The organism is Tropicimonas sp. IMCC34011 (assembly GCF_003390865.1).
Classification (GTDB): Bacteria; Pseudomonadota; Alphaproteobacteria; order Rhodobacterales; family Rhodobacteraceae; genus Tropicimonas_B.
This window is the reverse complement of record NZ_QMEJ01000006.1, coordinates 1-57,671: the sequence shown is the minus strand read 5'-3', so window position 1 is coordinate 57,671 and position 57,671 is coordinate 1. Positions and strand designations below refer to the sequence as shown.

Below are 57,671 nucleotides of genomic sequence, written 5' to 3'. Positions count from 1 at the left end.
CGTCTGCGTCGGCGAGACCGAAGCTCAGCGGGATGCGGGCGAGACCCTCGGCGTGATCTCCGCACAGCTCAAGGGATCGATCCCGGACGGCGCGACCGGTGAGACGCTCGTCGTCGCCTACGAGCCGGTCTGGGCCATCGGCACCGGCCGTACGCCGACGCTGGACCAGATCGCCGAGGTGCACGACGCGATCCGCGCGGAGCTGTCCGAACGCTTCGGCGCCGAGACGGCGGACGCGGTGCGCCTGCTCTACGGCGGCTCCGTGAAGCCGGCGAACGCGGAGGAGATCTTCGGAGTGTCCAACGTGGACGGCGCCCTCGTCGGCGGCGCGAGCCTCAAGGCGGACGATTTCGGCGGCATCATCGCGGCCCTCGACGCAAGCTGACACCGGATCTGCACCCGGCCGGGGTGTTCAGCAAAAAGATGAGGGGCGGGCGCTTGCGAAAGGGCGCGCGCCCCCGCTAGCAAATCACTCATGAAGCGCATCTCCCAGTCCCCCGCCGATCCGGCCTTCATGGCCGATCCCTACCCCTTCTACGAGCGTGCCCGCGCGCTCGGCGAAATCGTTTTCTGGGAGGAGTACGGCATGCCCGTCGCCACGACGATGGCGGCGGCGCAGGCAGTCCTGAAGGACAGGCGGATGGGACGCGAAGCGCCGGTGGCGCCGCAGGTCCCCGGGCATCTGACGGACTTCTACGCCATCGAGGCGCATTCGATGCTGGAGCTGGAGCCGCCGCGGCACACCCGCCTCCGGGGCCTCGTCCTGCGGGCCTTCACCAGCCGGGAGATCAAGGGGCGCGAGGGGGAAATACGGGAGGTCGCGGCGCGGCTCGCAAGCGTTTTCCCCGAAGGTCCGTTCGACCTCGTGAGCGCGTTCGCGCAGCCCTTGCCCGTTCTCGTCATTGCCCGGCTCCTCGGCGTTCCGGAGGCGCGGGCGGACGATCTCCTTCGCTGGTCGAACGCGATGGTCGGGATGTATCAGGCGGGACGCAGCCGGGCGGACGAGGATGCGGCCAACGCGGCGGCGCGGGACTTCGCGGGCTGGCTCGGGGAGGTCATCGCCGAGCGGCGGAAGAGCCCGGGCGAGAGCCTCATCGACCGGCTGATCGCGGCGGAGGAGGAAGGCGAGCGTCTGACGGGGGACGAGCTCGTCACCACGATCATCCTTCTGCTCAATGCCGGTCACGAAGCGACCGTGCATTCCATCGGCAACGGCGTGCGCGCGATCCTCGAGCATGGTGCGGCGGAGGCGGCGCGGACGGCCCCGGCCCAACTGGCCGAGGAAGTCCTGCGCTACGATCCGCCGCTGCATCTCTTCACACGGCATGTCTATGAAGACGTGGACGTCGCCGGCATCACGCTCGAAAAGGGATCGCAGGTGGCGGCGCTCCTCGCTTCGGCGAACCGCGATCCGGCGGTCTTCGACCGTTCCGAGCGTTTCGACCCGCGCCGGGTGGTCGGTCAGACGGCAGCGTTCGGGTCGGGCATCCATTTCTGCGTCGGAGCGCCACTGGCCCGGCTGGAGCTCGGGATCGCCTTCGAGACCCTCTGCGCCCGCTGGCCGGACCTGCGGCTCGCCGCCGAGCCCGAAATCGCCCCCATCTACCACTTCCGCGGACTGAAGCGGCTGATGGTCGAGCGTTAATCCTCCGACAGGGGCAGCGCGGTGGTCGCCTTGATCTCCTCCATCGACAGCAGCGCCGTCACGCTCTGCACGCGGACTTCCGAGATGAGCGCCTGGTAGAACCGGTCGTAGGCCCGGGCATTCGCGACCCGGACCTTGAGGATGTAGTCGATATCGCCCGCAAGCCGATGCGCCTCCATCACCTCCTCCCGGACCTGAAGCGCTTCGAGAAAGCGGCGCTGCCACTCCGCGTCATGCTCGGACGTGCGGATAAGAACGAAGAAACACGCTTCGAGGCCGAGGGCTTCGGGATCGAGGATCACCGTCTGAAAGCGGATCACGCCCGCATCCTTCAACTTGCGGATGCGGTTCCAGACCGGCGTCTTGGACGAGCCTATGTTCTTCGCGATCTCGTCCAGCGACTGGCTCGCATCGTTCTGTAGTTCCGCAAGAATTTTCCGATCCGTGGCGTCGATCCGGACAGACATCCGCGATTCCTCCATTTGCTGGAACAGCCGCCGCTCTCAGAGAGGCTGATAAAACGGATGTTCTTATCTTTCCGCCCCGCTGGCAAGTTGGCGGGACAAAATTCTATATCATGAGCCGAGCGACCAGAATCCCCGAGGGAGCGAGACATGCGCCATTTTCCGATCTTCGTCGACCTCGCCGGCCGGCGCGTGGTGCTCGCCGGTGGCGGCGAGGCTGCCTTGGCGAAGCTGCGCCTGATCCTCAAGACTGAGGCTCATGTCACCGTGTTCGCCGCGGAACCGGCCCGCGAGATCGAGGATTGGGCTGCGGAAGGCCGGCTTCGCCTCGTGCGTCGGCGGCAGGAGCCGGGAGACGCGCTCTGCGCCGCCCTCTTCTATGCCGGCAATGACGACGAGGCCGAGGATGCCCGCTCCGCCGCGCTCGCCCGTGCCGACGGGGCGCGGGTCAACATGGTGGACAACCTCGGAGGCTCCGACTTCATTACGCCCGCCATCGTGGACCGCGACCCCGTGACCGTGGCGATCGGCACGGAAGGCGCCGCGCCGGTGCTGGCCCGCGCGATCAAGACGGACCTCGAGGAGCGTCTGCCGGCGCGGCTCGGCCTTCTGGCGCGGATCGGCAAGGCGTTCCGGCCCGAGGTCGAGGCGCTCCCCTTCGGCCGCGCGCGCCGGGACTTCTGGTCGGACTACTACTTCACGGCCGGGCCCGAGGCCGCGCCGGGCGGCGAGTCCGCGATCAAGGGCGCGCTCTCCGCGCTTCTGACGCGTCACAAGGCGCGCGCGGCCGCGCCGGGCCGCGTCGAGTTCGTGGGCGCAGGCCCCGGCGATCCGGAGCTTCTGACGATGAAGGCCCGCCGGGCGCTCGACACGGCAGACGTCATCATTCACGACCGCCTCGTTTCCCCCGACATTCTCGAACTCGCCCGCAGGGAAGCCCTGCTCATCTCCGCCGGGAAGGAGGGATTCGGTCCCTCCGTCACGCAGGCCGAGATCGATGCGGCCATCGTCGCCCATGCACGAGCCGGCTCCCGCGTGGTGCGTCTGAAAGCAGGCGATCCGGCGGTGTTCGGGCGCCTCGAGGAGGAGATCCTCGCCGTGGAGAAAGCCGGGGTGGACTGGTCCGTCGTTCCCGGCATCACGGCCGCATCGGCCGCTGCCGCGCAGATCGGGCAGAGCTTGACCGCGCGGGGGCGGAACTCCGAGCTGCGCCTTGTCACTGGCCACGACATGGATGGTTTCGCCGAGAACGATTGGCACGCACTGGCCCGCCCCGGCACCGTTGCCGGGATCTACATGGGCAAGCGCGCCGCGCGCTTCCTGCAGGGGCGGCTCCTGATGCATGGCGCCGATCCCGCGACGCCCGTGGCCATCGTCGAGAATGCCTCCCGCCCGGACTGCAGGATCGTCACCGCCCGCCTCGGCACCCTCGCCGCCGATCTGGAGGCCGCTGCCCTCGCCGGACCCGCCGTCCTTCTCCTCGGGCTCGCGCCGCGGGAGGCTCAGGCCGCCGCCGCGCGCCTCGATACCCGGATCAAGCAGATGGAGCACGCCTGATGCCCCCCCGCTCCTTTTCCCCCAAGGTCGTGACCGCCAACCGCCTGCTCGAGGGCGACGCCGTCTGGCTCACCCCGTCGGGGCGCTGGTCCCCCGACATGCGGGAGGCCGACCTCATCGAGGATGAAGGCCGCGCAGCCGAGCGTCTCGCCGAGGCCGAGAGCCAGGCGGGCCTCGTCGTCGGCCCCTACCTTGCCGATGCGAAGGCCGGCCCCGGCGGGCCCGAACCCACCCATTTCCGCGAGGCCTTCCGGGCCCGCGGCCCCTCCAACTACCGCCTCGGCAAGCAGGCCGAACTGACCGGGAGCTGAGCCGGACGCTTTCGTCGTCGCCGAGCTTCCGCAGCCAGGGAACAAGGACGCCATTCACATGTATCGCTACCAGGACTTCGACCGCGCCTTCCTCGCGGAGCGCAACGCCCAGTTCCGCGCGCAGGTGGAGCGGCGCATCGACGGCTCGCTGACCGAGGACGAGTTCAAGCCGCTGCGCCTGATGAACGGGCTCTATCTCCAGCTTCACGCCTACATGCTGCGCGTCGCGATCCCCTACGGCTCGCTGAGGTCGGCGCAGATGCGGCAGCTTGCGATGATTTCCGAGCGGTGGGACCGGGGCTACGGCCATTTCACCACGCGCCAGAACATCCAGTACAACTGGCCCGAGCTGCGCGACGTGCCTGACATGCTCGATGCCCTGGCCGAAGTCGGGATGCACGCGATCCAGACATCGGGGAACACGGTGCGCAACGTGACGGCGGACCATTTTGCCGGCGCCGCCGCCGACGAGGTCGCCGACCCCCGGCCCTATGCCGAGCTCCTGCGCCAATGGTCCACGGACCACCCGGAATTCCAGTTCCTGCCGCGCAAGTTCAAGATCGCCGTGACCGGCGCCGAGGCGGACCGCGCCGTGATCCGGGCCCACGACATCGGCCTGCAACTGGTCGAGAAGGACGGCGAGATCGGCTTCCGCGTGCTCGTCGGCGGCGGCCTCGGGCGCACGCCGGTGATCGGCAAGGTCATCACGGACTTCGTCTCCGAAGCGGAGCTCCTGCCCTATGTCGAGGCGATCCTGAACGTCTACAACCGGTTCGGCCGGCGGGACAACAAGTACAAGGCCCGCATCAAGATCACGGTGAACGAGGAAGGGATCGACAAGATCCGCGAGGAGGTCGACGCCGTCTTCGTGCGGACAAGGGACGAGTTCACCGGCTTCGGCGACGTCCTCGATCGGATCAAGGCGGACTTCGCCCCGCCCGCATTGGAAGAAGGTCGCGGGACGCAGGCCTACAGTGATGCCTACGAACAGAGCCCCGTCTTTCGGTCCTGGGCCGATACCAACCTCACCGCCCATCGCGATGCGGACCATGCCATCGTCACGATCAGCCTCAAGGCGCATGGCGCAACGCCGGGCGACGCGACGGCGGACCAGATGCGCCTGATGGCGGAGCTGGCGGAACGCTACGGCCACGACGAGCTGCGCATCTCCCACGAGCAGAACGTGATCCTGCCGCATGTCCACCGCGCGGATCTTCCCGAGGTCCATGCACGGCTCTCAGAAGCCGGCCTCGGCACCGCCAATGTCGGCCTCGCCTCGGACATCATCGCCTGCCCCGGCATGGATTACTGCGCGCTTGCCACCGCCCGCTCGATCCCCATCGCACAGGAGATCGCGACGCGGGTGGACGAGCTGAAGATCGAGCACGAGGTCGGACACGTCCAGATCAAGATCTCGGGCTGCATCAATGCCTGCGGCCATCACCACGTCGGACATATCGGCATCCTCGGCCTCGATCGCGCCGGGGTGGAGAACTACCAGATCACGATCGGCGGGGCGGCGGGCAGCGACGCCGCACTTGGCACACGTACCGGCCCCGGCTTCCCGGCCGAGGAGATCGTGCCCGCGATCGAGCGGATCCTGACCACGTACCTTGATCTTCGCTGCGATGCAGCGGAGACGTTCATCGAGGCCTATCGCAGGGTCGGCATGGCCCCGTTCAAGACCGCGCTCTACGACAAGGAGCAGAGCCGTGATGCCGCTTAACACGTCCCAGGACCAGTCCCCGGCCGGTACGGGGGAGACGCGGCCGGTCGAGTTCCGCGCCCGCCGCCTGATCGAACGGGTTGGCGAGGGCGATACCGGAGCGCTCCTCGATACGGTTCTCGGCTCCCCCCTCTCCGGCAAGCTCGCCGTCGTTTCCTCCTTCGGAGCGGATTCGGTGGCTCTGCTGCATCTCGTGGCCCAGCGGCGCCCGGACACGCCCGTGCTCTTCATCGAGACGCGGATGCTCTTTCCGGAGACGATGGACTACCAGACGGAGGTGGCACGCACGCTCGGCCTCACCGATATTCGCGTGATCCGGGCGACGCATACCGACCTGGCCGCCCACGACCCCGACGGCACGCTCCATCGCACGAACCCCGATGCCTGCTGCGCCCTGCGCAAGACGATCCCGCTGGAACGCGCGCTCGAGGGCTTCGACACATGGATCACCGGCCGCAAGCGGTTCCAGACCTCGGCCCGCGCGAACCTGCCCCGGATCGAGACCGAGGGGCCGCGCGTGAAGGTCAATCCGCTGGCGGACTGGACGCCGGAGGAGGTCCGCGGCCATATCGCGGAGGCCGGCCTGCCACCGCATCCGCTTGTCGCCCAAGGCTACCCCTCCATCGGCTGCGTGCCGTGCACGTCCCGCGTCGCACCGGGGGAGGATTCCCGCGCCGGGCGGTGGCGCGGCAGCGACAAGGACGAATGCGGCATCCACTTCATCGACGGCAAGGCGGTCCGCAGTCCGAAGCGGGAGACAGTATAATGAGCAACATCATCGTGACCGATCGCGGCTTCGGCGATGACGATTTCACCGGCGCCTTCGCAGATCCCGAGGCAGGGGACGTCTCCCACGCCGCCGGCGACGCCCTCGCGCTCGGCCCCGAGACCGATCCCGCGAGCCTCTCCGGCAAGCTGGACGGCGTGACGATGATCCGCGTCGCCTTCCCCTCGTTCTCCGACGGGCGCGGCTTCTCCATCGCCCGCGCCCTGCGCCGCATGGGCTACGAGGGACGCCTGCGCGCCTATGGCCACGTGATCGCGGACCAGTACGCGATGGCCCGGCGCTGCGGCTTCGACGAGGTGGAGATCGCACCGGAGCTCGCCGCGCGCCAGCCGCAGGAGCAATGGCTTGCCCGCGCGAAGAACTGGCGTCAGAACGACTACCGCGCCCGCCTCGCCGGGTGACATCCGGGACGCCAGCGGCCGCCAGCGACCCGTCGCCCCCTTTCCGAATCAGCTCTTGCCGGGCATCCCAGCCCCCAGAGAGGACATGACATGACCGAGCACAGCCCGATGACCACCGCCCCGGCGACACCCGCCGGACCCGCCCTGCCCGATGCGCAGACCGTCACGAAGGTCACGCACTGGACGGATCAGCTCTTCAGCTTCCGCGTGACCCGGCCCAAGAGCCTGCGGTTCCGGTCGGGCGAATTCGTGATGATCGGCCTGATGGGCGAGCCCGATCCCAAGACCGGGCGCCAGAAACCGCTCCTGCGGGCCTACTCCATCGCCTCCCCCTCCTGGGACGACGAACTGGAGTTCTATTCGATCAAGGTGCAGGACGGCCCGCTGACCTCCCGCCTCCAGCACATCCAGCCCGGCGACCAGATCATCCTCCGCCCCAAGCCCGTGGGCACGCTCGTTCACGACGCGCTCCTGCCCGGCAAGCGGCTGTGGTTCTTCTCGACCGGCACAGGCATCGCGCCCTTCGCCTCGCTCCTGCGCGATCCCGAAACCTGGGAGCTCTATGACCGCGTGATCCTAACCCATACCTGCCGGGAGAAGGCGGACCTCGAATATGGTCGGCAGCTCGTCGAAAGCCTCGAGAGCGACCCGCTGATCGGGGAACTGGTGGACGGCAAGCTCGACTACTACCCCACGACCACGCAGGAAGAGAGCGCTAAGCGCGGCCGAATCACGGACCTGCTGCGGTCGGGCGAAGTGTTCGCCGATCTCGGCATCGAGGGCATTTCTCCCCAGACGGACCGCGCCATGGTCTGCGGCTCCATGGGCCTCAATCTCGACATCAAGGAGATCCTCGAAGGCTACGGCCTGCGCGAGGGCGCGAATTCCGAGCCGGCGGAGTACGTCGTCGAAAAGGCGTTCGTGGGCTGAGACCCGGCGGCGGCCCTTACTGTCCGGTCGCCTCCGCATCCATTCCGGCAGGGGCATCCTCGGTCAGAGCGCCCTCCTGCGGCAGGTCGGACGGCTCCTCGGTGGAGATCGCCGCCTCCTCGCCCGAGGTGAGCCAGAGGAAGACGCCGAGCCCCAGCGCGACGACGACGATGATGATGGCAACAGTCCGGGTCATGCGCTCTCCTTGCGTGCTGGCGGCAGCGTCCTTGCGACTTAGCATGCGGCCCGGCTTGCGAAAAGCGCGCCCTGCCCCGGTCCCGCCGCGCGCAGGGGCCGGGGTCCGAATGGCGGCGGCTTGATAAACGGCCAAACAAGCGCTATATTTTTCATTGATTTTTTCTGGCGAACGAAGGAAGAACGTCATAGCCCGCAGACCTCACAACGCGCCCCCGACGCGCGACACCGGCCCCCGAGTCAACGACCGCGTCCGTGCCAACGAAATCCGACTGATCGGCCCCGAAGGGCAGAACGTCGGCGTGACGACGCCCGACCGTGCCCTGGAACTGGCGCAACAGGTCGGACTCGACCTCGTGGAAATCTCGCCGAACGCGACGCCGCCGGTCTGCAAGATCATGGACTACGGCAAATTCAAGTACGAGCAGCAGAAACGCGAATCCGAGGCGAAGAAGAAGCAGCGCACGATCGAGGTGAAGGAGGTGAAGTTCCGCCCCAACACCGACACGCACGATTACGACGTGAAGATGAAGAACGTCGTGCGCTTCCTCGAGGGCGGTGACAAGGTGAAGGTCACCCTGCGCTTCCGCGGCCGCGAGATGGCCCACCAGAACCTCGGCCGTGAACTCCTCGAGCGGGTCGCCGCGGACACCACGGAGATCGGCAAGGTCGAGAACATGCCGAAGATGGAAGGCCGCCAGATGGTCATGATGATCGGGCCCGTGAAGTAAGGGCGGCCCTCATCGACACGCCTACACAAGGCCCCGCAGATCGCTGCGGGGCCTTTTTCGTTGGTCGCCTGAAGGGAGCAGGCAGCGCGTCCTAAGCCCTTTCGGCGAAGGCCCGGGCAAGGGCGGCAAACCCTTCGATGGAAACGCGCTCCGCCCTCTCGGTCGGAGGTATCCCGGCGGCTTCGAGGAGCGGCATCGGATCCGTTCCGAGAGATTTGAGCGAAGCCCGCAGCATCTTCCGCCGCTGACCGAACGCCGCGGCGACGACCCGTTCCATCGCCTTTGCCGGCGCCGGCGCGAGCGGCTCGGGCCGGGGCCTCAGATGAACGACGGCTGACCGGACCTTGGGCGGCGGGGTGAACGCCTCGGGCGGCAGCGTCAGCGCGATCCGCGCCTCGGTCCGCCATCCGGCCAGCACTGCGAGACGCCCGTACGCATCGTCCCCCGGCTCGGCCACGATGCGCTCGGCGACTTCCTTCTGGAACATCAGCGTCAGCGAGCTCCAGTAGGGCGGCCAGCTCTGCGGCGAGAGCCAGCGCACCAGAAGCTCGGTGCCGACATTGTAGGGCAGGTTCGCCACGACGTGGATCGCCCCCCCGAGACGCGCCACCGGATCGACCTCAAGCGCGTCGCCATGGAAGACCTCGAGGCGGCCGGGATAGGCGGCCGACACCTCCTCGAGGGCCGGCAGGCAGCGCGCATCCTTCTCGACCGCGAGGACACGGCCGGCCCCTTCCGCGAGCAATCCCCGGGTCAGCCCCCCAGGCCCCGGCCCGACCTCGAGCACCGACGCGTCCGACAGGTCGCCCGGGACGCGGGCGATCCGGGCGGTGAGGTTGAGGTCCAGAAGGAAGTTCTGCCCCAGCGCCTTGCGCGCCGTCAGCCCATGGGAGCGGATCACCTCGCGCAGGGGCGGCAGGCCGTCGATGGCACTCACGCGGGCCGCTCCCGGCGCTCGGTACGCGCCGGAGCGGTCATGCTCCGCCCCACGAAAGAAAGCCGCGCCGCGGGCTTCATCTTTCCGCAAATACCCCCGCCAGAGGCGGTCCCGCGCGCTGTCATCGAGCGCGCGCCCCGGCCATCCGTGCGGCCATGTCGAGGGCGGCAACGAGGCTCGTCGGATCCGCAATTCCCTTGCCCGCAATGTCGAACGCGGTGCCGTGGTCCGGGGAGGTGCGGATGAACGGCAGGCCGAGGGTGACATTGACGCCGCCGGCAAAGTCGATGGTCTTGACGGGGATCAGGGCCTGGTCGTGGTACATCGTGACGGCCGCGTCGTATCCCTTGCGGGCCGAGGCGTGGAACATCGTGTCCCCCGGCATCGGGCCGATCAGGCTCAGACCTTCGCCGCGCAGGGCCTCGAGGACCGGAATGATGATCTCGATCTCCTCGCGCCCCATGGCACCGCCCTCGCCGGCATGGGGGTTCAGCCCCGCGACGGCGATCCGGGGGGCGGTGAGGCCGAAATCGCGGCGAAGGGCCGCGTGCAGGATGCGGATCGTGTCCGTCAGCAGCTCGGGCGTCAGGGCCGCCGGGACATCGGCGATGGGAATGTGGATCGTCGCCGGGATCGCGCGCAGGCCTTCGCAGGCGAGCATCATCACGACGCGATCCACCCCACCGAGGGCCGCGAGGTACTCGGTGTGGCCGGGATAGGCGAAGGCCGCGCCATCCTGCAGCGCCTTCTTGTTGATCGGGCCGGTGACGATTCCGGAAGCCGCGCCGTCCATGGTCAGCTGCACCGCACGGGCGATCACGGCGATCACCTCGGCCGCGTTGGCCGGGCTCGGCGCGCCCGGTACGGCGGGATCCGGGAAGGCGTGGGGCATGACCGGAAGGGCCGAGGCGGAGACGCGAAGCGCATCCTCCGGCGCGTCGATCTCCCGCACGGGCGTTCCACGCGGCAGGTGTCCGGGATCACCGAGCCAGGCAAAGGGCTGCCGCGCACCGAGACGGGCCCAGGCCGCGGCCGCGATTTCGGGGCCGATGCCGGCAGGTTCGCCGCATGTCAGGACAGGGGGCAGAAGTTCCGTCATCGGGCGGGCCGCCGTAGATCAGGGGTAGCGGATGATGGCTTCGTCGCGCAGCTCGGCGAGATAGTTGTCGGCCAGCCGCCCCAACGAGCGGTCGGTGAGCTGGGCGCGCACGTTGCTCCGGTCCACGTCGGCCATGCCGGCCTCGGCACGCTGACAGAGCATCAGGAAGACGAGGTTCTGGCCGTTGGTGAGGTTCACCGAATATTCGTTCTCGTCGAGCTTCGCGAGTTCCACGGCAATCCCCTGCGGCACCTGCGCAACGGGCTGCGCCTCGGTCACGGCAAGGCGGGCATCCGGCTGGCCGCGGTTGACGGCATAGAGGTCGTCACATGTGTCGACGCTTTGCGCAACGCGAGCGGCCTCGGCCAGCGCGGTCTGGCTCCGGCCGCCGGGGATGAGATACTGCATGTAGCTCACCTGGACGTTCTCCCCCGCCGGAACACCGGTTTCGGTCAGCTGGCGAAGCTGGAAGAGCGCGATGGCGTTCGGGATCTGGATGGGCGTGCTCACCTCGCCCGGCCGGAGCGACAGGATCTGCTGGCGAAGCGCGCCGGGCAGCTCGCCAAGCGGTACGGAGCGCGGGATGCGGCCGCCGTTGGCGCGGCTGCCGGCGGCGGAATACTCCCGCGCGGCCTGGGCGAAGGCGCCCTCGGAGCGGATGTTCTGGATCTGCGCGGCCAGTTGCTGGGAGCGGGCGGCCTCCTGGGCGTTGCGGGCGGGCAGGATGATCTCGGAGATCTGCACCTCGGCGGACCCCGTGCGGGACGTCATCGACATCGCCTGATCGACATCGGCATCCTCGATATCGACGCGCCCGGCGAACCGGCCGCGCACGACCTCGCGCCACGCGAGGCCGGCAGCCACGAAGTCCCGGAATGTCTCTGGCGCGACGCCGGCGGCCTGAATCTGCTGCAGGAACTGGTCGGCGGTCAGGTTGGCCCGCCCGGCGAACTCCTCCATCCCCGCGCGGATCTGGTCGGGCGAGATCTCTATGCCCTGGCGCTCAGCGGCGATGAGCTGGAGGCGGTCGTTGATCAGCGCGTCGAGCGCGACCTGCCTCAGGTCGCCCGGCGTGCTGAACAGCTCGAGGATCCGCATCCGCTGCTGCAGCTCGTACTGCGTCACCGGGCGATCGTTCACGACGACGACGGGGGCGAACTGGCCTTGCGCCTCCACCGGTGCGGGCTGGGCAAGGCCGAAGAGGCCCGCCAGCGCCGCCACTGCCAGAAGACGCGTTCCGCGTCCGATGCTGCCGATGAACTGGCTGCCCATGCCGCCCCCCAAATTGATCAGCCGGGCCCGGGCCCGGTCGTGTTTGCCAATCTCTAGGCGCTCGCCCCGCCTCCGGCAACCCGGCAGCCGCTCACCTCATCGCGTGCAGGCGCGCCGGCGGGGCCGGTCGGCGCGGTCGGTGCCGCCGAACCCCGCGAGGGAGACGCCGAATTCCACGTCCGTCGTGGGGCGGATGGCGTCCGAGCTGGTGAAGCGACGGCGCACGCCGAGATCCACCGTGACGCAGTCCGTCTTGTATTCGAGGGCGACGCGCGCGGAGGCGGCCCGGTCGACCTGCATGTCGTAGCGTACGTCGATGCCTGTCTTCCAGCGCTCGGTGGCCTGGTAATCCGCCGAGACGGTCCACTCCTTGTTGGTCATCGTCCGGTTCTCGATCAGGCTCGGCTTCATCCAGATATAGGTCGCCGAGAGATCCAGATCCGTCCGCGTCCAGTCGAGCCGCGCCTCGTGGCGGGTGAACTCGAAGCCGTCATCGAACAGGGCGCGATTGGTGAGGCGGAACCCCTCCGGCAAGGCAAGCTGCGTCGCCGCGAGCCAGTCCGAGCGGGTATCCTCGAGGATGTCGTAACCGTCGAACTGCCCCGTATCTTCTGCGCGGACGATCCGCCCGGCCGTGACCCCGAAGGACCAGCCGGCGGGATCGTAGCGCGTCCATGTCAGGCCGAGATTGGCGCGCAGGCCCCGCTCGATCCGGTCAGCTGCGGGGTAGCGGGAGAAGGCGAACAGGTTGCCCTCGTCCAGCTCGAGCTGCGTGCTCTCGTCCTGCGGCGTGTCCCCCTCGCCGGCCTCGGGAGTATAGACGATCTGGGCGACCGGCTCGAGGACCTGCCCTGCACCGGCAGACCCCGTCCGCACAAGCGGCCAGCGCAGCTCGACCGCGGCGGCCGGCGTGAAGCGGGTGATGTCCTCGTCGAAGGTACTGTCCTCGGCGACCGTGGTATGGTCGAAGCGCAGCCGTGTTTCGGCAGACAGCAGGATGCCTGCCGGCCCGACCCAGCCGCGGTTCCAGTCGGCGATCGCGGAGACGCGGCCGACGTCGCGGCCGATGCCGTCATCGTTGGACCGCCGCTCGTGACCATGCGCGGCGAGGGTGAAGGCGCCGGTCCCGCCGATCAGCGCGGGCTCGAAGCGCCGCGTCGCGCGGGCATCTCCGACGATGTAGGGCTGGGTCTCGTTGTCCTCCGAGGAGCGCAGCGATTCATAGGCGATGATCTCGGCGGAGAGATACTCGTCCCGCGCCACGCGCTCCAGGACGATGGCGCTGTCGAGGCGGTCCTTGCCGGAATAGTCGTAATCCACGAGATACGCGTCGTCCGACGTGGTCTCGATATCGAAGCTCAGCGTCAGATCGCGCGGCAGGGAGAACTCCCCGCTGCCGAAGAGATAGCCGCGGTTGCCATCGACGATGTCGTCCCGCGTGATGGCACCATTCAGCAGAAGATCCCCGCTCCTGAAGGCCTGCCGATAGCGCAGTTCCAGCGTCTGCGTGCGGTTGGCGGAGACGTAGGGCGTGACGGTCAGGTCCTTCGAGGCGCCTATCGGGATGAAGTAGGGCAGCTTCACGCCGAAGCCGAGCTGGTCCGTCGAGCGGAATTCGGGCGTCAGGAAGCCACGGGCCCGCTCCACGCTCGGATCGGGGAGGCGCAGGCGGGGGATGTAGGCCACGGGCAGTCCTACGATCTCGAAGCGGGCATTCTCGAAATAAAGCTGCCGCTCCTCTTCGTCGTGGATCACCCGCCCGGCCCGGATCGCCCAGAGCGGAACGGGGTTCGAGGGGCAGACCTCGCAGGCGCTGACCACGGTCTTCGTAAGCTGGGTGTAGCGCCCGTCCACGCGGTTGATCTCCGCGGCGGCAAGCTGGAGTTGCTCGTCGAGAACGAGGCGGGCGGAGCGCAGGAGCCCATTGCGGAGGTCCGTCGACAGCTCGGCCTCATCGGCGAGGATGACGCTCTCTGCCCCTTCGGTCAGCAGGATCGGCCCGTCGATCTGCAGCGTCTCGGACGACGCATCGTAAACGATGCGGCGGGCCGTGAGCCGCGCATCGCCCTGGATCACCTCGATGTTGCCGGTGGCGACGAGGCGGTTGTCTCCGGCGATCTCCACCCGGTCGGCGACGAGCGTCGCCGTCTCGGCGAACTGCGCGGAAAGGGGCTGGACGAGAAGGGTCGCGCCAAGGAGCGCGGCGAGAAGGGCGCGGCGCATCACCCGTCCTCCATGTGGAATATGAGACCAAGCGCCAGAAGCACCGCCGCGGAGGGAGGCGCCCAGACGGCGAGTGCGACGGGGATCTGGCCGTTCTCCCCCAGCACGTTGGCGAAATTGCGGATGAAGAAGGCACCGAAGCCGAGAAGCAGCGCGAAAAGAACCATCAGACCGGTCCGGCCGAACCTTGTATGCCGCATCGTGAACCCCGCCCCTATCAGGACCATCGCCGCCAGGAACAGCGGCATTGCCAGCTCCGTCTGGAACCAGATGCGGTGCGACCGGGCGGAAAAGCCGGCATCGTTCAGGTTGGCGATGAAGGCCGGCAGCTCCCAGATGGGGATCGAGGAGGGGTCGCCGAAGCTGTCCCGGATCTGATCGCCGGTCAGCGTCGAGGGTATATCCAGAACCTCGACGAGCTCGGCGGCCCGTTCAGGGTTCGCGGCATCGAGCGGCCAGGTCTTGGCGTCCGTCAGCGTCCAGCCCTCGAGACCGAGACGTGCGGAAGCCGCCTCGGTCCGGGTGGCGGGATGCCCCTCCGGGCCGAAGGCGAGAAAGGTCACGCCGTAGAGCTCGGTGCCGTCCAGATTGGCGCGGGCCGCGCGGATCACGGTCTGCCCCTCCGGCCCGCCCTGCCTGAGCCACAGCCCCTCCCGGGAGACGGAGAGGACCTGCCGGCCGTCGCCGGACAGGGTCTCCGCCTGAAGCTCGTATTGCTGTTTCGTGGCCGCGACGATGGGGTTCATCACCGTGATGCCGAGCGCGCCGATGACCATTGCGGTCAGCACCGGGGCGATCAGCGCCCGCATCGCCGAGCGGCCCGAGGCCCGGATGACGACGAGTTCGGACGTGCGCGCAAGGCCGAGGAAAAGGGCGAGCGTGGCAAGGATCATCACGAGGGGAAGCATCCCGTAGAGTGATTCCGGCATCGCCAGGAGCGCCAGCCGCAGCGCGCCGCCGACGCCGATATCATCGCCCTCGAACCTGCGCATCTGCTCCACCGTGTCCAGCAGGGCCAGAAGGCCCGCGAAGACGGCGAAGATGCCGAGGAAGGTCGTCGCGAACCGGCGCGCGAAATAGAGATGCAGCCTCATGCCGGCACCGTCCCGGGACGTTTTGGCCGCCGCCGGAAGATCGACGAGCGCCCGCCGAGCGCCAGCATGATCGCGGCCGCCGCGAAGCCGGCTGCGGGCGGTGCATAGACCACGGGCCAGGCGGAGGCGTCCCGCCTTGCGACGTCCGCCGCGGCATTCTCGCCGATCTGGTAGAGCACGATCAGGACCACGGCGAGGCCGATCTGGCGCCAGACGCCGAAGCGGGAGAACCCTCCCAGCATCAGCGCCGAGTAGCCCAGAAGCGCGGCGATCAGGGGCGTGAAGGGCGCAACCATGCGAAGATGCCCCTCATAGCGGAAATCGGCGACGTCCCTGCGCGCTGCCGCCAGATCCTCCTCTGTCGGGGCGAAGAGCGCCGTCGTGGGATATTCGCGGACGTCCCGCCGGCTGGAGCCGCCGCCGTCCATCAGGGTCGAGACGTCGTAGGCGAAATCCTCGAACCGCGTGACCCGGAGGCGGCCGGTTGCTTCGTCGAGCGTCTGTGCCTGCCCGTCGAACATGACGAGGCGCGGCCGATCCTCCGCCGAGCGGGCGAGATAGGCGCGCTCCGCAAGATAAACCGTGCTCTGCCCGTCATCCCGCGCATCGGACAGGAACACGTCCCGAAGCTCGGACTCGGGCGTGATCTCCCGGACGTAGAAAGTGATCCCGTCGGCGGGGTGCAGGAACTGTCCCTCCTTGAGGAGACGTGCCGTGACGTTGGCCGCGATCTCGTCCTCCCGCTCGGAGAGCTGCGTCCGGCTTGCCGGCACGAGAACATGGACGAGGACCGCCATCAGGAGCGCCACGAGAAGGCCGAACGCCATCACCGCCCGAGCCATACGCGCGGGCGAAAGGCCCGTCGCCTGCGCCACGACGAGTTCGCTCTCGGTCGTCAGCCGGTTGGTGACATAGACTGCCGCGACGAAGGCGGAGATCGGCAGGACGAGCCGGATCACGTTCGGCAGGGTCAGGATCGTGAAGGTCAGGAAGGTTCCGGAGGACTGGCCGTCCGCGATCAGCTGGTCGAACAGGATGACGGCACGGTTGATCCAGTACACGGAGACGAGCACGAGGGAGAAGAACCCCCACAGCACCATGAGCTGCGACAGGACATATCTGTCGAATCTCCCCAAGCCCATCTGCCCCTCTCGCGTTTTCCATCCGGCTTATCGCAAAAGGGTGCCGGGGCGAAAGGCAATCTGGCCTCGGGCGTATGCAGGAGCTAGGTGTGGGCAAGAGGCCGCGGACGGCGCGCCGCGGGCCCGCCATATGTCTTCGAGAAAGGGCGCTGCCGCCATGACCGACCTTCCCACCCTTGCCATGACCGAGATCGACCTCGACGCCATCGTCTCCCATGGCGGGCGCATTGCGCTCTTCGTCCATGAAGACGGCAAGCTCGGCCGCGCCGGGCGGCGGGTCTCCTCCGCGGGCCGGGGCGCGCTCGCGCGCTTCGTCGAGAGCGAGGCGTTCGGCAAGATGGCGCCGGGCGATGCGAAGACCTTCGGCTATCCGGGCGGCCTCTCGGCCACGTCGCTGACCGTCGTGAAGGCGGGCCGACCGATCACACCCGAGCTCGCGCGGCGCATCGGAGCGGCCGCGGCGGACGGGCTGTCGGACGGCGAGGACCTTCTCCTGATCGCCGGGACGACGCGGCATCCGGGGGAACTGGCCCTCGGTGCGCTGCTTCGGGCCTACAGCTTCACCGAGTGCAAGTCCTCGGATGCGCCCGCCCCCCGCACCATCACCGTCATGGCCGCCTCGACGGACGGGGCCGAAGCCCTGGCGGACGAGGCCCGCGCCCGCGCAGAAGGGGTCTACTTCACCCGCGACCTCGTGAACCTGCCAGCCAACATCCTGACGACCGAAAGCTTCGCCGAGCGCCTCGAGGGCCTGCGGGAGATCGGCCTCGAAGTCGAGATCCTGGACGAGGCGGAGCTGGAGAAGCTCGGCATGGGAATGCTCCTGGCCGTCGGCCGTGGCAGCGAGACCCCCTCCAAGGTCGCCGTGATGACGTGGAACGGCGGCGCGAAGGGCGAGGCGCCGCTGGCGCTTGTCGGCAAGGGCGTCGTGTTCGACACCGGCGGCATCTCCCTCAAGCCCGCTGGCGGCATGGAGGAGATGACGATGGACATGGGCGGCGCCGGCACCGTGGCCGGGGCGATGAAGACCATCGCCCTGCGCAAGGCGCGCGCCAACGTCGTCGGTCTCGTCGGGCTCGTCGAGAACATGCCGGACGGCCGGGCCCAGCGTCCCGGCGACATCGTGACCTCGATGAAGGGCGACACCGTTGAGGTGATCAACACCGATGCCGAGGGCCGGCTCGTCCTCGGGGACGTCATGTGGTACGCGCAGGAGCGTTTTGCCCCTGCCGCGATGATCGACCTCGCGACGCTTACCGGCGCCGTCATCGTCGCGCTCGGTCACGAGAATGCCGGCGTCTTCTCCAATGACGACGACTTCGCCGGCGCCTTCCTCAAGGCGGCCGGATCCGAGGGCGAAGGCGCGTGGCGCCTGCCCCTCGGCGATCGCTACGCCAAGCTTCTGAAGAGCGCGAAGGCAGATGTGAAGAACGTCGGCACCCGCTGGGCCGGATCCGTGACCGCGGCGGAGTTCCTCAAGCGCTTCGTCAAGGACGGAACGCCCTGGATGCATCTCGACATCGCCGGCGTCGCCTCCCCCGCCGAGCCGTTCCCCACGGGGCCCAAAGGCGCGTCCGGCTGGGGCGTCCTGTCGCTCGACCGTCTCGTGCGCGACCGCTACGAGGCGGCGGAGTAAAGCGGACCCGATGGGACAGGCGCTCTTCTATCACCTGACGCAACAGCCGCTCGAGGTGGCCCTGCCCCGCCTTCTCGAGCGGTCGCTGCAACGTCAGTGGAAGGTCGCGGTCCGGGGCCGGGATCCGGCACGGATGGCCGCGCTCGACAAACGCCTCTGGACGGACAGCGACGACAGCTTCCTGCCCCACGGGCTCGCCGGCGGGGAGCACGACGCGGACCAGCCGATCCTGCTGATGACGGAAGCCGGTCCCGCGCCCAATGGCGCGACGGTGTTGATGGCAGTGGACGGAGCGCCGGTGGAGACGGAAGAAATCGCCGCGATGGAGCGGGTCTGCATCCTGTTCGACGGCCACGACGAGGCCGCGGTCATCCATGCGCGGGGCCAGTGGAAAGCGCTGACGGGCGCCGGGGCAAAGGCCGAATACTGGTCCGAGGAAAGTGGCCGCTGGGAGAAAAAGGCGGAGAGCGGCTGAACCGCTCCCCTGCCGGATCCTAGGGCTGGCCTCAGCCCGCGGCGGCTTTGGTTTCGCCGCCGTCGTCACTGCCGCCGTCGCCGCCGGTCTCACCGCTCTCGGAGGCATCGGCCTTCGGCTTGCGGGCACGGGTGCGGCGGGGCTTGGGCGCGGTCTCGGGCGTCTCGACGAGGCCACCGGCCTCACCGTCAGTCTCGCCCATGTCGATCACGTCGTTGGGGCCATCCGCATCCGTCTTCGGCTTGCGTCTGGGGCTGCGCTTGCGGGCCGGCTTGTCCTGCACGGGCTTCTCGCCCTGCGCCTCGGGGCTGCCGCCGTCCGCCTGCGCATCGGCGCGGGCCTCTTCGGGCTGACGCTCGGAGGGCTGATGCCGGTCGCGGTCCTGATTGCGGTCCTGCCGCCCGTCATTCCCGTCGCCGCGGCCGGAGTTGTCGCCCCGGCCGTTCCCATCGCCCCGATTGTTGCCGTCGCCCCGACCGTTTCCGTCGTTGCGATTGCCCCCGTCGCCCCGACCGTGATTCTGGTCGTGCTGGTCCCGGTTCTGACCGTTCTGGTCATCCCGGTTGTCGCCCTGCCCGCCGTCATTCTGATCCCGGCGCGCGTCCATTTCACGCTGCGCCTCGCTCAGAAGCCGGGTGTAATGCTCCGAATGCTGCATGAAGTTCTCGGCAGCGACACGGTCGTTGCTGAGCTGCGCATCGCGGGCGAGCTGGTTGTACTTGTCGATGATCTGCTGCGGCGTTCCGCGGACTTTTCCTTCCGGTCCCGACGAATCGAAGACGCGGTTCTGGATGTTGCCCATCGAGCGCGAACGGTTCCCCTTGGAACGCGAGCGTGACTTGGATGATCTCATATGGTCTGCAATCCGCCTTGTCTGCGGTTGTTCGGTCCTGTCGCCGCAGCCCCTCGGGGATGCGTGTCGCCGCCCTCATGGCGGGTCGACCCAGTCTCTGGCGATGGCGTGCAACGTTCGGCCACCGCCGGTCAGCTGCACGGACTTCTGCTAATCACGCGTCGTCGCCTGTGACAAGCAGATTTCATCGGATACGCGACGTTTCGGTCGCACAACCGTAGTATCGGCGGGCCCATACAACCGATCAACCCCTAATTTGCGGGATCGTATGAGTTCGCCCTCCCGTTGAAAGCGGACGCCAAACTGCGACAAACGCGCACAATACCCCATGGTGCCGGGAACTCGCGTTTTGGTGAACAGTTATGATCCCGAGATGTCCGGATGCCTGTATCTGGCGGCGGCGGGACCTCCAGATAAGAGAGCTCTTCATGACACACAGCATTTACAACGAGGGCACGCATTTCGAGGAGCGGCGGCATACGCATTGGGCGGCCGTCTTCATCGGCGTTCTGTGCGTGCTCCTCGGCATCGTCCTGTTCGCCGGAGGCGTCTGGCTCGCCATGCTCGGGGGCAGCTGGTACTACGCGCTGGCCGGCATCGGCCTCCTGCTCACGGGATGGTTCCTCGCGCGGGGATTGATGTCCGGCGTCTACGTCTACCTCGTGACGTGGGTCGGCACCCTGATCTGGGCGTACTGGGAAGTCGGCACCGATTGGTGGGCGCAGGTTCCCCGCGTCGTGGCTCCGACCGTGATCCTGATCCTTGTTCTTCTGCTGATCCCGGTGCTCCGGCATCGCCGCCGCTGACCCCACCGGGGATCCCGACATTTCCGCATTCGAGGCAAGACACATGAAACATTCCCCCCTCTGGACCGCCCTGTGCGCCTCTGCCGCGATGGGCCTCGCGCTCGGGCCGGTGATGGCGCAGGAGGCCGGCGAGACGGACGGCATTCTCGTCCAGCCCGGCGAGACCGAGAGCGGCACGGCGGCCGAGAGCGAGGCGCCGGGCGCAGGGCTGACCGCGAGCCCGACCGAGGACGACACCGCCGGCGACGAGACGGACGAGGACGAGCCCGCGGCCGAGGCAAGCAGCGAGGCCGCCGAGGAAGACGCGGCGACCGGGGCCGAATCCGGTGATGAGGCGCTCGCGGAAGAAGAGACGGACGAGGCGGCGCCCGCCGCCACCCTCGACGTGGCTCCCGCTGAAGCTCCGGACGACGCCGCGGAGACCGAAGAAGATGCCGGCGAGGACGAAGCTCAGTCCGCCCAAAGCTTCCGGGACCAGCCCCAGGAGCAGCGCGAAGTCGGCACTGACTGGCCGTTCTGGGGCGGCGATACCAACGCCCAACGCTATTCCCCGCTGAACCAGATCACGCGCGAGAACGTGGGCGAGCTGGAGCGCGCTTTCGTATTCAATTCGGGCGACCTGCCCGAGGGCACGGCCGACGGGAAGTACTCCCCGGAGACGACGCCGCTGAAGGTCGGTGACGATCTGCTGATCTGTGGCGCGATGAACGAACTGATCTCCATCAAGGCCGATACCGGCGAGGAGAACTGGCGCTACGATCCGGGCGTGCCGAACGAGGCCATTCCCTACGGCGCCACCTGCCGCGGCGTGTCCCTCTGGACGAATCCGGCCGCCGCCGAGGGGGACACCTGCGCCACCCGCGTCATCGAGGCGACGCTCGATGCCAAGCTCATCGCGGTCGATGTCGAGACCGGCATGCCCTGCGAGGGGTTCGGTGAGAACGGCACCGTCGATCTTTGGCAGGATATCGGCGAGCGCGTCCCCGGCTGGTATGCCGTGACCGCTCCGCCCGCCATCGTGCGCGGCGTCATCGTCACCGGCGCCCAGGTGAAGGACGGTCAGGCCGAGGAAGCTCCTTCGGGCGTGATCCGCGGCTTCGATGCCGAGACCGGTGAACTGGCCTGGGCTTGGGATCTCGGCGCCGAGGAGCAGAACCGCAACGGCCCGCCCGAAGGCGAGGTCTATACCCGCGGCACGCCCAACATGTGGACGACCGCAACGGCCGACGAGGAACTCGGCCTCGTCTACCTGCCGATGGGCAACTCGTCGGTCGACTACTACGGCTCCAACCGCTCCGAGGCGGAGGAAGAGTACTCCACCTCCCTCGTCGCGCTCGACGCCACGACCGGCGAGGTCGCCTGGTCCTTCCAGACGGTCTACAACGATGTCTGGGACTATGACCTCGGCAGCCAGGTCACGCTGGTCGATTTCCCGCAGGACGGCGGCACGGTGCCGGCGGTGATCCTGCCCTCCAAGCAGGGCGACATCTACATCCTCGACCGCGAGACCGGCGAAAGCCTCTTCGACGTGGAAGAGATTACCGGCCTGCCGAAGGGCGACATCGAGCCGGACTACATTTCGGACGTACAGCCGAGTTCGACCTACCACACCCTCCGCCACGATGATCTGACGGCGCGGGACATGTGGGGCTTTTCCCCGATCGACCAGCTCTGGTGCCGGATCCAATTCCACCGCGCCAATTACGACGGGTTCTACACCCCCCCGTCTGCGGACCGGCACTTCATCCAGTTCCCGGGCTATAACGGCGGCTCGGACTGGGGGTCCGTGGCGGTCGATCCCGAGCGCGGGGTAATCATCGCCAACTACAACAACATCCCCAACCACAACCGCCTCATCCCCCGCGAAGAGGCCGAGGAGCGCAACCTCCGTCCGATCTACGAGCAGGATGAGGAGGGCGGCTCCGGCGCCGAAGGCGCAGGCGATCCGCAGATCGGCGCGCCCTACGGGATCGACGTGAATGCGGGCTGGCGCTCTCCGCTGACCCAGATGCCCTGCACCAAGCCCCCCTATGGCGGGATCCGGGCGATCGACCTCGAGACGGGGGAGACCCTCTGGGACGAACCCATCGGAACCGCCCGTCGCAACGGCCCCTGGGGCATCCCGTCCTTCCTGCCGCTGAAGATCGGCACCCCCAACAACGGTGGCTCGGTCGTCACCGAAAGCGGCCTGATCTTCATCGGCGCGGCCACCGACAACCTCTTCCGCGCGATCGATATCGAGACGGGAGAGACGCTCTGGCAGGATGTGCTGCCGGCGGGCGGTCAGGCCAACCCGATCACCTACGAGGTGGACGGACGGCAATACGTGATGATCATGGCGGGTGGGCACCACTTCATGGAGACGGGCGTGAGCGACGCCTTCATCGCCTACGCCCTGCCTGAGTAAGCGCCCACTCCGGGCCACGGCAGACCCAATGAGAGCAGCCGCCGGGACCCCCGGCGGCTGTTTTCGTGTGCAGCCCTCTACCGAGGCACGCTCCCGAAGGCTTGCCCCCTAGAGCGGCCCGCCGCGATGCGCCGCGTAAAGCGCAGCCACGGCACATGAGGCGAGGCGCGCCTTGTCGTCATCCGCGCGGCTGGTGAGGATCACCGGGCACGACGCGCCGATCACGATGCCGCCCGCCTCCGCATGCGCCACGAAGGTCAGTTCCTTCGCCAGCATGTTTCCCGCCTCCATGTTCGGCACGACGAGGATATCCGCGTGTCCCGCGACGAGGCTCTTGATGCCCTTGGTCTTCGCCGCCGCCTCATCGATGGCGTTGTCCATCGCCAGCGGCCCGTCCACCAGCGCCCCCTCGATCTGACCCCGGTCCGCCATCTTCGACAGCGCCGCCGCGTCGATCGTTGAGGGGATCTTCGGATTCACCGTCTCCAGCGCGGACAGGATGCCGACCTTGGGGATCTCGATCCCGAGCGCGTGGGCGAGATCGACGGCATTGCGGGTGATGTCGAGCTTGGTTTCGAGGTCCGGCGTGATGTTGATCGCGGCATCGGTGATGAACATCAGGCGATCCCGCCCCGGCACGTCCATCACGAAGACATGGGAGAGCCGGCGGGACGTCCGGAGATTGCCGAGGACCGCCTTCAGCACGTCCGTCGTGTGCAGCTTGCCCTTCATCACGGCCTTCGCCCTGCCGTCCGCGGCGAGGCGCGTGGCAGCGCGAGCGGCGGCGGCGTGGTCCGGCTCGTGGATCAGCTCGAAGCCGCCGATATCCCTTCCGATCTCGGCCGCCGCCGCGGCAATCTTCGCCGCGTCCCCGATCAGGATCGGCGTAATCAGCGTATGGTCGGCGCCGAGAAGCGCACCGCCGAGGCTCGCCGCCCCTTCGGGTGCGATCACGGCCGTCGGGATCGGTGGAAGCGGCGCGGCACGGTCGAGGAGCGCGTCGAAGAGGGCATGGCGGCGGACCGTGAGCCCCGGCACGTCGGCGGCGCGGAATCGGGCCGGGTGCTCGGGCGCCGTCACTTCCGCCTCCCCTTCCGCGATTCCAGTGCCGTCCGCCTTCGTCACCCATGTCTCGAACCGCGCCATCCGGCCGGCGCCCTTCTCCACGAGCCGGACCCGGGCAACGACCTCGTCCCCGGCATGCGCGCGTCCGGTGAAGCGCAGATCCTGCCGGCGATACAGCGTTCCGGGCCCCGGCAGGCTGTTTCCCAGAACGGCCGAAATGAGCGCCCCAATCCACATCGACGGGGCGACCGCCTCCGGCGCGCCGTCACCGTCGCCATCCTCCCGCGGCAAGTGCAGCGGGTTCAGGTTGCCCGAGGAATTGGCGAAGACGTAGAGATCGTCCGCCCGGATCGTCCGGCGGGCCTCGGCTTCCATGCCGATCTCGAGCCTGTCCCAGGGGACGTTCTCGAAGCTGTCCATGCGTGATATCTTTCCTGTCGCTTCATCCGGCGGTGAGCACGGTTTTGATCGCGGCCCGGAAGTCCTCGAGACCGTCCGGTTCCTTTGCGACCACGGGGGCCGAGGCCGTCACGACGGGCGCTCCGCTGCCGGACATCTTCTTCTCCGCCCATGCCTTCACATAGGCCACGTTCCGGCCCCGGAGGAAAGGGTTCGCGCCGATGACCGGCTGCCCCAGCACCGCGACGAGCGCGGCATCGTCGGGCGCGGACAGGACCTGATGCGCGCCGGCCGCGCCGAGGAAGTGACAGAGATAGAGGCGTCCCGCCGTGATGTGATGCCCCCGCGCACGCAGGTAGCTTTCCCCCTCCCGCGCGAGGTTGGTCACCATCTCCCGGCTGATGGTCGGGTCGAACCGCAGGTCCAGAAGCTCCGCGCGGCTGAGGGAGGCGACAAGGTCGGGGCGGTAGGTCTGCATCATGCGGATCCACGTGCTTTCGATGAACTGACCGAGGCCCGTTGCCGTCGACAGCTTGTTCTTCGCGCGGGCATTCCCGGCGCTCTCGACGCGGATGATCTGGTTCACGAGCGCCTCCACCGCGCCCCCGCCTCCGCCGCCGCCAGCAACGGGCCCAGAGGTGCTCAAGGGATCGATCGGCTTGCCCGACAGGTAGAGCTCGAAATGCAGGTGCGGTCCCGTGGACAGACCGGTCGTACCGACATAGCCGACGACATCACCGGCATTCACCGCCTGCCCCGACTGCACGCCGAACCTCGACATGTGCGCGTAGCGGGTCTCGAAGCCGCCCGGATGCGAGATCTTGACGACGTTGCCGTATCCGCCGCCGTCCCCGGCGTAGGACACCGTGCCCGCGAAGGCGGCATGGATCGGGGTGCCGGTGGGCGCGGCCCAGTCGACGCCGTTATGAACGCGGACGGTACCGAGGACGGGATGCGTGCGCGGCCCGAACCGGGAGGTCAGGACCCCTTTCACAGGCGTCACCATCCCGCCGCCCGCACTCCCGCCGCCCGCACGGGGCACGGCGTCGTAGCAGGAATACTCCTGCCCCGGAGCGGTACGATAGACGAAGCACTCCACGTCCACATCCTCGCCCCGGATCGCGATGTGGAGGATCTGGCCCGCCCCGGTATCCTCCTCCAGCCGCTCGGGAGAATAGAGGATCGACATGCGGTCGCCCGGATTGGCGAAGGCATCGAGGTCATGGGACTTGGACAGAAGCGCGATGGCCTCCCCGACGAGGACCGCGGGCACGCGGTTGCGGATCGCCGTGGAGTAGAACGCGTCCAGCATCCGGTACTTCTGCTCCAGTGAGCCCTCCGCCTCCTGCCCCTCGGCGTAGTCGAAAAGCTCGTCGTCCACCCACGGATCCGAGCCCTCCACGATCCCGCCGTCACCGGCGCGGGCGAGTGTGCCGAAATAGGTTTCCTCGTCGTAGAGCGAGAGCTGCGCGAATCCGAGACCGCCGCCCTCTCCGGGCACGCCGCGCAGCGCCACCACCTGCCCGCTCGCCAGCTCCTCGACACCCCAGAGCGCCTGCGCCGCCTCCGACACGGCCGCCGCCTCCGCCTCGGCGAAGCCCCGGTCCTCCATCAGCTCCGCGAGACCGCGCGGCGCGGAGATCCGGACGAAGATATCCTCGCTCAGCGCCTGCCTCTCCGCCTCGTCCCTGACGAACGCGACGGACGTGGTGTTCTCGATCCGGGTCTCGGTAAATTCGGTGATCTCCCGACCGGCATCGTCGATACTCTCGCCCCAGCCTCCGCCTTCGTCGAAGTCCGTCTCCTCGGCGGAGAGGGGGGATCCCGGCGCTTCAGCGGCATTCTGCGCGGCGGCCTGAACGGCTGCGCCTTCGTCGAGCTCGGGGCGGATCGGATCGCCGCCGGGCGGGCTGAAGCGTTGGGACTGAAAGAATGCGAAGTCTTCTTGGCTGGAGGGCAACGTGGTGATGAAGCTCTCTTCCTGGCTCACCATCACGTCGCTCACCATGACGAGCGCGGCGCCGACGCGGGCGGCGTCCAGCTCCTGCGGCACGGGCAGGTTCCGGGTCGCCGAGCTGCCGCCATCCTCGGCGAGACGGATCAGCATCGGATCGCCGGCAAGATCGATGAAGGCGGCGGCAAAGGCGGCGGAGGTCTGCGCCACCTCTTGCTCCAGCGCGACGAGATCGACGTCCAGCTCGTCCTCCTCCACGTGGACGTCCGTCGACCCGAAACTCCACTGATCCCAGGTCAGCGCCAGTCCTCCGCCGACGACGCCAAGCGCGAGGAGCGGGACGCCCACGGGAAGGACCAGCCGGCCGAGGCCGCGGCGGCGCTTGCGGACCTTCGCGCGCTTGCGGTGCTCCCGAAACCGTGGATCGACCTCATCCATCACGTCCGGGCCACCCCCCGGTCGCTTCGCGGTGGCCCGCCGCGGACGCGGTCATGGCCTGTCCGGCCCGGACGGCGCCGGCCCGGATGTCCCGAGGCCGGTGAGGGTCGCTGCGATCTGCGCCGTCCGCTCATGGGACCTTAGCGGAAAACGCCGGTGTTCATCCGCTTGATGACCTTGCGCTGGGTCTGGCCCTGGCTGTTCGTCGTCGTCGTCGTGCGCTTGATGACCTTCTTGGTGCCCGTGGTGCTGCGGGCGGGGGCGGACGTCCGCACGACCGGTTCAGGGGCGGCCTTGCGCACGACGGCGCTGCGCTTCGGAGCGGCGGCGGCGACCTGTGTGGTCTTGGGTGCGACGACGCCGGTGCAGAGAACCTCGGACTCAGATCGCAAGATATGCAGAAGCGCGTTCGTCGGCTTCAGCTCGTCCACCGCGGTCTTGCGGGCGATGTAATAGCGGGTGAGCGCGAGGGCGGAGAGGCGGCCGAACGCCCCGTCCACCGCCGCGCGGTAGCACCCGAGGCGGGCGAGCTCGGTCTGCACGGCGGCGGCCAGCTCACGGCCGCCGAGTTCCTGCGCGGGCAGGTCGATGCCGGCCGTCTCCGGGTCCACCTCCTCGCCGCGGATCGAGGCGTTGGGAGCGAAGATCGGATCCAGGGAGCGGCTGGGACCGAGGGCCGCGAGAACCAGGGCATTGTTGTCGAGGATGCCGGACGCGGTGCCGCGGGCTGCTGGATCCTCGGGCAGGACCGAGGCGAGGGCGTCGCCGGAGGCGGCAAGCGAATTGGCACTGCCAGCGGTCCCGGCGGCGCCATCGGCCCCGGCACTCGCGATCTCGTCGGATCCGGCGCGCGCGGCGGCGGATGCGCCGGCGCTGGCGATCTGGTCCGATTTGGCCTGCGAGGCGGATGCGGCGGCGGCCATGCGGGCCCGCTCCGCCTTGCCGCCCAGAACGGTCATCCCACCGCCGGGTGCGAGGGAGGCGAAATCGGTGGAGGCACTTGCGGATTCAGTGGCAGTCGCCGGCGCGTCCGTGACGTCGAGTATCGCGAAGCCCGGCTCGGGCGCCGGCGCGTCGGGATCGTCGATGAAGAAGCCGGGCTCGGCGGAGGCGAACTGGATCTGGGGCTCTTCCACCTCTTCCACGTCCACGATCTCGATCCCCACGTTCACCCCCGTCGCGCCGAGCGCGGCCAGAAGGCGTCGCGCGGTGTCGGGGTCGAGCAGGGCGATCATCTCGATGTCGGCATCGGTCAGCTCCGGCACCGTTTCCTGCACCGGCTGGAAATAGAACTGCGCCCGCAAGCTGGACTGGTCCCAGGGTGTCTGACGCCCGAAGGTCGCCTCCTCGACGTCGTTGCGGACCTGGATCATCATGTCGGAGATCGAGATCCCCGGCGTCGAGACGTGTTTCAGCAGCGAATCGGTGAAGGGAGAGTTCTCCCCCGTTCCGTCCGAGGTGACGTTGTTGGGCTGCGTGGCGTAGGCGACGAAGGTGCCGGAGCCCGTGGTGAGCTTGGCGAGACCGTCCCCCGACGTCGCGCGCTGGCCCTCCGGCAGCGGATTGTTCCGGCAGGCATCGAGGAAAACCAGCGTCTGGCGATTCCGCGATTCGAGCTTCTCGATGATGGTGTCGAGGCGCCACGTCTCGGTCTTGATCGCATCGGCGGAGGTGAGGGCCGCGTCGGACGGCACGAGGTAGTTCACGCCGTCCATCTGGAAGGCATGACCGGAGAAGAAGAAGAGCGTGCTTTCGGCGGTCTCGGCCTCGGCGGCGAAGGCATCGAGCTTTTCCATGAAATCCGCCGCGCCGGTATCGGTCAGCAAAGTCACCTCGAAATCGAGCTGGCGCAGCGCGTCGGCCATGTCGACGGCATCGTTGGTGGCATTGTTCAGGGAATAGACGTGCTCGTACTCGGAGTTGCCGACGATGAGCGCCATGCGCTTGGCGTCCGCGGTCGTCGCCGCGCCTGCGGCGAGAAAGACGAGGGGTGCGGCCCGCAAGGCACGGGTCCCGAAGCGGCGTCCGAAATGGGTCAAGGCTATGGGCATGGGTTGAGGCCCCCAAAAGAGATGGTCTTCAATATGTCGTCAGGTTACCGCAACGTCGCCCATCGGGATAGTCCCTCTCCAACATGGCGCTCGGTCCTTGCCAAAATGTGAACGCAAGCCGCCCCATCCATGCGGAACCTTTTCGTCAGTCGAGCCCCCGCTGCGTGAGGAAGAGCGTCCAGCGCTCCGTGGCCTGGGTGTCCACCTCGAAGAAGGGCGCCTCACGATGGCCGCGGGACCAGCACTCGGCGATCCCTGTGATCTCGAACCGAGCCTCGCCGAGGCACATCGGCGTCGTCCCGGCGAGGATCGGCTGTCCGAAAACATCTGCCGCATAGACGTAGATATAGCGGTTGCGCAGTTCGTCCTTGATCACGTTGGCGCACTGGTTCGTCCCGATGGTCCACCAGCCCTCGGTCTCGAAGTCCGGCCCGGCGGACTGGCCGATGGCCACGTTCACCACGTCGAAGGACTGGTTGCAGATGGCGAACTGCGCCTCGGCGCGAGCGCCCGGCATCACGAGTATTGCCGCGACGGCAGCGAATGCTATTTTGAACGGCATAAAATTCATCGCATTTCAGCCTCGGGCGAGCGCGGCGGCGTCATCATCCAGTCGCACCGGGACCGCCCCCGCACCCTTTTCTGCCCCGGATTCGAACCCGAGTGAATGGAGAAAGTCATGAGATATTTGCTGGCCGGCCTCGCCCTCGCCGGATTGTCCGCCAATGCCGCAGTGGCGCAGATCGCCGCCGAACGGGTCGAAACCAGATCCGCCGGCTTGAACGAAACCCCGAGGGACGAGCCCGTGGCCCGCGCCGGCGAAGAGCGCGAGACCGATGAGGAGCGTGAGCCCGCCGTTCGCGTGATGCGCATCTCGCGCACGACCGAAGCGGTCCGCGACCGCAGCGGCGTCGTCATCCGTCCCCTCAGCTGGTCCACCGGCGTCTTCCGCTGAACCGCCCGGCCCGGGCGAGACCGGCTCCGTCCCCACGCCAAGGCTTTGACGCTGGGGCGACTCATGCTAGCACTTTACCCGTGGACGAATTATTCTTCTGTGGGGCAATAGACACATGCTGAGAACTCTTTGTGCAGCGGCGCTCAGCGCCGTCACGGCCTTTGGCCTTGCCGGCACCGCAACGGCGCAGGCCGGCGGCAATTTCGGTCTCGAACTGAACAATGCGCAAGCGATCGACGGCGGGTGCCGCCTGACCTACGTCGCGACGAACAACACCGGCTCTGACCTGTCGACCACCTCCTACGAGGTTGCCGTCTTCGATCAGGAAGGCGGCGTGACGCAGCTTCTCGTCCTCGAATTCGGGGAACTTCCCGCCGGGAAGACCAAGGTCGTTCGCTTCGATCTCGCCGATCAGCCCTGCGAGAACATCTCCCGCCTCCTGGTGAACAACGTGGCCGAGTGCACAGCCGTCGAAGGCGACGCGCCCGACTGCATGGAGGCTCTCGTGACCTCCAGCCGCTCCGACATCCAGTTCGGCATCTGAACCCAGGCTCTCGGGCGACGGGGGCACGGCGCCTCCATCGCCCGGTCCGCAGCCTGACGCCCCGCCACTGACCGGCGCCGCCACCGCGGCCGGCGCGCGGGGCGACGAAGGGATCCCGCCCCGCCATGTCGTCCGTCCTCCCGCAGCTCAACTCCTACGCAATCGTCGTGATGGCCCTCCTTGCGGCGATCTCCGTCGTCGCGCTGACGGTCACGCTCTACAAGATCGTCCAGTTCGTCCGTCTCGGCGTGGGGCGCCGCAAGCGGGCACAGCAGATCGTCGAGCGCTGGCTGTCGGGGGATGGCGAGGGAGCACTCGACCTCGCCGGCAAGCGTGACAGTGCCGGCGTGCGGGTCCTCTTCGCGGTGCTCTCCGGTCTCCGGGCCCAGCCCAATGACAAGGTCTACGCGCGGGAGCTGGCGACGCAGACCGCCCTTGACGAGCTCGCCCTCATGGCCCGCCGCATGCCGGCCATCGACGCCACGGTCCAGGCCGCGCCGATGCTGGGCCTTCTCGGCACCGTCGTCGGCATGATCGAGGCCTTCGGGCGGCTCAGCCAGGCCGCAGGCGCCGTCGATCCCTCCGTCCTCGCCGGCGGCATCTGGACCGCGCTCATCACCACCGCAATCGGCCTTGCCATCGCGATCTTCTTCTACTTCGTCTCGATCTGGCTCGAAGGGCGCATCGGACGGGAGCGGGAGGCGCTGGAGCGCATGATCTCCACGATGCTGAACGGGCGGGTCGAGACGCGCCCCGGCACCCGGTTCTGAGACGATGGCCGCCGGGCCGTCGTCCGTCCCCGTCAGCATCCCGGACCCGCGCGGCGGGCCGAAGAGAAGCTTCGCGCTGACCCCGCTGGCGGACGTCATGTTCCAGCTTCTGATCTTCTTCATGCTGTCCACCTCGCTGGCCCCCTACGCCCTTCTGCCCCTCGGAGGCGCACGGGCGACCCCGGCGGAGCAGGCCGCGGCGGACCAGAACGCTCCCCCCTCCGCCAGCGAGACAGGCCCTGCGATCTGGACCATCGGCGAGGGCAACGTGCGGATCGGGCGGGACGTGGTGCTCCATGACATGCTGCCCCTGCGCGTCGCCCAGCTGCAGGCGGCAGGGGCGGAGGACCTGATCCTCTTCACCGATGCCCGCGCGACGACGCAGGACGTCGTGACCGTGCTCGAAACCGTGCGCGCCGCCGGCCTCACCCGCATCCGGCTGATCGGCCGGCCCTCGCGGGGCTGAGGTGATGCAGGGTTCCCGCCTCTCCCCGCCGCGCCGCAGGACACCGCCGGAGTTCGGCCTCGCGCAGGTGAACATCGTGCTGCTTCTCGTGCTGTTCTTCCTCGTCGTGGGAACGATCGTGGAAACCGACGAGATGGTCGTGCAGCTTCCCGAGACGCAGGAACTCCCGCTCGACCGCCTGCCCCGCCCCCTCCTGCTGCTCAGGGACGACGGGAGCTGGGTGCTCGACGGTGACGAGGTCGGCGTGCCGGGTCTTCTGGCCGCACTCGAGCCGCTGGAGCCCGACACCGCGCTCAACATCCTCGCCGGCCGGGATTTGCCGGCGGACCTTCTGCTCGAGACCGTGGACGCGCTCGCCCCCTCCGGTCGGCCGCTCCGCCTCGTGACGCTGAAATCGGGCGTCGAGGTGGTGGAGTGAGCGGCGGGATCGACCTTCGTGCAGACGGCAGCGACCGCGCGCTCTGGGCCGGGGCGGCACTGGTCGCCGTGGCGATCCATGCGGGCCTGCTGATCCAGATCGCCCCGAGGATGCCCGAGCGGGAGGACATGACGCCGGAGGCCGACCTCGTCATCGAGATGATGGACCTGTCTGGCGGTGCCGTGACCACGGCGGCGCCCGCCTCCGAGGCGGTCGCGGCCCCCGAACGCGCCAGCCTCGCCTCCGCCGAGACCGAGCGGGCCGCCGCAGCGGAGAGCGTGGCCGCGGCGGAGGCCCGGACGGAGCGCCTGGCAGAGGCGGAGGGCGGGACGAGAATGGCCGCGCTCGACCCCGACCGTGCCGAGGAAGCCCGGCGCGATACCTCCCTCACCCCGGACGTCGAGGGGGAACGTGCCGAAGCGAGCGAAGGAGATGGCCGGCTGGAAGAGACGACCGATGCGGGCGCCGCCCAGAGGGCAGAGATCGAGAACGCGGAGGCCGCGGAGGCGGAGCGGCTCGCGGCCTTGCCGGACGATCCGAACCAGGGCCTCGCGGCCACCGGGGGAGAGACGGTGGAGGGGACCATCGCCGAGCGCATGGCGGGGCAGGACGCGGCAGACACAGCGGCGCAGGCCGAGGCCGACCGTCCGGACACGGCGCCCGACGAGCTGGCGAGCCTCACCGCGCCGGAGACGGCCCCGACCACCGACCCCGCCCGCCTAGCTGTCCGCACCGAGGAGCAGGCGCTGGCCGGAACCGGGGCGGATGCCCTGCGCGAGACGGAGGCGGAGCGGCTGAGCGGGACACCCCTGCCCTCGGCGTCTCCTGCCGTCCCCGAAGCGGTTCCTCTTCGGTCGAGTGCCGCCCCCGCGCCCCGGATCGCCGCCTTGCCGGACGCACCGGCGTCTCCCCCCGCGACCCGGCCGTCCACGGGCCTGACCGTGGCCACCGAGCGGGCGGGCGCAACGGCGGGCGAACCTGCGCGCCTCGCGGCCCTCCCGGACGAGCCCGCAACCAGCGCTCCCGCATCGCCCGGCCCGACGCGCCTCGGCGCCCTTCCCGATCGAACCGCGCCAGCGCCGTCCGGATCCGGAGCGACGGCCCCGGCGCCCACCTCGACCGCCCCTGCCCGCCTCGCAGCCTCCTCGGAAGGCGCCCCGCGCAGCCCCGGCAGCTCCACCTCCGCCAGCAGCGCGACCGTTTCACCCGTCGTGAGCGGCGCTCGCGTCACGGCCACGCCGGAGGGCGCCGCGCCGACGCGCCTCGCTCATGGTTCGAGCGCAGCGGCACCCTCCGGCGATGGCCCCCGGCGGCTGGCCGCCCTGCCCGAGACCCCATCCGCCGCACCGGCGACGACCAGCTCCGGCAGCGGCGCATCGCGCCTCTCTGCCCTGCCGGAGCCCGAGCCGGGGGACGAGGGCGAGGCGCCGGCGGGCACCCTCGCCGCCCCCGCGCCCAATGACGGCGTGATCGACGAGAGCGAGCGGGTCCGCTACGCCGCGATGCTGACCTATCTGAGGGAGTTCGAGGCCCCCTCGACCTGCTTCGCCGCGCTGCCCGTCCTCGGGGAAGAGACCGGCACGCTGACGCTCGATGCGTTCGGCGAGACGGATGCGGGGCTGGACAGCTTCCGGACGGGGCTCGAGGCGGCCGCCGGGATCGCGCCCGGAACGTTCCTGCGCCGGGTGACGGACAGCCAGTGCGCCGCCCTGCGCTTCGTCACCCATGTCGGTCGCTATCCCGAATTCGGCGTCTACATCGACATCGCGGAACGCAACATCGTCTCGGGGGACCAGCTCGAAGCGGCGATCCGGAATACCGGCGGGCGGAACGTGCACCTCTTGCTGATCGACGACGAGGGAATGGTGCAGGTGCTGGACGATTACGTCAGCTCGCGCCTCGGCCAGCACGAAATCGCCATCGGCATGAACCTGACGGGGGGAGACGTGGAGACCGAACAGCTTCTCATGGCGCTGACCTCCCCGGGCCCCCTGGAAACCGTCCGGTCCCTGAACGGCGCGAACGCCCCACGCTTCTTCGGCCGACTGGAGCAGGAGATGAACCAGAAGGCGCTCGATCTGGACGCGGCGCTCGTCGGCTTCACGGTACGCCTGCCGGACTGAGAGGGGCGCCCGGCAGTAGGCACGCCGCGCCGAAGCACGCCCCCGGTGCGACCCAAGCCGGGCGAGCCCCGCACTGCCCGCGCGGGGCCGTGCCCTTCTGCCGGACGCGGCCCGCTCTTCAAAGGGCGTTACTCCAGATCGAACCTGAAGTACCCGGGCGCGACGGAGGCGGTCTCGCCCTTGCGATCGAGTTCCTCCTGCAGCAGCCGCATCAGGATGCTGGCGGAGGTGCCGGAGGGGGCCGACGCGGTCGTCGCAAGCTCGGTCGGGGTGGCGATGGCGACGATGAGCTGCGGCACGATCCCGTCGTCGCTGGTCAGGGAGTTCGGCCTGAGCGCGATGGCGAAGGTCGAGGTGCCGTCCGGCTGGTCCCGGAGGCGGGAAGTCAGATCGTAGGTGCCGCCCTGTGCGTCCACCAGCATCAGGTAGAGCGGGCGGCCGTTGATCTGGTCGATGCGCCCGCGGATCGCCTCGCCGGAGGTCAGCACATCCTTGTCCAGCGTGAGCGTGGGGGAGACCTCGGAGCCGCCAGTATTGTCCTTCATGAACCCGACGACGGAGCACTGGCTGTCGTTCACCTGCCGAACGCCGATATCCGGCTCGAAGCCGTACTCGGTCTCGAAATCGGTCAGAAGGCGAACGAAGGGCGCGGCGGTGGTGCCGTAGGCCTCGATATCGAAGCTGTCCGTCGTGGCGGAGCGCACGGTTGCGAAGGAGCAGGAGGGCAGTTCGTACTCCGCCACCCATTCCATCTGACTGGCGACGCGGGCGATCGGGGAGAGGGGCTCGGCGGGCTCCATCTCGGCCTCGGGGGCGGGTTCTGGCTCGGGGGCCGCCTCCATCTCCGCATCCGGCTCGGGCTGGGTTTCGGGCTCGAGTGTAGCGACCTCGTCCGGCCCTTCCGCAGCGGTGGGGCTCTCCTCCGGGGGGGTCTCCGGCTCGGGATCGAGTGCGGCCAGTTCCGGCGCATCCTGCGCGTCCGCCTGCGCGTCCGGCGGCGCATCGGCCGTGCTCTCCCCCGACGCGACGAGCTCCTCGGGAAGCTCGGCCGTGCCGAAGACGCCGGCGAAATACGCGCCGGCGCCGCCGCCGATCAGGATGAGCGCGACGAGGCCGCCGATGAGGGCGCCCTTGCTGCCGGACTTGTCCGGCGCGCCCGCCTGCGGCGGCGCGGTCTGCTGGGCCGCGGGGGGCGGCGCGGTACTGGCGCCGAAGGGGCTGTCGCTCTCGCTCGGCGCGCCCTCGGGCGGAACGGATCCGGGCGGGATCGAGTGCGGCGGCTGCGAGTGCTCTGGCGTCCGCGATTGCGGCGGGGCGGTGAAGCCGAAGGCCGGGGGCTGGCTGAGATCCGACTGGCTCGCGAAGGGCGCCGCGATCACGGTGCGCTCGGGAGCGGCGTGAGCGGCGGGCGCCTCCCCCGCTGCCAACGCGGGCGCGCTGGCGGCGAGCTTGTCCGGGTGATCGAGATAGTCGAGCACCTGCGCCATGCTCTCTGGGCGGTCGTCGGGCGTCGGCTGGAGCATCCGCTCCACGAGCGGCCGCAGCTCGGGATAGACATGCGACAGATCCGGCACCGCGAGGCGCTTCTCGACCGCATCGGCCGGGCTGTCGCCCATGTCGAGCGGGCGTCCGGCGCAGGCCCCCGCGATGACGAGACCGAGGGAATAGATGTCCGACCGGCCCGTCACCACACCCTTGAACCGGCCGAGTTGCTCGGGGGACACGTAGCCGTACTTGCCCGCGAACTGCCCGCCGAGAAGCGTTCCGCCGCCGAAATTCTCCGACTTCGCGATGCCGAAATCGATCAGCTTGGCATGGGTGACCGTGCCGTCCTGAATGATGATGTTGTCCGGGCTCAGATCGCGGTGGACGACGCCGAGGTCGTGCGCCTTCTGCAGGCCTCCCGTAAGCCGGCGGAGCATCACGACGACGTCCTGAAGCGGGATCGGGCCGTTCTCCATGTAGTCGCCGAGGGAGTGGCCCTCGACGAACTCCATCACGAGGCAGGCCCGCTGGATGCCGGGATCGACGGTGAAAAGCTGATACCGGACGATCGCGTCGTGGTGCAGCCGGCCGAGGACCGTCGCTTCCTTCTGGAAGAGCGACAGGATCTTCTCGTCATGCGCGAGCGCAGCCAGGACGATCTTGATCGCGACCGGCTCGCCGGTGTGGATGTTCACGCCGCGATACACCTCGCCCATCCCGCCGGTGGCGATGTGCTCGGTGATCTCGAAGGTGCCCATGATCTTCGTGCCGATCTCGACACCTGCCGCGGCGGAGGTGCGCTCGGTCCCGCCGGAGCTGACTTGCCGGGGTCTGCCCTCCGAGGCGGGCGGTGTGCTCATCGGAGGCCGGCTGCCGCCGCCCTCGGGGGGAACACCGCTCTCGTCGTCGCTGCCCGCTGTCATCGGGTCAGGCTCCTTCCTCGGGCATATCGAACATGTTGCCTACGGGGGTCACTTCGGTCTTGTCGAAGGCCCTGATCACCAGAACGGTCGTATTGTCGGTCGCGCCGCGCTGCATCGTCAGATCGAGCAGCATCTCGCATGCCGTTTGAGGCTGATTTTTCCGGGCAATGTCAAGGATCTCGGAGTCCCCGACATGAGCGGTGAGACCATCGGAGCAGAGGACGAAGGTGTCCCGGTTTCGGAGCGTGCCGTATCTGTGATCGAGGTTCACCTCGGCGCCGACGCCGATGGCTCGGGTGATGACGTTCTTCCGGGGCCAGTTCTCAGCTTCCGCGGCGGTGATGGCGCCGCGGTCGAGAAGCTCGTTGGCTTCGGTGTGGTCGCGGCTGAGCTGGGCGAGCTGCCCTTCGCGAATCTGGTAGATGCGGCTGTCCCCGGACCAGACGCAGGCGAAGTGCTGCTCGTAGGCGAGCAGGGCCACGACCGTGGAGCCGATGGTGGCGCCCTTCTCCTCCGCGCGGTGCACGATCTGCTCGTTGGCGCGTGCGATCCGCTCGACGAAGCGCGCCTGCAGGTCCGGCGCCGAGGTCGGCCGGCCGACCGAGCTCAGGTGATCCACGATGGCGCCGGACGCGAATTCGCCGCCCTCGTGCCCGCCCATGCCGTCCGCCACCAGCCAGAGGCCGCTCGCGGGCTCTGCCAGGAACCGGTCCTCGTTGTGATCACGGGCGAGTCCGGTATGGCTCACCGCCCCCGTCTCGAACCTGAATGTCTTACCGATCATGAATTTGGTCCGAAAAAATCCCGCGAATGATTACAGAAACATGACGACGGGTAAGTTTGCCGTCAACGCTCGGGGTGAGAGACGTGGAAGATCGTAGGTCAGGTCTCATCCCGTCGGTGTCCCTTCACGCCAAGCCCGAAGATCCCGCGGAAGCCCGGGCGGGCGGGTTCCCCCTGCCCTGGGAACGGGCTCTCGTCATCTGCTGTCGGCGCCTCCGTGGGCGCAGCCCCGCCCGGATCCTCCGCAGGGTCGGGATCTGCCGGAGAGGCAGCCGTTTCGGACCGCGGCTCATGCGGCTCCCCACGCTCGTCGGAGCGGGGACCGGTGTCATCGCTTGCCTCGAGAGGGTCCTTTCCCTCGGGCGTGGACTCGATCCCGCGCGGCGGCAGGTCCAGGTCGCCCTCGCGCTCCGACGCCCCGCGCGGCATGTCATCCGAAGCCGCGTCGCCTGACTTCGTTGACGCAGGCACGTCCCACGTTCCGGCGGCGAAGGGGTTTTCGGCCTCTGCGGGAGTGCCGTCAGGGCTCGCCTCCGAGCCCGGCCGCGGCATCGGCTCGGGCTCCATCGGCGGCGGCGGCGCGGACCACGCATCCGCCGAACCGCCGTTCCAGTCAGCGGGCGGCACGGGCGGCGGCGGCGTCACGGGCGGCGGAGGCGGCGCCTCGGCGGGCGGTCCGAACCCGGTGAGCATGGCGCCGAGCGCCGCGCCGTCCGGCATCCCGGTCTGCGCGATCATGGCAGGGCCGACACGGTCGTTTCCGGCGGTCCACCAATAGGTCCGCACCGCGGAGGCAAGCTGATGGTCGTGAGCGCGCACGTCCTCCATGAGCTGCGGCAGGCCGCTTTCCCCGTAGGCGAAGAATGCGAAGCGTCGGTCTTCCGGCTGAGCCTGAACGGCGCAGTCGGGCAGCGGAATGCGCTGGACCATCGCGTCCACGTCGCCGTCGAAGCCGGGTCCGCCCGCCTGCAGAGCCGCGCGTTCGAGGGTGTCGTACCAGGCCGGCGTCGTGCCGTCATCGGCAAGCGGCGGCGCCGGATGGCGCGGCCCGGCCCCCGAAATGAAGAGCGTGAGAGGGAAGCGGCGTCCGACCTTGTCGCGCGATGGCGCGAGCACGCCTGCGATCGGATGGCCGAACACCATCTCGCCGATCCAGAATCGCCAGACCGGAGCGGCGTCCCATGTCTCCTGCCACGCCTCGCCAAGCTCCGCCTTCGCCCCGGCGACGGACCGTTCGAGCCAGCCCTCCCAGTGCTGAAGGATCTCGGCGGGCACTGCGCGGGCGACGAAGTCCCCCCTTGAGGGCAGCTTCCCGAAGAGGCCGATGCGCGCGGCCATCAGAGGCCGTTCGGGCAGGAAAACTCGCTGAGCTCCCGCAAGAAGAAGGGGTTTTCCGACGCGGCGACGTCGATCCGGTAGGCGATGTTGCGCCCACCCACGACGTACCGCACCTGCATCTCGGTTCCCGACACGTTCGGGCTTCCGTCATTGATGAAGCGCAGGAACGCCCACGCGCCGTTCAGGGACATCTGGCTCTCCCGACCCCGCATCTCGGGGGTGAACTGAAGGCTGACATTGCCGCCGCCCATCGAGCCCGGCCAATTGATGTTCGCCGGGGTGTTGCCGCGCGGCCGGGTCGTCACGATCTGGCCGTTGATCTGAAGCACCGCGCTTTCGATGCGGTTGTGCATCGAGACGGGGTTGATCGTCATGTCGACGCTCGGAACGCCGCCCCCGGTGGGGAAGTAGGCGTCCCTGATCGCGGCGGCGCGCTCGAACTGCTTGAGCGTCGCCGCGGAGAGCTTGCCGGCGAGCGGCCCCTCGTCCTTCCAGCGCCACTCTCCCTCCCCCAGATCGGCATAGGGTGACAGCTCCTGCAGGAAGAACCGGTCCATCACGCCGTTCGGGGCGAAGAGCCGGGCGAACTCGGCCATGGGCACGTCCCGCGCACTGTCCCGCGCGAAGGGGTAGCGATTGCCGACGATCGCCTCGCAGGCTTGCGTGACGGAGGAATTGAGCGCCTCGTTCAGTCGAGCGATGTCGGTATTGGCCGCGTCCCCCTCGAAATCGTCGATCGCCTCCGAGGTCATCCGCGCCAGCGCGTCGGGCAGGCGGGACGCGGCCTGCTTCAGGGCGCCGATCTGCGCCGGCATCTGGGCCGCGGCCTGGTTCGGGAAGTCCACCGCGAGGATGAGGCTGCGCTGCATGTCGTTGAGCGTGGCGAGGAGCAGATCGATGCGCCGCTGACCGGGCGCGCCTTCGGTCAGGTCATGCCAATCGGCGAAATAGGCCTCGATCTCGGCCCCCGGAAGGCGGCGGGCACTGCCGGCCGAGCTGCCCGGACCGACGCGGGCCTGGCTCTTGTCGAAGACCGCCTCGAGGCCGATCCGGGCATAGTAGTTCTGCCGCCTGATCGTCTCCTGTGCGACGAGGGCGCCGACCTCTCCAGCCGCTTCCCCGGCTGCCCCGGCATCGATCGCCGGCCCGCCGCCGTCATCCCCTTCGAATTCCGACGTCAGCCGCGTTTCGGCGCCGACCTCCTGCGTGAGCAAAAGGATCGGAGAGGTGCGCGCTGCCGACGCGGCCGCGAGCGCCTGATAGGCCGGGCTGTCCGCTGCCATGGGCCGCAGCTTGATGTTGCCGAGCACCGCTTCCCATTCGCGGATCCAGTCATCGGTATAGCGATCGATCAGGATGGGACCGATCTGGCCGATCTGGTCCTCGATATCGGCGGCTTCCGCATACTCCCCCATCACCCAGCGTTCATCGAGGATCCGGTCCGCGATCTCACCGAGTTGCGGCAGGAAGAAGTCGTGGAACCCGGCATAGGTGTAGAGCGCGGGGATCACCTGTTCGTCGAGCGCCTCGCCGTTCACCGTCTCGAAGACGAGTTCGGCGTCCCGCCCGGAGCGGTTCTCGACCGAGAAGGGTTCGATCGGCGTGAACTGCACGGAGGCCTGGATCAGGGAATAGGCCTGGTCGGCCACGTTCATCCGCGCCAGCATCCGCTCGGCCTGGTCGATCAGGGCGCCGTTCAGCTCGAAGCTCGGCTCCTGTGCAGCGTCGAGTTCGAGCATCGCGACGAGATGCGCCTCGAGGGAAGCGCGGTTGTCGGCGTTCTGCGGACCGGGATACAGGTCCGAGCGCCAGTCCTCCCGGAACCAGGCGAGGATCACCTGATCGTCCGATTTGGGCGCGGCATCGCCCAGAAGCTTGTAGACCTTCAACGTCTCGTAGGTCGCCAGCACCTCGCCTTCGCGGATGAACTGCTGAAGCTGCTGTTCGAGCCTCAGGATCAGGCGCGAGCGGAACATTCGCTCCAGCGCCTGCCTGTAGGTCGTGCGGGAGGCGCTTTCGAGTCTCTCCCGCTGGGACAGGCCGAAACGCTCGGTGAGGGCGGCGTCCTCCTCGGCATCGACATAGCCCGTCGGCATGGACCGGAGCATGTCGAGATAGGCGACGACGTTCAGAAGGTCGGGATCGGACACCTCGGCCGATTGAAGTTCCTCCTGCGCGGCCAGCTCGTAGTCGGCCAGCGCCGCCTCCGCGGTGCGCACGAGCTCCCGGTTCTGCCAGAAGGACCAGCCCCACAGCCCAAGGAGCGCCACGCTCGCGGCGGTGATCGCGCCGTAGGCGCCGTACCTCAGGACGCGCGCGCGCATCACCGCGCGCCGATCGGTGGAGACCCAGCCCGCCTCCGAGAAGATGACGCGCCGCAGAAGGTCGTGAAGGAAGAACGACTTGCCCCGCCCGCCCATGCCGGCGGCGGCGGCCGCACCGCCGAAGGAGCGGTCCATCGCCCCGAGGACCTGGTCGATCGGCGTGCCTTCCTGGGTGCCCGAGGTGAAGTAGAACCCGCGGAGGTTCGCGTTCACCTTGTAGCGGGTATGGCCGAAGATGCCGGTCATGAAGCTCGACAGGCGGTCACGAAGCATCGCGACCTGTCCCGGGAACCCGAAGATCGCGATCCGGTTCACGCCGTCGGGCTCTTCCTGGAGGCGGTCCGTTACCTCCTCCGAGAGGCGTCCCACGAGCGCGTCGTACTCGCTCCCGAACTGCTCGACGGTCGGTTCCTTCTTGGAGGATGTCTGGAAGGTGTGACCCCAGACCTTCTGACGGCGGGACTGCGAGAAGGAGCCGAAATACTCCATGAACCCGGAGATGAGGTCCGCCTTGGTGAAGAGGACATAGACCGGGAAATCGACCTTGAGCTGCTCGTTCAGCTCGATCAGGCGCTGGCGGATCGTCTCGGCATGGGCGTCAAGCTCCGCCGGCGTGCCGGTCATGATCTCCTGTAGCGAGATGGCGAGGATGACGCCGTTGATCGGCTGGTTGGCACGGTGGGTCTTCAGCAGCTTGAGGAAGGAGAACCAGCTCTCCTTGTCCGCCTCGGCATCGCTGTCCTGCGTGGTGTAGCGGCCGGCGGTGTCGATCAGGACCGCTTCCTCCGAGAACCACCAGTCGCAGTACCGCGTGCCGCCGACCCCCGCGACGGCGCCCTCCCCCTTCTCCGCGAGGGGGAACTTGATGCCGGAATTCAGCAGCGCAGTCGTCTTGCCGGCGCCGGGCGGGCCGATGATGACGTACCACGGCAGTTCGTAGAGGTACGACTTTGAGCCGGAGGACTGCTTCAGGACGGACAGGGCCTCGCCCATCTTCTCGGACAGCACCTCGCCATCGTCGGACACCTGCGGCTCGGTCATCGCCTCTTCCAGCGCCTTCGCGGCGCGGCGGCGGCGGATGAACTTGACGAGATAGACGATCCCGACCGTGACCCAGACCGCCGCGATCAGAGCGACGCGCACCCAGACGGGATCGAAGGGCCGCGTCTCGCCGAAGCCCACGAGCGGAAAGGCGAACCACACCATGATCGCCCAGAGCACCAGGGCGAGGACGATAATCGTTCCGAGCAGGATCTTCTTGACCATACCTGTTTCTCTCCTCGAGCCCTCCGGGCCGCTCAGAGCGTGTCCTCTCGCTGGATCATGATTTCCACCCGCCGGTTGGCGGCGCGGCCCTCGGGCGTCGCGTTGTCCGAACGCGGCTCGTCCTCTCCCCGCCCGTCCACCTCGACCCGGGCGGCGTCGGTGAAGAGCGGCGTCATCATTCCCGCGACACCGTTCGCGCGGGCGACGGACAGCTCGAAGTTGTTCTTGTAGCGGCCCGTTCCGGACATGGGCACGTTGTCCGTATGCCCGACGATGCGCACCGGGCCCGGCTCCCCGTCGAGCGCCGCGGCGATCTTCTCGGCGAGCGGCGCGAACTCCGCCTTCACCTCGGCCTTTCCGCTGTCGAAGAGGACGGCGTTGTTCACGTCGAGGACGATGAAGTCGCCCGTGCGGCTGACCTCGACGGGATCGCCAGCCAGCGCCTCGGTGATCCGCTCGAACTGGCCGTTCTCCTCCACCGGTGGCGGCGGCGGCACGTAGGCCTCGACGGCGGTGTCCCGGTTGATCGTGATCATCTCTGGCGGATGGAGGGAGGTCATGCGGGTCGCGAGCGCGTTGCCCTCGTCCACCAGCATCAGGCGCATGGCGAAATACGCAGCCGTCAGAAGCGCCGCGGCGATGATGGCGATGACCCAGACCGGCACGCCGCCGAACTTGCTCTTGCGCATCATCTCCACCGGCTTCCAGCGGGGGGAGATGTCGTCATCCCCGCGCGGCTTCACCCGGCGGAGCGCCTCGTAGATGCCGCGCTTGACGTTCTGGAGCTGCACGTCCCCGCCCGGCTGGCCGCGATACTGGCCCTCGAAGCCGAGCTGGAGGCAGACCAGCATCAGCTCCAGCAGGTTGTACTTGTGCGCCGGGTTCTGGAGCGCCTTGTCGACCTCCTGGAAGAAGCCGACGCCGGAGGTGCGCTTGTTGAAGAACCGCGCGACCATGGAATATTGCAGCCACGTCGCCTTGTCCGTCCCGGGCAGGTTCTGGACGATGTCGTCCGCCGTGCCGCAGAGACAGTACTTCGCGACCATCGCATCCTGCGGATCGACGCCGGCTTCGAGGACGCGGCGCTCGAAGCCCTCGATCTCCTCGGTGACGTGCTGCATCAGCGGCAGGGCGTGCATGTCCACGACGCCGGAGCGCAGGCGGCCGAAGAGGATCAGGAGGGACGCCGCGGCGGCGGTGATCGGGTTCGCTTCGGAGGAATGCCCGGAGGTCTTGGCGGAGAGGGCCTTGTCGAGGCTGATCTTGCGGGTCGGCTGACGATGGATATGCGGCTCGGGCTTGCGGACGTCCGGGAAGAAGCCCTCGTCCTTCGGCTTCGCCCCCATCCAGGCATTCGGGTCGCCCGGCGGGTTCGCCCCCGTGCCCCCGCCGCCACCGCCCCAGACATCGTCCGCCGAGGGACCGCCGAAACCGCCGCCGCTCCCCTGCCCCGGGGGCGGGCCACCGAAGCCGCCGCCGAAGCCGCTTGCAGGGGGCACGCCGCCGATCACCGTCTTCTGGCCGCCTGCCGCGGGCGGCGCCCCCGCGGGGGGCATTCCGCCGATCACCGTCTTCTGCGCGCCGCCCGCCGGCGGGGATTTCGCATCGCCCTGACCGAAGCCCCCACCGGGCATCGGTCTGATGACGGTCTTGCCGGGGTCCTTCTTGTCGGTCACGAGCGGTTCTCCTGAATGGCCCAGAGCTCGAGCTTCAGCTCGGGCCACTGGCCGGCGAAGTGCATCCCGATGGCGGGCGCCGTGGAGAACTCGCGCCACATCGGGCTGCTCTTGTCGATGTAGAAATAGACGTGGGAGGTGACGGCCCGGATCTGCCGCGGCGGCGTCGGCGTATGCACCAGCTCCAGCCCCGGCAGGTTGTTGTTGACGATGTTGTTCATCTGCGTGTTGGGGCCGACCTTGCAGAGCGCCGGGAATTGCTGCTGGATCTGCGTCAGCGGTTTGTCGGCGGCGACCTCCACCACGAAGGAGGCGTCGCGGAAGAGGTTCCGGTCGGTGACCTTGCCGATATAGCTGCCCGGATGCAGCTCCTGCAGGTCGAGCCTGACCGCGCGGCCCACGTCGCGCGAAAGCAGGCGCTGGATGTCCCTCACCACCGGCTCGAAGGTCGCCGCGAGGTCGTTCTGGTCGTAGGGCTTGTATTCTGGCGCGAGGCGGTTGGTGTCGAACGTCCAGAGTTCCCCGGCCAGCCGCAGGAAGAGCTGGTAGAGCTCTTCGGGATGAATGAAGCGGCTGTGGCGGTAGTGCTTCAGCAGGTTGATCTCACGGTTGAGGACCAGCAGCATGAAGTAGTCCGTCGCCTGGAGACCGCCGCCCGACGAGGGGTCCGAGGCGTAGCGCGCGAGGCTTTCCAGTTTCGTTTCCGTCCAGCCGACGACCCGCTCGATCCAGCCTGCCACCACGGGATGCGCCTGCACGGAGAGGACCGGCGGCGCGAACTTCTCATCGAACACCACCTGCTGGTCCCGCACCTCGACGATGCGGGCGAGCTTGAGGCAGTGATAGCCCGGCTTCTCCGTCTTGCGCACGTCGAATTCGGCGCGGGGATGGGCGACCTCGATCGCCTGCTCGAGCCGCATCGCCGCGGTGCTGTCCGACACCGTCTCCACCCCGAGGCGGTAGCGCGCGGAGCGGCTCGTCTCGTCATCGGTGCCGATTTCCCGACCGTTCATCTGCGCCATCGGCAGGGTCAGCCAGACGAAGGCGCCCTCGGAGCCCTCGGGGATCGCCACCGGATCGGGCAGGACGGAGGTGCCGGGAAGGTCGAACGGGGTGCCGTCCGGAAAGATGCCCGTCGCGACGCGCAGGCCGAACTTCATCTGCTGGGAAATATCCCGGTCGATCTCGAGCTGGGCGAACCCCCATGGGTAGGGAGAGGCGAGACGCGTCCGTGCCTCGAGAAGCTTTTCGAAATAGCGATCGCTCTGCTGGAAATGATGCGGCTGGAGGAACAGGCCTTCCTTCCATGCGACCTTGGAATACCACGACATCTAAGCGCTGCACCGAATTAGAAATGCTATTACCGTATCGGCAAATGTCCTGACGGACGCGACGGCACCTTTACCATACATCAGACCCGCAAAACGGCAACGGGGCGCCAATCGGCGCCCCGCTGTTTTTTTGTCTGGCGTATCGGCAGGGCGCGATCCCGCACCCCGCCGGCAGGCTTAGAACTGGAGCCGGAGCTGGGCCGTCAGGCCGTACCCTTCCACATCCTCCGAGAAGCGCGCATCCGCGCGGACGGACGCGTTCAGCTGCTTGGCCGCGCCGACCTGTCCGTCGAGGATCCTCACGTAGCTGAAGCCGACCGAGAGCTCGCCGAAATTGCCGAGCGGCTCGGTGGAAATCTCCTGTTCGGTATCGTCGATGACGAATGCGCTTTCCTTGTCGTCCGAGAAGTCGCCGTAATAGGTCGCCGTCCCGAAGTAGTTGAACGCGCTGTCGCCGGCATCGGAGATGACCGTCTTCGCGACAGTGGCACCGAGGAAGCCGATCTTGGTGGTGTGATCCTCGAACTGGATCTCACCGATCTTGTTGCCGTCCTCGTCGCGGAAGGCGAGGTCCTCGGTTTCGGACCGCGTGATGCCGATCCCCGCCGTGGGCACGACGACCATGTCCTCGCCGAGCGGGAAGGCATAGGAGACGCTGGCCGACAGGCTGGTGCCTTCGGAGGTGGTCTCCTCGTCGTAAAGGCCGATGTCCTCGTTATCGAACTCGTAGTCCGTGCGCTCGAAGCGAAGCTGGACGTCACCCGTGATCGGCCCGCGCGCGAAGGCGAGGTACCCGCCGACGTAGCGCTGGTCGAACTCCGAGGTCGTGGTCGAGGTCCGATCGTCCGACAGCGACGGCGAGGTGCCCGAGAAGTCCACCGCGAAGATGTCCTGCCGGGTCTGGCCGCGGTTGACGCCAGCGGTGATGCCGCCCGCGAGATCGAACGCGCCATCCGCCGCGTCGAAGCAGCCGTAATCCGCGCCGAAGGTCAGGCCCGAATAGTTGGCCCGCACCGTCGAGGGCAGCCCGCCGAGGCCGTTGTCGGTATCGGACGTCCCTTCGGCATACCCCGCCTGCCCGCGCGTCCAGACGCCCGGTCCGCACTTGTCCTCATCGTCGTAGACGAGGCCGGAGACGAACGGCGAGGACGGCCGGTTGACCACCGTGTTGATGAGCGACTGCACCAGGCCAATATTGCCCGCTACCGACGCCGCACCCGGATCGATGACCGAGGCCACTGCGAGGCTGCTTCCGTCGTTCAGCACGACGTAGCTGAGCGGCCCGATCGGAGACGGAAGCCCGGTCACGTCCGTCGCGTTGTTGATCGAAACGCCGGTCGTGTCGCCGAGGGCGAATTCGAGCGGGCTCGACAGGATCGCCCCGGTGCTGAGCGTGTTGAAGGCAAGCTGGAGCTGGTTGCCGGCGCTCTCCGTCAGGCTGCCGAACGTCAGGATGTCCGTCGATCCGGGATCGGAGCCGAGCGAGATGTCGAAGGCCAGCGTGCCGCCCTGGATCTCGCCCGTCACGTCCAAGCTGTCGTTCGTGTCGCCGTCCACGAGGGAGATGGTACCGCCCGCGTTGTCCAGCGTTCCGACATTGAACACGTCGTCCCCCCGGATCTCGATCGTGCCGGAGTTGGCCATCGTGGTCGCCGTCAGCGTCTGGTCCCCATCCAGGAAGTTCAGCGCGCCGCTGTTGTCGAAGGTTGTCGCCGTGAGGGAGCTGCCGTCCTCGTCGAAGGTCACGTCTCCGTCGTTGTCGAAGGTCGTGATCCCGGAGAGGGCGAAGGCGCCGCTGTCGAAGACCTCGCCGTCCTCCTCGTTCGTGAAGCTGCCCGAAACGATGCTGTTCCCGTCGAGGTCGAAATCGCCGGCATTGGTCACGGCGCCGTTGATCACTCCGGCACTCTCGAACGTCGCATCTTCCTGGTTGTCGAGATCGCCGACGATGAGGCCGTTATTGTCGAAGGTGCCTTCGTTGGTCAGCGTCGTCACGGTGACGGTTCCGGGGCCTTCGTTGTCGAAGTCACCCTGGTTCAGCAGGCTCGCGGCGTCGAAGGTGCCGGAGTTGTCGACCTCGGTGCCCTCTTCGGTATCCGCCGCGCCCGTGACGTTGAAGTCGTTGTTATTGTCGAGCGTGCCGTCATCCGTCAGCGAGAAGGTGCCGGCGTTGATGGTCCCAGTCGCGGCGTTGGTGATATCGCCCGAGCTGTCGAGATCGCCCGTCAGCGTCAGCGTGCCGCCGGCCTCGTTGTCGAAGCTGCCGTCGTTGTCGAGGCTCGCGGCGTCGAACGTGCCGGAGTTGTCGACCTCGGTTCCCTCTTCGGTGTCCGCCGCGCCGGTGACGTTGAAGTCACCGTCGTTGTCGAGCGTTCCGTCATCCGTCAGGGAGAAGGTACCCGCGTTGATCGTCGCCGTAGCGGCGTTCGTCAGGTCGCCCGAGTTGTCGAGGTCCCCCGTCAGCGTCAGCGTGCCGCCGGCCTCGTTGTCGAAGCTGCCGTCGTTGTCGAGGCTCGCCGCGTCGAACGTGCCGGAGCTGTCGACCTCGGTGTCTTCGCCCGTGTCCGCCGCGCCCGTGACGTTGACGTCGCCGTCATTGTCGAGCATGGCATCGTCCGTCAGCGAGAAGGTGTCGGCGTTGATCGTCGCCGTGGCGGCATTCGTCAGGTCGCCCGAGTTGTCGAGGTCCCCCGTCAGCGTCAGAGTGCCGCCGGCCTCGTTGTCGAAGCTGCCGTCGTTGTCGAGGCTCGCGGCGTCGAACGTGCCGGAGTTGTCGACCTCGGTTCCCTCTTCGGTGTCCGCCGCGCCGGTGACATTGAAGTCACCGTCGTTGTCCAGCGTTCCGTCATCCGTCAGCGAGAAGGTATCCGAGTTGATCGTCGCCGTAGCGGCGTTCGTCAGATCGCCCGAGTTGTCGAGATCACCCGTCAGCGTCAGCGTGCCGCCGGCCTCGTTGTCGAAGCTGCCGTCGTTGTCGAGGCTCGCGGCGTCGAACGTGCCGGAGTTGTCGACCTCGGTTCCCTCTTCGGTGTCCGCCGCGCCCGTGACGTTGAAGTCGCCGTTGTTGTCGAGCGTGCCGTCATCCGTGAGGGAGAAGGTACCCGCGTTGATCGTCGCCGTAGCGGCGTTCGTCAGGGCGCCCGAGTTGTCGAGATCGCCCGTCAGCGTCAGCGTGCCGCCGGCCTCGTTGTCGAAGCTGCCGTCGTTGTCGAGGCTCGCGGCGTCGAAGGTACCGGAGTTGTCGACCTCGGTGCCCTCTTCGGTGTCCGCCGCGCCCGTGACATTGAAGTCGCCGTCGTTGTCCAGCGTGCCGTCGTCCGTCAGGGAGAAGGTACCCGCGTTGATCGTCCCCGGCGCGGCGTTCGTCAGATCGCCGGAGCTGACGATACTCGCAGCGTCGAAGGTGCCGAGGTTGACGATCGTTCCATCGTTGTCGGCAAGCCCGGCGATGTCCACGTCGCCATCAAGGTCGTTGTAGAAATCACCGTCGAGATCGAGGGAGGCGGCGTCGAAATCGCCCGCGTTGTAGACGCCGTTCTGCGCTCCGGGCGCACTGGCGTCGCCCGCCGCGGCGGTCCCGGTGCCGGTCACGGTCACTGCGCCTTCGGCGTCGAAGGTGCCCTCGTTGCTCAGCAGGCCGTCGAAGGTCGCCGTGTCCGTCTCAACCGTGCCGTCGGCGCCGACGGTCAGGGCACCATTCTCGGCGACGTCGATGTCGCCGTCGGCGGTGCCGTCCTGATCCTCGTCGGTGATGAGCGTGCTGCCCGCACCCTCCACGTTGACCACCGAGTCTTCGCCGATGGAGAGGTCAGCAACCGTCACCGTTTCGCCGCCGTCCACGTCGATGGCGGTCGAGGAGGTCTGGGTCAGCGTGCCGGAGACGGTCAGGTCGTTGCCGGCCGTGTCGAGCGTCGCGGTGTCGGTGTTCTCGAAGGAGCCATCCACGTCGAGATCGCCGTCCAGCGTGAAGCTGCCCGCGCCCTCGTTGTCCACATCGCCCTCGATGCCGTTGCCCGTGCCCGTGCCGCCTACGGCGCCGGTGCCGTTTGCGGTCACGGTGCCGGTGTTGGTCAGGTTGCCGACGAGACGGGCGCCATCCAGATTGAAGGTCGCCGCGTTGTCCAGCGCGTCGTCATCGCCGGAGGTCAGCGTCAGGACAGCATCGTCCGACACGGTGAGCGTGGCCGTGTCGAGGTTGTCGAGCGTCTGTGTCTCGAGCGTCGTTCCTGCGCCCGTCACCGTGAGTTCGGTGTCCGCGCCGGTGTTCGTGATGTCCCCGTCGATCGTGCCGTCCGCACCGCCCGAGAGCGTCAGGGAGGCACCGGCGGAGTTCGTGACGCTGTCCGCCGTGAGGTTGTCGTCTGTATCTCCGGTATCGCCGGCAATGGCGATGGAGCTGTCCGCTCCGGTGTTCGTCAGGTCCGTCTCAACCTGAAACGTGCCGCCATCCGTGATGGAGATCGAGGCCCCTGCCGAGTTCTCCACGGTGGAGGTGTCCGCGATGATGTCGCCGCTCGTCGCGGTGAGGGTGGTGCCGGCTCCGCTGTTGACGATGTTGGAGGCGGTCAGGGTGTTGTCGAGGACCGTGATGTCAGAGCCCGCCTCGTTCGTGAGCTGCCCGGCGACGTCGAGATCGCCGCCGACGAGATCGAGGGTGGCGGGCGCGGCACCGGCATCCGTACCGCTTGTGTTGGTAAAGGTGCCGTCCACCGTCGTGGTGCCGTCCGCGACGTTGAAATCGGCGCCCTCCTGGTTCGTCACGGAGCCGCCGATCCCGAGCGTGCCGTCCGCGGTGAACGTGCCGGCGGAACCGTCGTTGTCGATGTCGGTATTCAGCAGATCGCCTGTGAGGGTGCCGGACATCGTCACGGTTCCCTCGTTCGCAAGATCCGTGTCCAGCGTGGACGCGTTCACGTCGATCGTGCCGCCGTCCAGGTTCGCGATGGTCGGAGCCTCGAGTTCCGAGCCGCCGGCGCCGCCGTCCTCGCCGACCGTGATCGTTCCCTCGTTGAAGATCGTGTTGTCGGTGTCGCTGCCGGTGTTGGAGACGATGTAGGAAGCGCCGTCATCGATGCTGAGGGACCCGCCTGCCTGGTTGTCGAGCGTGCTTTCGCTGTTCACCGTGCCGGAGACCACCTCGATGGCGCCTTCGTTGAAGATGACGTCTTCGTCCGTGCCCGCCGCATAGGGCGGCGTATAGGTTTCGTTGTCGTTGTCCGCATCGGCGTTGAACGTCATCGCGGCGCCGGGATTGGAGCCTGCGTCACCGTCGAACACGTAGGTGCCGGTTGCCGTGTTCTCGATGGCGCCATTGTCGAGCGCCGCGCCGCCGCCGGTTACCGTGATCGTGCCGCTGTTGGTCGTGGTGCCGTCATCGGTGCCGAGAAGCGTCGCGTTGTCGACGAGGATCGTGGCGTCCTCCTCGTTCACGATGTCGGCGGCTTCGAGGGTGGTGCCGCTGGAGACGACGATGCCGTAGTCATCGCCATCGCTGCCGGCGGAATCGTTCGTCAGCGTGCCCGAGATGGAGGTGGTGCCGGCGGAGACGGTGAAGTCCGCGCTATCGTCGTTGGAGAAATCGCCGGTGACGGTCAGATCGCCGTTCGCATCGAAGGTCGCTCCGGTCCCGGAGTTGGAGACGTCGCCGGTGATCGTGCCGTTTGCATCGGCATCGCCGGAGTTCGTCAGGTTCGACGTCAGCGTACCGCCGTTGATGTCCAGCGTCGCGGCATTGTCGAAGGCGTCGGCGTCGGCAGACGTCGTCGCGACGGTCGTGCCATCCCCGATGGTGAAGGTCGCGCCATCGGTGTTGTCGATGGTCTCGGCCTGAGCGCTCGATCCGTCCCCGGAAAGCGTGAAGGTCGTGCCGGTGCCATCGTTGGTGATCGTGTCGGTCGCCACGCCGGCCTCGGAGACGTTGAGCGTGCCGCCATCCGTGACGCTGACCGCACCGCCGGCCGCGTTCGACAGGCCCGTGAGGTTCGCGGTGGTTCCGACGGTGAAGGTGCTCGCCGTGGGAGTGGCGGCGCCATCGGTTCCGGTGTTGTTGAACTGGCCCGCGGTCAGCGTTCCGGTATCCACGGTGAAGGACCCGCCGGACTGGTTCGTGACGGTGCCATTGACCGTCAGGTCGCCGTTGTCGTCGATGGTGCCATCGTTGGTGATGTCGCCGGCATAGGTGTCGCCGCCGATGATGCCGGACAGGTTCGCCGTGGCGCCGGCCTCGTTGACGAGGTTCGCATCGAGGGTGAAGGTCGAAGCGTCGTCCCCGTCGAGCTCGTCCTCGATGGTCAGGACACCGCCGTCGGCATTCGTGAACGTCTCGACCTCGAGTTCGGTCGCGGCGCTGGTGCTGTCATCGTCGTCATTTGCGAGGGTGAAGTCCCCGGCATTGGTGACGGACAGCGTCTCGCCCGCATCCGCGAAGACCACGACGGAGCCCTCGGAGATCGTCACGCTCCCGCGGTCGTCCTCGATCGTGCCCGCGTCGTCAGCGGTGTTGACGAGATTGCTCGTGACGGTGAGGTCGGTGGTCGCGTCGCCGTTGCCCTCGACCGTCAGCGTTCCGCTGTTCGTCACGACGTCCTCTTCCGGGTCGTCATCATTCAGATCGGCGGAGAGGGTCATGACGGCGCCGGTCGTACCGGCCCCCGCGTCGTCGGAGTTGTCGAAGGTGAGCGTGCCGCCTGCGAGGTTGTTGATCGCGCCGTTGTCCTGAAGCGTACCGCCGCCATAAACGTTGATCGTGCCGTCGTTGTTGACGGTATTGCTGGTGCCGAAGAGCGTCCCCTCGACCTCGATCGTTCCGGCTCCGAGGTTGTTGATCACTCCGGCGGAGAGGGTCGCACCGGCATCGATCTCGATCAGGTCGGAGTTGCTCAGAACATCGCCGAGATCGACGTCGGTCGTGACGTTGAGGTCGCCCTGGTTGTCGAACGTCCCGATCTCGTATGTGCCGGTGCCGCCCAGCGTCAGGCTGTCGGAATTGTTCGTCAGCGTGCCGACCGTGACGGTGCCGTCGTTGGTGAGGCTGGCGCCCTCGTTGAAGGTGAGGCTGCCGGTGTCGACCGACCCCGTCTCCTGAACGTTCAGGCTGCCGGAGAGCTGGATGCTGCCGTCCAAGGTGTCTTCCGGGACGTTCGGCGTCGTATCGGTCAGGAGCGCGCCTGCAACGTCGATGGTCGAGCCCGAGGCGATGCTGACCGATCCCGCGATCAGGCTTTCGCCGTTGTCGATGACGAGCGTCTCCGTAGAGCTCTGCGTCAGGGTGCCGGAGATGACGAGCGCGGACCCGCCCAGATCGATGGAGCCGACGAAATCGGGATCGTTGTCGCGCACGACAACCGTGTTGGTGACATTGCCCTCGATCTCGAGAGCGCCTGACAGGACAAGCGAGCCGATGTTGAGGACGTTGCCCTCGATGCCGTCGCCCGTGTCTTCACCGGCAATGGTGCCGGTGCCCTCGGCGGTGAGGGTGCCGAAGTTGGTAACGCCGGAGTCCACGCGGCCAGCGGTATCGAGCGCCCCGTTGGAGCGGACGAGCGTCGCTCCGATGGAGCCGGACGAGGCCACCAGTTCGCCGCCCTCCGCGACCGTGATCGTCCCCCCGTTGGCATCGAAGTTGACGCCCTGGGCGCCCCCGGTCGCCGCCCCCCCCGCATTCACGCCACCCGAATATGCGGCGGCCGTGCCGCCGCTCTCGACGTTCAGCTCTCCGCCCTGGAAGATCTGATAGTATCTGAAGGACGTGTCACCGGCGACATTCAGGTCGGAACCGTTTCTGACGTTCGCATAAGCGTTTGTGCTGTCGGCCGAGAGCGATCCACCGTCGGCAACGTTGATGGTCGATCCGGGACCCCCACCGCCCGTTCCCACGAAGAGATCGCCGACCGTCAGGCTGTCGCCGCTCCCCACCTCCAGTGCGGAACTGGACGCTTGAGTGAAATCACCACTGACATCCATGTCGGATCCGACGTCCAGCGTTCCGGCGTCCGCGGTCGTGAAAATGCCGACGACATCCAGGGGCCCGTCCGCAACGAACGCACCACTGTTCGTCACATTCGATACGATCCCGGAGCCGGTGCCATCTTCCGTGTTGACCCCCGTTCCGCTCGCCGTGACCGATCCGGTTGCGTCGACGGTGATCTGCGAGGCCTGGGTGCGGCCGGAGGTGACGAGCGTTCCGTTGTTCTGGACAAGGACCTGGTTTCCGAACGTGTTCTGCCCGGTGAAGACGACGGTGTTGTTCTGATCTGCCCCGTCCTCGATTCTCACCGAATTGGGGTTGCCGGTCGTGTCGAAGGCGCTGTCGAACGTGACGGCCGCTTCCTTCGTGCCGGCGAAGGTGAGGGCGGCGGGATCCTTCGTGCTGAAACCGGTGATCTTCCCGTCACCGCCGGCAACGGTGTACCCATCCGCCTCGAACGTCAGCGTTCCGACGGATACGTCTTTGGTCACCGTAACCGTGCCGGGAGTTCCGCCGAAGGTTCCGGGCGCATCGTTCTGCCAGCCGAGCTGGCTCCCGGTGCCGTCTTCCGCCCCGTTCCAGTTCTGGTCGGCCTGGCTCCAGTTCCCGCTTCCGCCTTCGGCGCTGCTCTGCCCCATGGGGTACCAGTAGAGCTGCGCCTCGGCGCCGCCGGCCCCCATCAGGAGCGTCAGGGCCGCGGCCAGCGCGGTTGTCGAGAGGAACGTGCGTGGATTGCCGTGGAGCGCCAGATCGAACCGGACGACGGGGCGGGCGGGCGATGAAATCTGGCAGACCATGTACGAAATCCTGAACGACGGAAGGGAAAGTGATCGCGCGGATACTAGACGGCCCCCAGAAGCCGCACCAAACGTTTCTCCGGCCGGGACTGACGCCCCGTCACATTAACCAGATGTTGTTGCGCCGTCGCCACAACACCGGACGAACGGGGCAAGCCGGCGGAACTCCACCCTCGGCCGTGGCGGGCCGGCGGTTTCTCTTGCGTCAGGCGCGGACCCGTGCAAACTTTCCCAGCAGTTATTTCCATTCCGCGATCGGTCATATTATTTCAACCGGCGCTCTTTGAAGACCAAAATCAGTCAGCGAGCCTCCTGGATGTGTGCCCAAAATTCTTACCTTGGCGAATTTCTGTCGCCCCTCGGAGAAGAGTTGCGCCTGGTCCGTTTCATGGGCCACGAAGGCATAAACGAACTCTTTGAATTTGAAGTCGAATTTGCCAGCGAAACGCGGGATGTCGACTTTGACCAATTGATCGGCGCCCATGGCGGCGTGCGCATCTTTGCAGAAGGCGGTGCCCCGCGGTTCTTCGATGGCGTCATCACGGACGGGATGTGGGGCGGCACGGACGAGTTCGGCGCCCGCTACGTGGTGAAGCTCAGGCCGTGGTTCTGGACCGCCACGCGCCGGTTCAACCACGACATCTACCACGAGATGACCGCGCCCCAGATCCTCGAGAAGCTCCTGACGCCCTACACCTCGGGCGGCACCGCGCATCTGGAGAACAAGCTGACGGGCACCTACGCGCCGCTCGAATACACCGTGCAGCACGGGGAGAGCGACTACACCTTCGCCTGCCGCATCATGGAACGCTTCGGGATCAACTTCTGGTTCGAGCATTCCGAGCAGGGGCACACCATGGTGCTGGTGGACGACGTCCAGACCTTCCCCTCCATCGGCAAGCGGGACTTCGTTCCGATGGAGACCGCTCGCGTCGACAGCGGCGAGTATTTCTGGCGCTGGTCGCCGATGCGGACGATGACCGCGAACAAGTTCCGGACGCAGGATTACAACTTCAAGACGCCGTCGAAGAAGATGATGGCGGACCAGACGGGCGATGCGGCGCATCCGGGCGCCAATCTGGAGATCTACGAGTATCCGGGCGTCTATCTCGACGAGGGGGCCGGCAAGTCCCTGTCCAAAATGCGCATCGAACAGGAGCGCGCGCGGGACAAGCATCACAAGGCGACGGGCAACACCCTGACGCTTGGGTCCGGAATGCGGGTCGATCTCGACGGCCAGCACGACAGCGCCGTGATCGGATCGGAGTATCTCTGCATCGGGGCGGACCACCTCTACACCGCCGAATCCTACCGCTCGACCCGCGAGGCGGGGGACCAGACGTCCTTCGTCGGAACCTACGAGTTCGCCCCGGCGGACCTGCCCTTCCTGCCCGAGCGCAAGACCGAGAACACCCGCATGGCGGGGCCGCAGACGGCCAAGGTCGTCGGATCGGGGGAGATCGACTGCGACGAGCACGGCCGCATCCTCGTGCAGTTCCACTGGGATACCGAGGGCAAGCGCTCGATGCGGTGCCGTTGCGCCCAGCTCTGGGCCCAAAACGGCTGGGGCGCGATGTTCATCCCGCGCGTGGGCATGGAAGTCGTCGTGATCTTCATCGACGGCGACCCCAACCGGCCCCTCGTCACCGGAACCGTTTACCACGGCGAGAACACCCCGCCCTACCCACTGCCGGGGGACAAGAACTGGAACGGCATCAAGTCCAACTCGACCGAGGGGGGCGGCGGCTATAACGAGCTGGTCTTCAACGACACCAAGGGGGACGAGCTCTTCCGGCAGCACGCCCAGTACGACATGGAGACGAAAGTCCTCCACGACGAGCGGCGCGATGTCCTGAACGACCGCACGACCAATATCGGCCGCGACGAGACACGCGAGGTCGGCCGGGACGAAAGCCACACGATCAGCGACAACCGGACCTACTCCGTCGGGAAGAACGAGACCTTCGAGATCGGCGTCAATTCGGACTGGAAGATCGGTTCGAACGAGACCCGCGACGTCGGCAAGAACCGGGACACGACGATCGGCACCAATGACACGCTGAACGTGGGCAGCACCCTCGAGGTGACGGCCAACACGAAGATCAGCTTCAAGGTGGGAACGAGCACGATCGAGATGACGCCCACGGGCGTCACGATCAAGGCGATCAACATCAAGGTGGAAGGCCAGATGCTCAACACCAAGGGCACGATGGCAACGCACGAGGCTGCCGCGATCATGACGATCAAGGGCGGCATGGTAATGATCAACTAAAGCGAGAAGGGCCGGGCGCTGCGCCACGGCTTCGGGACGGCAATCAAAATCGTTCGGGCAACGGACGGAGGATGGACTTTTGGGGGACGTCGGTTCCAGTTCGGGTGCGCCGCCGGCGCGCCGTAACCTGCGCTTCGAAGCGGCGCAGGACCTTTTCGACGGGCTCCCCGAACTCGCCGAGGACGTGACCGCGCGTCCCGATGGAGAAGATGCCGTCTCGTTCGCCACCGCCCTCGCCGAAGGTCCGACGCCCGAGGAGGCCATCACGGTCTGTGCCTACAACCTGCCCCGGCGCTACGCGGTGTGGTGGGGGCATGAATGCCTTCGCCGGGCGGAACAGGTCCTGGGCGAAGACGATACGGAGCTCATGAAGCTCGCGGCGGACTGGGTCGCGAACCAGAACGAACAGACGCGCTATGCCGCGCTCAATGCCGCCATGGCCCAGAAGGACGTGAGCCCCGGCGGCTGGATCGCCTTCGGCGCCGGCTGGGCCGGCGGTTCCATGAGCGGGCCCGACCTGCCGCCCGTCCCGCCCGCCCCGCATCTGACCGCGAAGGCCGTGAATGCGGGTATCCTGACCGTGCTGGCCAGAATCGACATCGAGAACCGTCGCAAGACGCTCGGCTCCTTCGTGCGCATGGCCATTCAGCTGGCGGAGGATGCCTGACGGCGGCCGGAACGGGCTTCGGCGGGAGCCTTGCATCGCGCTGCGGACCGCCCGTAGATTTGCCCCCGGCGCCCGATCCCGTCCCCCGGCGGGACAGCGGCGCCGATGCGGCCCGGCAGCGGTACGGGCCAAGACCAGCCACGGGCGGACACCATGACCCTGACCTTGCGTATCGACAATGCCGACAGCCTGCCCGACGGCGGCCCGATCGAATTCAGCGTGACAGAACGCGGCGCCGAGATCGGCCGCGATCCGGGGATGGACTGGACGCTGCCGGACCCGAACCGTTTCGTCTCCAGCTGCCACATGGAGATCCGCCACGAGGGCGGTCGGTACATGCTCTACGACGTCTCGACGAATGGCACCTTCGTCAACGGCGCGTCGATGCGGGTGAAGAGCCCCTACGAGATCCAGGAGGGGGATCGGCTTCAGGTCGGCCATTACCTCATCGTCGCCTCGGTCCGGACCGCCGGTCTCGCCGCGCCCGGCGGCGGTGTCGCCGCGGCTCCGAGCGCGGGCGATATCTGGTCCGTCGGCGGAGCGGCCTCCGATGACGGGTTCGACCCGACCCCTCCGCCGCCGAGCCGCCTTCCCGATTTCGGCGACGCGCATATCGATCTTCCGGGCGGCGGCGCGCCGTTCGGCGCAGGCGGAGGTGCGGCGCCGGGTGGCGGATCGCCCTTCGGCGCGCCTCCAGCCCAGCCACCCGCATCGCCGCCCGCCGGCGCGAGCGCCTCGCCATTCGGCACCCCGCCGCCCGCTGCTCCTCAAGCCCCGCCGGCCCCGCAGGAGAGCGCGTCCCCCTTCGGCACGCCGCCGCCCGCTGCCCCTCCGCCTCCGCCGGCACCGCAGGAAATTGCGTCCCCCTTCGGCAGCCCGCCGCCCGCCCCGTCCGGCGACGCCGCAGCCTCGCCCTTCGGGGCGCCCCCCGCGCCGCAACGCCCGGCGGCGCCGCCCGAGGGCGAGGAC

At 68.0% G+C, this 57,671-nt stretch carries 43 protein-coding genes (1 of these 43 running past the window's edge); 22 read left to right on the top strand and 21 right to left on the bottom strand.

Annotated elements, in window-relative coordinates; all coding sequences use genetic code 11:
* Both tpiA and DQG15_RS16860 read left to right on the top strand, forming a co-directional pair.
* A protein-coding gene (gene tpiA, locus DQG15_RS16865) for a triose-phosphate isomerase (RefSeq protein WP_116087352.1) crosses the window boundary here: on the top strand, nucleotides 1–385 show its 3' portion. The gene continues 365 nt to the left of window position 1, outside the view; the window shows 385 of its 750 coding nt (coding positions 366–750); the start codon falls outside the window, past its left edge; it ends in the stop codon at nucleotides 383–385.
* Between the two features lie 90 nt (nucleotides 386–475).
* Entirely contained in the window at nucleotides 476–1,645 is a 1,170-nt protein-coding gene (locus DQG15_RS16860) for a cytochrome P450 (protein ID WP_116087351.1), read from the top strand.
* Here the strand turns inward: DQG15_RS16860 and DQG15_RS16855 are convergent.
* Entirely contained in the window at nucleotides 1,642–2,112 is a 471-nt protein-coding gene (locus tag DQG15_RS16855) for an Lrp/AsnC family transcriptional regulator (protein ID WP_116087350.1), read from the bottom strand. The two genes, DQG15_RS16860 and DQG15_RS16855, sit on opposite strands and share 4 nt — an antisense overlap.
* Nucleotides 2,113–2,259: 147 nt before the next feature.
* On the opposite strand from DQG15_RS16855, the gene cysG reads away from it, so the two are divergent.
* From cysG to DQG15_RS16825, 6 genes are all read left to right on the top strand, one after another.
* Nucleotides 2,260–3,666 carry a siroheme synthase CysG gene (gene cysG, locus DQG15_RS16850; protein WP_116087349.1) on the top strand — a complete coding sequence of 469 codons (1,407 nt, stop codon included), beginning with the start codon at nucleotides 2,260–2,262 and terminating at the stop codon, nucleotides 3,664–3,666.
* Nucleotides 3,666–3,977 carry a DUF2849 domain-containing protein gene (locus DQG15_RS16845; RefSeq protein WP_116087348.1) on the top strand — a complete coding sequence of 104 codons (312 nt, stop codon included), beginning with the start codon at nucleotides 3,666–3,668 and terminating at the stop codon, nucleotides 3,975–3,977. The genes cysG and DQG15_RS16845 overlap by 1 nt, the downstream gene beginning before the upstream one ends.
* Nucleotides 3,978–4,035: 58 nt before the next feature.
* Entirely contained in the window at nucleotides 4,036–5,703 is a 1,668-nt protein-coding gene (locus DQG15_RS16840; protein WP_116087347.1) for a nitrite/sulfite reductase, read from the top strand.
* On the top strand, nucleotides 5,693–6,469 hold the full coding sequence (locus DQG15_RS16835; RefSeq protein WP_116087346.1) for a phosphoadenylyl-sulfate reductase: 777 nt from the start codon (nucleotides 5,693–5,695) through the stop codon (nucleotides 6,467–6,469). The genes DQG15_RS16840 and DQG15_RS16835 overlap by 11 nt, the downstream gene beginning before the upstream one ends.
* A complete protein-coding gene (locus DQG15_RS16830; protein WP_116087345.1) occupies nucleotides 6,469–6,891 on the top strand; it encodes a DUF934 domain-containing protein in 423 nt (140 codons plus the stop codon). Before DQG15_RS16835 ends, DQG15_RS16830 begins: the two co-directional genes overlap by 1 nt.
* Nucleotides 6,892–6,981: 90 nt before the next feature.
* Nucleotides 6,982–7,821 carry a ferredoxin--NADP reductase gene (locus DQG15_RS16825; protein WP_116087344.1) on the top strand — a complete coding sequence of 280 codons (840 nt, stop codon included), beginning with the start codon at nucleotides 6,982–6,984 and terminating at the stop codon, nucleotides 7,819–7,821.
* Between the two features lie 16 nt (nucleotides 7,822–7,837).
* Here the strand turns inward: DQG15_RS16825 and DQG15_RS16820 are convergent, their stop codons facing one another.
* Complete coding sequence (locus DQG15_RS16820; protein WP_116087343.1) at nucleotides 7,838–8,017, bottom strand: hypothetical protein; 180 nt, start codon at nucleotides 8,015–8,017, stop codon at nucleotides 7,838–7,840.
* A 187-nt stretch (nucleotides 8,018–8,204) separates the two neighbouring features.
* On the opposite strand from DQG15_RS16820, the gene infC reads away from it, so the two are divergent.
* Nucleotides 8,205–8,747, top strand: coding sequence for a translation initiation factor IF-3 (infC, locus tag DQG15_RS16815; protein ID WP_349254810.1), 543 nt, complete (start codon nucleotides 8,205–8,207; stop codon nucleotides 8,745–8,747).
* A gap of 91 nt (nucleotides 8,748–8,838) precedes the next feature.
* Here infC and rsmA read toward each other — a convergent pair whose 3' ends face one another.
* From rsmA to lptF, 6 genes are all read right to left on the bottom strand, one after another.
* The gene (rsmA, locus tag DQG15_RS16810; RefSeq protein ID WP_116087341.1) at nucleotides 8,839–9,684 is read right to left on the bottom strand and encodes a 16S rRNA (adenine(1518)-N(6)/adenine(1519)-N(6))-dimethyltransferase RsmA; all 846 of its coding nucleotides are present in this window, start codon (nucleotides 9,682–9,684) and stop codon (nucleotides 8,839–8,841) included.
* Nucleotides 9,685–9,805: 121 nt separating this feature from the next.
* Nucleotides 9,806–10,783: a 4-hydroxythreonine-4-phosphate dehydrogenase PdxA gene (gene pdxA / locus DQG15_RS16805; RefSeq protein ID WP_116087340.1), complete on the bottom strand. Its 978-nt coding sequence runs from the start codon at nucleotides 10,781–10,783 to the stop codon at nucleotides 9,806–9,808.
* A gap of 18 nt (nucleotides 10,784–10,801) precedes the next feature.
* Entirely contained in the window at nucleotides 10,802–12,055 is a 1,254-nt protein-coding gene (locus tag DQG15_RS16800) for a peptidylprolyl isomerase (RefSeq protein WP_116087339.1), read from the bottom strand.
* A gap of 96 nt (nucleotides 12,056–12,151) precedes the next feature.
* Nucleotides 12,152–14,278 carry an LPS-assembly protein LptD gene (locus DQG15_RS16795; RefSeq protein ID WP_116087337.1) on the bottom strand — a complete coding sequence of 709 codons (2,127 nt, stop codon included), beginning with the start codon at nucleotides 14,276–14,278 and terminating at the stop codon, nucleotides 12,152–12,154.
* Nucleotides 14,278–15,372: an LPS export ABC transporter permease LptG gene (gene lptG / locus DQG15_RS16790; RefSeq protein WP_116087335.1), complete on the bottom strand. Its 1,095-nt coding sequence runs from the start codon at nucleotides 15,370–15,372 to the stop codon at nucleotides 14,278–14,280. Before lptG ends, DQG15_RS16795 begins: the two co-directional genes overlap by 1 nt.
* On the bottom strand, nucleotides 15,369–16,508 hold the full coding sequence (lptF, locus tag DQG15_RS16785; protein WP_116087699.1) for an LPS export ABC transporter permease LptF: 1,140 nt from the start codon (nucleotides 16,506–16,508) through the stop codon (nucleotides 15,369–15,371). The genes lptG and lptF overlap by 4 nt, the downstream gene beginning before the upstream one ends.
* Nucleotides 16,509–16,671: 163 nt before the next feature.
* Between lptF and DQG15_RS16780 the strand changes: the two genes are divergently transcribed.
* Nucleotides 16,672–18,150 carry a leucyl aminopeptidase gene (locus tag DQG15_RS16780; protein ID WP_116087333.1) on the top strand — a complete coding sequence of 493 codons (1,479 nt, stop codon included), beginning with the start codon at nucleotides 16,672–16,674 and terminating at the stop codon, nucleotides 18,148–18,150.
* Nucleotides 18,151–18,160: 10 nt separating this feature from the next.
* Nucleotides 18,161–18,625, top strand: coding sequence for a DNA polymerase III subunit chi (locus tag DQG15_RS16775; protein WP_116087331.1), 465 nt, complete (start codon nucleotides 18,161–18,163; stop codon nucleotides 18,623–18,625).
* 31 nt (nucleotides 18,626–18,656) lie between these two features.
* Here the strand turns inward: DQG15_RS16775 and DQG15_RS16770 are convergent, their stop codons facing one another.
* Entirely contained in the window at nucleotides 18,657–19,478 is an 822-nt protein-coding gene (locus tag DQG15_RS16770) for a DUF4167 domain-containing protein (protein ID WP_116087329.1), read from the bottom strand.
* Nucleotides 19,479–19,906: 428 nt separating this feature from the next.
* Here DQG15_RS16770 and DQG15_RS16765 point away from each other — a divergent pair, with 428 nt between their 5' ends.
* Both DQG15_RS16765 and DQG15_RS16760 read left to right on the top strand, forming a co-directional pair.
* Nucleotides 19,907–20,284, top strand: a complete 378-nt coding sequence (locus DQG15_RS16765; RefSeq protein WP_232830905.1) for a glucose dehydrogenase — start codon at nucleotides 19,907–19,909, stop codon at nucleotides 20,282–20,284.
* A gap of 43 nt (nucleotides 20,285–20,327) precedes the next feature.
* Nucleotides 20,328–22,691: a pyrroloquinoline quinone-dependent dehydrogenase gene (locus tag DQG15_RS16760; RefSeq protein WP_232830904.1), complete on the top strand. Its 2,364-nt coding sequence runs from the start codon at nucleotides 20,328–20,330 to the stop codon at nucleotides 22,689–22,691.
* Nucleotides 22,692–22,799: 108 nt separating this feature from the next.
* Here DQG15_RS16760 and DQG15_RS16755 read toward each other — a convergent pair whose 3' ends face one another.
* The 4 genes from DQG15_RS16755 to DQG15_RS16740 all read right to left on the bottom strand — a co-directional run bounded on the left by DQG15_RS16755 (nucleotide 22,800) and on the right by DQG15_RS16740 (nucleotide 29,169).
* A complete protein-coding gene (locus DQG15_RS16755; RefSeq protein WP_116087327.1) occupies nucleotides 22,800–24,176 on the bottom strand; it encodes a bifunctional enoyl-CoA hydratase/phosphate acetyltransferase in 1,377 nt (458 codons plus the stop codon).
* Nucleotides 24,177–24,198: 22 nt separating this feature from the next.
* Nucleotides 24,199–26,547, bottom strand: a complete 2,349-nt coding sequence (locus tag DQG15_RS16750; RefSeq protein ID WP_116087325.1) for a peptidoglycan DD-metalloendopeptidase family protein — start codon at nucleotides 26,545–26,547, stop codon at nucleotides 24,199–24,201.
* Nucleotides 26,548–26,687: 140 nt separating this feature from the next.
* On the bottom strand, nucleotides 26,688–28,598 hold the full coding sequence (locus DQG15_RS16745) for a caspase family protein (protein WP_116087323.1): 1,911 nt from the start codon (nucleotides 28,596–28,598) through the stop codon (nucleotides 26,688–26,690).
* Nucleotides 28,599–28,743: 145 nt separating this feature from the next.
* On the bottom strand, nucleotides 28,744–29,169 hold the full coding sequence (locus DQG15_RS16740) for a DUF1036 domain-containing protein (protein WP_232830903.1): 426 nt from the start codon (nucleotides 29,167–29,169) through the stop codon (nucleotides 28,744–28,746).
* 108 nt (nucleotides 29,170–29,277) lie between these two features.
* Here DQG15_RS16740 and DQG15_RS16735 point away from each other — a divergent pair, with 108 nt between their 5' ends.
* The 6 genes from DQG15_RS16735 to DQG15_RS16710 all read left to right on the top strand — a co-directional run bounded on the left by DQG15_RS16735 (nucleotide 29,278) and on the right by DQG15_RS16710 (nucleotide 33,874).
* Nucleotides 29,278–29,553: a hypothetical protein gene (locus DQG15_RS16735; protein WP_116087321.1), complete on the top strand. Its 276-nt coding sequence runs from the start codon at nucleotides 29,278–29,280 to the stop codon at nucleotides 29,551–29,553.
* A gap of 115 nt (nucleotides 29,554–29,668) precedes the next feature.
* Nucleotides 29,669–30,097, top strand: coding sequence for a hypothetical protein (locus tag DQG15_RS16730; RefSeq protein WP_232830902.1), 429 nt, complete (start codon nucleotides 29,669–29,671; stop codon nucleotides 30,095–30,097).
* Nucleotides 30,098–30,222: 125 nt separating this feature from the next.
* Entirely contained in the window at nucleotides 30,223–30,867 is a 645-nt protein-coding gene (locus DQG15_RS16725; protein ID WP_116087319.1) for a MotA/TolQ/ExbB proton channel family protein, read from the top strand.
* Between the two features lie 4 nt (nucleotides 30,868–30,871).
* The gene (locus DQG15_RS16720) at nucleotides 30,872–31,333 is read left to right on the top strand and encodes a biopolymer transporter ExbD (RefSeq protein ID WP_116087317.1); all 462 of its coding nucleotides are present in this window, start codon (nucleotides 30,872–30,874) and stop codon (nucleotides 31,331–31,333) included.
* 4 nt (nucleotides 31,334–31,337) lie between these two features.
* A complete protein-coding gene (locus tag DQG15_RS16715; RefSeq protein WP_116087315.1) occupies nucleotides 31,338–31,751 on the top strand; it encodes a biopolymer transporter ExbD in 414 nt (137 codons plus the stop codon).
* Nucleotides 31,748–33,874 carry a hypothetical protein gene (locus tag DQG15_RS16710; protein ID WP_116087313.1) on the top strand — a complete coding sequence of 709 codons (2,127 nt, stop codon included), beginning with the start codon at nucleotides 31,748–31,750 and terminating at the stop codon, nucleotides 33,872–33,874. The genes DQG15_RS16715 and DQG15_RS16710 overlap by 4 nt, the downstream gene beginning before the upstream one ends.
* Before the next feature lie 128 nt (nucleotides 33,875–34,002).
* On the opposite strand, the gene DQG15_RS16705 is transcribed toward DQG15_RS16710, so the two are convergent.
* The 8 genes from DQG15_RS16705 to DQG15_RS18680 all read right to left on the bottom strand — a co-directional run bounded on the left by DQG15_RS16705 (nucleotide 34,003) and on the right by DQG15_RS18680 (nucleotide 54,247).
* Nucleotides 34,003–36,282, bottom strand: coding sequence for a serine/threonine-protein kinase (locus DQG15_RS16705; protein ID WP_116087311.1), 2,280 nt, complete (start codon nucleotides 36,280–36,282; stop codon nucleotides 34,003–34,005).
* A gap of 4 nt (nucleotides 36,283–36,286) precedes the next feature.
* Nucleotides 36,287–37,066, bottom strand: a complete 780-nt coding sequence (locus DQG15_RS16700) for a PP2C family serine/threonine-protein phosphatase (RefSeq protein WP_116087309.1) — start codon at nucleotides 37,064–37,066, stop codon at nucleotides 36,287–36,289.
* A 98-nt stretch (nucleotides 37,067–37,164) separates the two neighbouring features.
* Nucleotides 37,165–38,403: a type VI secretion system-associated protein TagF gene (gene tagF, locus DQG15_RS16695; RefSeq protein WP_116087306.1), complete on the bottom strand. Its 1,239-nt coding sequence runs from the start codon at nucleotides 38,401–38,403 to the stop codon at nucleotides 37,165–37,167.
* The gene (gene tssM / locus DQG15_RS16690) at nucleotides 38,403–41,993 is read right to left on the bottom strand and encodes a type VI secretion system membrane subunit TssM (protein WP_116087304.1); all 3,591 of its coding nucleotides are present in this window, start codon (nucleotides 41,991–41,993) and stop codon (nucleotides 38,403–38,405) included. Before tssM ends, tagF begins: the two co-directional genes overlap by 1 nt.
* Nucleotides 41,994–42,025: 32 nt before the next feature.
* Complete coding sequence (gene tssL, locus DQG15_RS16685) at nucleotides 42,026–43,669, bottom strand: type VI secretion system protein TssL, long form (protein ID WP_116087302.1); 1,644 nt, start codon at nucleotides 43,667–43,669, stop codon at nucleotides 42,026–42,028.
* A complete protein-coding gene (gene tssK / locus DQG15_RS16680) occupies nucleotides 43,666–45,000 on the bottom strand; it encodes a type VI secretion system baseplate subunit TssK (RefSeq protein WP_116087300.1) in 1,335 nt (444 codons plus the stop codon). The genes tssL and tssK overlap by 4 nt, the downstream gene beginning before the upstream one ends.
* Nucleotides 45,001–45,177: 177 nt before the next feature.
* Entirely contained in the window at nucleotides 45,178–53,763 is an 8,586-nt protein-coding gene (locus tag DQG15_RS16675; protein ID WP_116087297.1) for a hypothetical protein, read from the bottom strand.
* Between the two features lie 259 nt (nucleotides 53,764–54,022).
* Nucleotides 54,023–54,247, bottom strand: coding sequence for a hypothetical protein (locus tag DQG15_RS18680; RefSeq protein WP_232830924.1), 225 nt, complete (start codon nucleotides 54,245–54,247; stop codon nucleotides 54,023–54,025).
* Here DQG15_RS18680 and DQG15_RS16670 point away from each other — a divergent pair.
* From DQG15_RS16670 to DQG15_RS16660, 3 genes are all read left to right on the top strand, one after another.
* On the top strand, nucleotides 54,152–56,035 hold the full coding sequence (locus tag DQG15_RS16670) for a type VI secretion system Vgr family protein (protein ID WP_232830919.1): 1,884 nt from the start codon (nucleotides 54,152–54,154) through the stop codon (nucleotides 56,033–56,035). The two genes, DQG15_RS18680 and DQG15_RS16670, sit on opposite strands and share 96 nt — an antisense overlap.
* Before the next feature lie 79 nt (nucleotides 56,036–56,114).
* Complete coding sequence (locus tag DQG15_RS16665) at nucleotides 56,115–56,702, top strand: hypothetical protein (RefSeq protein WP_116087293.1); 588 nt, start codon at nucleotides 56,115–56,117, stop codon at nucleotides 56,700–56,702.
* Between the two features lie 153 nt (nucleotides 56,703–56,855).
* The coding region (locus DQG15_RS16660) for a type VI secretion system-associated FHA domain protein (protein ID WP_116087291.1) at nucleotides 56,856–57,671 on the top strand (816 nt) is incomplete at its 3' end.

Excerpts from the sequence above, each read along its gene's own strand:
- DQG15_RS16670 (WP_232830919.1), top strand. The coding sequence starts at position 54,152 with ATGGGCCACGAAGGCATAAACGAACTCTTTGAATTTGAAGTCGAATTT.
- DQG15_RS16840 (WP_116087347.1), top strand. The coding sequence starts at position 4,036 with ATGTATCGCTACCAGGACTTCGACCGCGCCTTCCTCGCGGAGCGCAAC.
- DQG15_RS16760 (WP_232830904.1), top strand. The coding sequence starts at position 20,328 with ATGAAACATTCCCCCCTCTGGACCGCCCTGTGCGCCTCTGCCGCGATG.
- DQG15_RS16775 (WP_116087331.1), top strand. The coding sequence starts at position 18,161 with ATGGGACAGGCGCTCTTCTATCACCTGACGCAACAGCCGCTCGAGGTG.
- DQG15_RS16795 (WP_116087337.1), bottom strand. The coding sequence starts at position 14,278 with ATGCGCCGCGCCCTTCTCGCCGCGCTCCTTGGCGCGACCCTTCTCGTC.
- DQG15_RS16845 (WP_116087348.1), top strand. The coding sequence starts at position 3,666 with ATGCCCCCCCGCTCCTTTTCCCCCAAGGTCGTGACCGCCAACCGCCTG.
- DQG15_RS16765 (WP_232830905.1), top strand. The coding sequence starts at position 19,907 with ATGACACACAGCATTTACAACGAGGGCACGCATTTCGAGGAGCGGCGG.
- DQG15_RS16700 (WP_116087309.1), bottom strand. The coding sequence starts at position 37,066 with ATGATCGGTAAGACATTCAGGTTCGAGACGGGGGCGGTGAGCCATACC.
- DQG15_RS16715 (WP_116087315.1), top strand. The coding sequence starts at position 31,338 with ATGCAGGGTTCCCGCCTCTCCCCGCCGCGCCGCAGGACACCGCCGGAG.
- DQG15_RS16780 (WP_116087333.1), top strand. The coding sequence starts at position 16,672 with ATGACCGACCTTCCCACCCTTGCCATGACCGAGATCGACCTCGACGCC.
- DQG15_RS16820 (WP_116087343.1), bottom strand. The coding sequence starts at position 8,017 with ATGACCCGGACTGTTGCCATCATCATCGTCGTCGTCGCGCTGGGGCTC.
- DQG15_RS16835 (WP_116087346.1), top strand. The coding sequence starts at position 5,693 with ATGCCGCTTAACACGTCCCAGGACCAGTCCCCGGCCGGTACGGGGGAG.
- DQG15_RS16730 (WP_232830902.1), top strand. The coding sequence starts at position 29,669 with ATGCTGAGAACTCTTTGTGCAGCGGCGCTCAGCGCCGTCACGGCCTTT.
- DQG15_RS16825 (WP_116087344.1), top strand. The coding sequence starts at position 6,982 with ATGACCGAGCACAGCCCGATGACCACCGCCCCGGCGACACCCGCCGGA.
- DQG15_RS16855 (WP_116087350.1), bottom strand. The coding sequence starts at position 2,112 with ATGTCTGTCCGGATCGACGCCACGGATCGGAAAATTCTTGCGGAACTA.
- DQG15_RS16720 (WP_116087317.1), top strand. The coding sequence starts at position 30,872 with ATGGCCGCCGGGCCGTCGTCCGTCCCCGTCAGCATCCCGGACCCGCGC.
- DQG15_RS16705 (WP_116087311.1), bottom strand. The coding sequence starts at position 36,282 with ATGACAGCGGGCAGCGACGACGAGAGCGGTGTTCCCCCCGAGGGCGGC.
- cysG (WP_116087349.1), top strand. The coding sequence starts at position 2,260 with ATGCGCCATTTTCCGATCTTCGTCGACCTCGCCGGCCGGCGCGTGGTG.
- DQG15_RS16800 (WP_116087339.1), bottom strand. The coding sequence starts at position 12,055 with ATGGGCAGCCAGTTCATCGGCAGCATCGGACGCGGAACGCGTCTTCTG.
- tssK (WP_116087300.1), bottom strand. The coding sequence starts at position 45,000 with ATGTCGTGGTATTCCAAGGTCGCATGGAAGGAAGGCCTGTTCCTCCAG.
- lptG (WP_116087335.1), bottom strand. The coding sequence starts at position 15,372 with ATGAGGCTGCATCTCTATTTCGCGCGCCGGTTCGCGACGACCTTCCTC.
- DQG15_RS16770 (WP_116087329.1), bottom strand. The coding sequence starts at position 19,478 with ATGAGATCATCCAAGTCACGCTCGCGTTCCAAGGGGAACCGTTCGCGC.
- DQG15_RS16860 (WP_116087351.1), top strand. The coding sequence starts at position 476 with ATGAAGCGCATCTCCCAGTCCCCCGCCGATCCGGCCTTCATGGCCGAT.
- DQG15_RS16675 (WP_116087297.1), bottom strand. The coding sequence starts at position 53,763 with ATGGTCTGCCAGATTTCATCGCCCGCCCGCCCCGTCGTCCGGTTCGAT.
- tssM (WP_116087304.1), bottom strand. The coding sequence starts at position 41,993 with ATGGTCAAGAAGATCCTGCTCGGAACGATTATCGTCCTCGCCCTGGTG.
- tagF (WP_116087306.1), bottom strand. The coding sequence starts at position 38,403 with ATGGCCGCGCGCATCGGCCTCTTCGGGAAGCTGCCCTCAAGGGGGGAC.
- DQG15_RS16830 (WP_116087345.1), top strand. The coding sequence starts at position 6,469 with ATGAGCAACATCATCGTGACCGATCGCGGCTTCGGCGATGACGATTTC.
- DQG15_RS16735 (WP_116087321.1), top strand. The coding sequence starts at position 29,278 with ATGAGATATTTGCTGGCCGGCCTCGCCCTCGCCGGATTGTCCGCCAAT.
- DQG15_RS16750 (WP_116087325.1), bottom strand. The coding sequence starts at position 26,547 with ATGGATGAGGTCGATCCACGGTTTCGGGAGCACCGCAAGCGCGCGAAG.
- DQG15_RS16725 (WP_116087319.1), top strand. The coding sequence starts at position 30,223 with ATGTCGTCCGTCCTCCCGCAGCTCAACTCCTACGCAATCGTCGTGATG.
- pdxA (WP_116087340.1), bottom strand. The coding sequence starts at position 10,783 with ATGACGGAACTTCTGCCCCCTGTCCTGACATGCGGCGAACCTGCCGGC.
- DQG15_RS16755 (WP_116087327.1), bottom strand. The coding sequence starts at position 24,176 with ATGGACAGCTTCGAGAACGTCCCCTGGGACAGGCTCGAGATCGGCATG.
- DQG15_RS16740 (WP_232830903.1), bottom strand. The coding sequence starts at position 29,169 with ATGAATTTTATGCCGTTCAAAATAGCATTCGCTGCCGTCGCGGCAATA.
- DQG15_RS18680 (WP_232830924.1), bottom strand. The coding sequence starts at position 54,247 with ATGGGCGCCGATCAATTGGTCAAAGTCGACATCCCGCGTTTCGCTGGC.
- DQG15_RS16745 (WP_116087323.1), bottom strand. The coding sequence starts at position 28,598 with ATGCCCATAGCCTTGACCCATTTCGGACGCCGCTTCGGGACCCGTGCC.